This is a genomic window from Mucilaginibacter ginsenosidivorax, from assembly GCF_007971525.1.
Taxonomy (GTDB): Bacteria; Bacteroidota; Bacteroidia; order Sphingobacteriales; family Sphingobacteriaceae; genus Mucilaginibacter; species Mucilaginibacter ginsenosidivorax.
Genome location: NZ_CP042437.1, coordinates 397,519 through 455,189, shown reverse-complemented (window position 1 = coordinate 455,189; position 57,671 = coordinate 397,519). Strand labels below are relative to the sequence as shown.

Below are 57,671 nucleotides of genomic sequence, written 5' to 3'. Positions count from 1 at the left end.
TAACATATACACACATAACTATAGTTAAGTTTAACGGAACCAGCACTTTATTATTTGTCCATAACTTATACAACGGATTAGCTACTGCTGCCTGTACCATACAGCATATTGCTAATATCCCCCAAATAAAAACAAGCTTTTTTACCGTTTTTTTTATCCATGAATAATCGCCGGCAGCAAAAGAATGTGTGGTCATTGACCAAAACGGCACCATTATAATTGTAAATAAAATGTTTATGATACTAAAATACTTAAACGAGATATTATACACGGTAACATCCGCGGGCGCAAATAATTGAGCTATAATAAAGTTATCTGAGGCATACAGAACTAATGCAGCTATTTGAATTATAAAAAAGTTTAAGCCAATTTGTAAAAGATTCTTTGCGTAACTAACTCTTACAAATTTTATCGATGGTGTTAGAAACTTATATCTTTTTACAAATAGTATAAAACTAATTAATAAAAAAACAATGATAGGGGTGATGGAATAAACTATGGCAATAGCCGTTAAGGAATTGTTTTTTGTTGTTTTTAGAAAAAAAATTCCGCCCAATATTAGTAGCTGCACTAATGAGTTTATAAAATCGGCCATTGCGGAACGCTGAACAGACAGTAACACAGTATTTATAAGCCGTAAAACAAATTGAACAAATAAAAGGCAAATCGCAATTAAAACAGCGTTGTTTAAATCGCGCGACATTTTTGCCGGAGCATTAAATACCAACGTCCAATCAATAAACGGATTGATCAGTAAAAAGATGATTATCAATATGCCAAATATGACACTTAAAGCAGCGTATGTTGTAGATACATAAATCTTACTTTCGATATCATTATTTTTTGAAATGGATATTGTTAAATGATTACGCAATCCATTCCCAAAACCTAAATCAAATAACGAAAACCAACCCAACACAGCGGTTAAGGTAAGCCAGATACCGTATTGAGTGGTATTTAAAAAACTTAGCACCAATGGGATAGTAAGGAAGTTTATCAGTATGTTCGCTATTTTTATGAATAAGGAAAAAAATACGTTCTTAGCTACTGTTTTGCTCCTGGCATCTTGCGATTGAAAGATTTTTTTAAGTAAGGTCATATACAGAGTATCAGTGCTTCATTAATTAAAATTAAAGATGATAATCCGGTAAGTTCTTTTAACCAACACGATGATAATCGCTATAAATAAACCTAAAATAAACCCTATTACAACTGCTTTTATTTTGCCCAAATGGTCAACCGGTAAAGGCAAAACAGGTGGGTCCACTACTTGTATTAATGGTTTTTCCTGCCTGAAAGATATTTTAGAAATTTCAAGGTTTTTAACTATCTCACTATAGATCGCCGTACTCGCCTGCACATCAATTTGCTTTTTTTGCGACGGTACTCTTAATGATAATAAAGCAGGGTTGGCATTAGGAGCAGCATCTATTGCTGATGCGACGCCACTTATTGCATTATTTAATACAATCCTGACACTATCGGCTTGCCTTTGTAAAGTTTGTAAATTCTGGAAAGTTTTTTTTGTTTTGGTGGCTACATAAAATTGGTTAACATTTTCAACCAGTTTATTTGTAAACTCCTTTGAAAAAAGTTCGTCGATCGATTTTACGTCAACTTCGATAATGCTTAACTTTTTATCTGATTTTTTAACATCCAAATATTTCTTATTTATTATGTCAACTATATCAGTTACGATGCTATCTTGTTTTCTGTTAAATTTTTGAGGATCACCGGTAAAGGCTATGCTATCTATCTTGTCCTTGTTTTTCCACCTGGTCCTTAGTTTGTTAAACTTTATAAACCTGTCAATTAGCAGGCTTTTCTTCCCATTAAAATCAGCCTCTGTTAACAAGGTTTTTTCTATCATTAATCTTGACCGATATAGCGCAAAAATATTTTCTCCAGAAAAAATACCGTCACTACCGCCTGGCAAATCAATTCCTGCTAATGACGCCAATCCCGCATATTGGCTAATTAAACCGCCCTGGCTTTTGTCTTCGAGTACAAATGTACATGTGCCGGTATAAACATCTTTCTTAAAAATGGAGTAACATAGGCTTGCACCTCCCATAATACAGCCCCAAAGCAGAATAAAAGTCCATCTACTGGCCAAGAGTTTTATCAACCTTTTTAACTTCATTACAACTTCCTTAACAGCGATGCTATCAGTTTCAGTTTTATCTTTTTCCTGCATGTAATGCTATGTAACTTATAAAACAATTATGAATAATTTGTTATTTACTCAGTGTCAGTATCCCCAAAATAATTGCACCTATGGAAGCTAACCCCGTTGTTAAGCCTAAAATGGTTTGCAGCGAATTGCCTTTAGAAGCCGGTTTTTTGGGTACATAAATTTCACTCCCTGGTTTTACCGACGGGTGATTGTTAAAGAATAAAAATTTCGTGGTACCCTTTACAGTCCCATTAGGATATACAATGTAGGCCCCTCTTCGGAGCGCCTCCGGACTGTAGCCTCCGGCGTTAGATACAAAATCATTAAACGATTTTGAACTATCATAAACTACCGCACTTGGATAAAGCACCTGGCCGTTAACACGAACAACTTGTTGCTGTTTAGGTACCCGTAAAATGTCGCCATCTTCCAGCAATAAATCGCCTTTTGAGCCTGGCGTTTTTAAAATTGTGCCAAGATCAATCCCTACGTAGTTATTGCGTTGCTGCGCATCGGCATTTGTTGTGGAATCCTTATAAGTTCTTTTAAGCCTGTTTGCCATCGCTGCCCGTTCCAGCGTCAGGGCTGCAGTATCTGCCTTGTTTTTATCAATACCCAATATGGCAATATTTTCTCTTTTTAATGAGCCGCCTTCAACATCTGCCGATGCAGTTAGCCCACCAGCCCGCGCAATCAGGTCAGATACTTTTTCGTTTTTGCTCTTAATGGTGTACGATCCAGGGTATAATACTTCACCTTCAACTTTAACTGTTTTTTGTTTTTCGTAGCCCGGCAAACTATATATAGATACGATATCAAATGGATTCAAAACAAAATTAGCATCATTCGGCTTTAACGGGCCATCGATATTTACACTAAAAACTTGTGCCACAGCACTGCTTTTTGATGACGGATCGGCATCAGAAATTCTCCTGGCTACTTCAATTCGCCTGGTGCTGGCGCCCTCTGCAAAGCCACCCGCTTTCAAAATAAGATCTTCTACTTTCATGTTTTCAGAGAACGCAAACTTTCCAGGCCTCCGTACACTGCCGTTAATAATAACTATATATTTATCACGCAAATCAAAAATAGATGATATGTTAATAACGTCTTCACGCTGTAACGGGATAGTGACTGTTTTATTAATCACATCTTTTACGTTAAAACCTATCATCTCGGTGCTGTTATCAGGTTTTAGGCGTGTAATTGTACCCCTATCTGTAAAGGCATCTTCTTTTAAACCTGCTGCTTTCTCAATTAACTGATTTAAAGTTAAGCCGTTTTGCAGCTCGTATTCGCCAGGCTTAAAAACGGCTCCGTAAATAGCAACCCTGTTTTCAAAACGGTTGATAACCGATTCAATAGTGTATTTGTCCCCTCTCAGCGGTATATAGTTTTTATAATCAGCTTCTACAACATCCGTTATTTTCCTTTGCTGGTCACTTATCTGCGAAACCTTTATGCGTGCAGTATAGGCGCTATCGGTAAAGCCGCCTGCATAGTTTATGATGTCGTCCAAACTTTCGCCCGGCAAAACTTCGAATAATGCCGGGATTTTTACCTGCCCGGTCAATTCAACTCTTGTTCTATACGTAGGTACACGCACAATATCCTGATCCTGCAAAGCGATATTGTTTTTTTGATCTCCCTTCACCAGGAAATCATAAACATCAAGATGCCTTATAATGCGGTTGTTCCTGATTATTTCAATTTGCCTTAAAGTGCCATTATCAGTTGGGCCACCGGCCATGTAAAGCGCGTTGAAAACCGTTGCGAGCGATGATAGGGTATAGGTACCAGGCTTGGCCACCTGCCCAATAATAATTACTTTTATGCTCCTGATGTTTCCCAGGGTAACCTGAACGCTTGTGCCACGGCCAACTGCATAGTTATTTGCAGCAAGCCTGCTTTTTATGGCTAAGGTAGCTTGCTCAATAGTTTTGCCACCAACATTTAAAACACCTACACCTGGTATATTGATATTGCCTTCGGGAGACACTTCAAGTTTCCAGTTTACTAATGAGCTGCCATAAACATTGATGTTGAGCTGATCATTAGGCCCAACAATGTAATTTACCGGGGTAGCCAGCTTAAGGTTTGGCTCAAATGAATTGTTTTTGTTTTTAAAAATATCGGCCCCGAAAATTTTCGGTTTAAGCCCTTCAAATATATCCTTATGTACTGATGACGTGTCACTGTTATCGGGTTGGTAGTTAAGTTGTCGCGTTCCCTGGGCGGCGGTAGTATCCGCCGTGTTTGATTGCGATACACCCGATTTACTGCGAATATTCTTTATCCTCGATTGTAATTTTTGCGCCTGGCCTGCCGACATGCCCCTGTTTTGTGCCTGCTGTATTAAATCAGCATCGCTTAACCCGGCATTTTGGGCTTGTTGCAGCACCTGGGTCAACTGTTGATCTGAAACATCGTCGACGTTGATTGATGATATATTTTGCAGATTGGTTTGAGCAGAAACAAATTTAGCTGAACAACAAAAAATGGTGAAACCAATTAAAAACAGACGAAGGCGAAATTTATTCATAAGTAACCATTAAAGGCAATTAATATAATATTGGAGTAGGCGATACTATTTTGCAAAAGTAAACTAAATTGAGATTATTAAGAACGATGATGTTTTTTTAGTTAAAAGTTAATTCCATCTCAAAAAACGACAAATAACAACAACTATATCAATCAGTTGAAAAAGTAAGTGACGTTAATTCTTGCATGTAAATTGAAGCTATCACCATTTTTATATTCGTAATTCAAGGAGTAAACCGGCGAAATTGCTGCCGAGATAAGGTATCTTTTTAATTTAACATTGCTGTAAAAGGTGCTCGAAAGATCAACCCAATGCAAGTTGTAAGTACCAGTGCCCGCAAATGCACTGTAATACAAATCATCGTTATGTAATTGCCTTTCGAGTATAACACCATAAGAATTTATTTGTTTTAAATAGCTGACATCCAGCACAAAACTACTTCCTCCGGGCCCAATGCCGGCGCCAATATAACGTCCGTTGTTTGTATATCCGTCTCTGGGGCTTTGAAGATGTTCGTACCAGGTTGGTTCGTCTCTTACCAAAAAGCTGGGTGACCTTTGAAGGGAAGTTATTTCGGTTTTCAATTGCAAATAGGTATCATTTCCTAACTCAAATAGTTTCCTGCCGCCCAGCGTATAGGCCGACGAATGACCCGGGTCTTGAATAAAATCATTGGCATTGGCCGATCTGTCGTTTCGTGCCCATTCAAAATAAATTTCGGCCTGGTAAAGTGGTAAAAGTTGTCTGATGTTAAACGCATAAGCAAAGTCTTGTCCATCGCCCTTTGTTGCATTGTTAACGTCATTTGCTGCCAGGGACGAGCCTGTAATTACCGGGAATAATTTTTTAACTATGTTTTTTTTATTATACATAGAATCCTTATCCATATAAGTATAGCTGCTTACTCCTAAATACAGCCCTTTTAACCACTTAGGCTGCCAGTTAATGGTATAGGCAGAAGCGTAACGGGTAACCTTAGGTTTTGCGCTATATAGGTTGCTGCCATAAATTAACTTACTTACATCATCGGGCGCAAAGCCTGATTGTTTTAAGCTTCCGCCTATCAATTGCCATTCAAACGAGCCTATTATCGTTTTAAGGGGTTTTGCCGAATTAAATGTCCAGTGCAAAAAGCCGGGCGCCGAGTTACTCATCATAATGGAGTTTTTTATACCGGGGCCCCACCATAAATTTTCTGTTGATGCACCTGCTTCAACGCCCTTATAATTTAGTGTTATTTTAGATTGTCCCGGGTACAAATGTTTTATAGCATTATTTCCAAATCTTTCAGGAGCATCGATGCCGTTTATTGTGCTAAAATACGCAGCCATAAGCGCGGGAGAATTATTGGCCGACTGTGCATCAGCAAAAGTGTCAAACCTTTTGTTTTGGGCGTAAACTAATTCTGGTTTAACCTGTATGTTTAGGATGCCCGCCCTCAGTAAAAAACCTCCGCTGACCATAGTTTGATAGCCAGCGTTAGGATACAACGAGCCATTGTTATATCCATATGGCCTTTTAAGGTTATACTCATTTAGCCAATTAAAAGGCAGTGCTTGTATTCCTGATGGAATACCCATGAAAGTGAATTTTGCATATTGATTACTTCCCACCATTTTCTGAATTACGGAGTCTGCCCCATCACTGCTCCAATGACTGTTTACAGGGCGAATAGTGAAAGAAAATGGATTGTTGTTCTTTCCCAAAATTTGCTCCCTGCGTGCAACATCCTCAGTATAAGAACCAACGGAAACAGTTTGCGCATAACTTCGCAGTGCAGTAATGGAGGATAGGGAAATTATTAACAATGTTTTTTTTAAAGATAAGGTGTAGGTAGTAGGCAGCATAATATTTATAAATTATTATTTTTTTTTCGACGGATCGGAAACTACTTCAATTAGCATTATAACATTTTTTTTGATTTAATATTTCATTATCTATTAAAAAAAGATTCTATTGCTAACAGTTTAACATTTAATAGGGCTAAAGTAAACGATATTTTAAATATAACGAACGAATATTGATGTTTGACCTTGAATAAATATTAAATAATTATCAAGGCCCGATACCCCGTACGTTTATACGCAGCATTTTGAAACAACGTGGTTAAATAAATCCCGAAGATAACACGTAAGGGTTTAGGCAAATACCGTTTTGAAGTATTGTGATGAAGCCGCCGTAATGTTTAAGCATATTTTCAACAGCTTGCTTAAGCAATATCATTGCTTGTAGTGTTTATTTCAAGACGTGTACAAATAGTAACATTATCGGTAAAATGAAGGAGGGGATAGTAAGATTCCTCTTTTGAAGTTCTCTCGATATACTCGCGTTAACAGTTCATTTTACCTGATTATCGCTACCCATCCCGCCTTAACCGGCGATCCGTCGTTAAGATTAATGGTATAATAATAGGTGCCCACGGGCACCGGGCCTCCGCCTGACTTGCCGTCCCACTGTTCGCCATAGCCAATGGACGAAAATACCTTAGCGCCCAGCCGGTTGAATACGTTGACAATACAATTTGGGTAGGATTCAATGTGCTTTATTGCCCATGTATCGTTTGTTCCATCGCCGTTGGGTGTGAACGTGTTAACCACAACAACTGCTGTGGATGTTATGGTAAGTACTCCAGGAACATACGTGAAACTATAGTTAGGGGATTCTGCCTTGCCTGTAAAGGAAATGGCATATTCCCCAACAGCCGAAGCAAATGTAGCGATTGTTTGTACTTCAGGTTTTTTTATGAGGTTGAACTCATTTTCGTTATTTACAAAACCGCCGTAAGTAATCGTAAGAGGAGGGTTTTTTGATTGAAATGGGCGCGTTTTGTTATCTGCTGTGACGGTCATCGAGGCAGGTAAAACGGTGCTGTTTGGCATAATGAGGTTGTTTGTCAATCCATTGGACGTTAGTATGATATTACCGGCGTAATTGCCAACAATGGTAGTTTTTGCAAGCCTAATGTAAACAGTAGTAGTGATAAGCGTTCCTGGACCTCCTATGATGGCCGTGTTTTTAAAATTAATACCATCGTTACTCACTTCAAAACCTGTAGGCGGGGTGATAGTTATGGCTGATACAAGGTTATCTCCTGATACATCGAAAGTGCCTGAAGCGGATACCCTGCCATAAATGGTGCTGAGCGGCGATAAGTTACTTACAGCTGTAATAGCCGGCGCAGGCGTAGGGTTTACAGTAATTTTGAAAATAACAGGGGGACCTGTACATGGTCCGTTTGATGGCGTCACTATTACAATGGCGGTAATTGCAGTTGTTAAGTTATTGACAGCCGTAAAGGTAGGTATATCACCTGTGCCGCTGGCCTGCAAGCCTATGCCTGGTGTGTCATTTGTCCATGTATAAGTAGCAGCGGTACCCCTGAAGTTTATGGCCGTTGTAGCTGTACCATTGTTAAAAATTAGCGGTGATATCTGGTTGACCACGGGCAGTGCATTGATGGTGCCGGTTACGTTAGCAGTTTGGCTGGATGCACCCACAGAGGATATGGTAATAAGCCCTGAAATATTACCGACAGATGCTATAACCGAAGAACGTACATAAATAATGGTACTGCTAACTTTGCCGGAGGTTTGCACAAGCGTTAGCTTATTGGCATACCCAACATTGGGATTAACCGATATCTCGAAATCTACAGGCACTGTTATCTGAATATCGCCGGACAGGTATGTACCTGTAACGGTGAACTGCTCAACATTACGGCTGGCAGACGGCGATCCCTGGCATGCAGTTATACTACCGGTTAATGGGCTAATTGTCAACGATGGAATGGGAGGGTTGATGTTAATTTTGAAAGTGATAGCATTGCCAGTACACGATGCATCTGATGGTATAACTGTTATGATCGCAGTAAGTACAGTTTGGCCGTTATTGATGGCCGTAAACGCTGGGATATCGCCGCTTCCGGTGGCGGGCAAACCAATTGAGGGGCTATCGTTAGTCCATGCGTAGGTGGTAGCTGTTCCGGTAAAACTAATAGCATTGGTTGTCTCGCCATTGTTAAAACTTTGATCAGTTACTTGATTTACGACTGGCAAGGCATGGATCACCCCGTTTACGGCAACTTGCTTATCCTGCACTCCGGCAGAGGAGAGTATCACGTTGTCTGAAAAATTACCCGGCTGGCTTGATGCTATTGCACGAACATAAACCACTTTGTTAGTTACCGTGCCATTCGTTTGAACGATGACTATGGAATTTGCAAAGCCGCTGTTTGGACTTAGCGACACTTCGAATTTTGCAGGTGCCGTTATCTGAACATTGCCTGTCAGGAAGGTGCCTGCAACGGTGAATTGCTGGATATTAGGGCTAACAGACGGCGATCCCTGGCATGCGGTTATATTACCGGTTAAAGAGCCAGTTATTAAAGACGGAGTGGGAGGGTTGATGTTAATTTTGAAGGTGATAGAATTGCCACTACACGATGGATCTGATGGTATAACTGTTATGATGGCAGTAAGTACGGTTTTGCCGTTATTAATGGCCGTAAACGCTGGAATGTTGCCGCTGCCGTTAGCCGGCAAACCAATTGAGGGGCTGTCATTAGTCCAGGTGTAGGTAGAAGCTGTTCCGGTAAAACTAATGGCATTGGTTGTCTCGCCATTGTTAAAACTTTGATCAGTTATTTGATTGACGATTGGTAAGGCTTGAATTACTCCGTTTGCTGCCACTTGCATATCCGGCAACCCTACAGAATAGAGTATGACGTTATCAGAAATATTCCCCGCCAGGTCTGATGCCGCCGCGCGAACGTAAACCACCCTGTTAGTTACCTTGCCGCTGGTTTGAACAATGATTACCGAATTTGCAAACCCATTGTTCGGGTTTAGCGATACCTCGAATTTAGAGGGTGCTTTAACTGTTATATCGCCTGATAGGTTACTGCCGGAAACTGTAAACTGTTGTGTGTGCGTTGACGGCGAGCCGATACAAGCTGATATGCTACCTGTTGTAGCGCCAACAGTAATAGCCGGCGATCCGTTTACAGTTATGGTAAACCTGGTCGGGGTGCCCGTACATCCGGTACCGGGCACAAAAAAGGTACCTAAGCACGTACTTAGCTGCCCGTTTATACTAATGGTATTGCTTATGGAATTATCAGCTGTGTTGATGATATTCACACTATTGGAGTCTTGATTAGCTACATATACAAATTTCCCATCTGGAGTTATCGATACGCCAATGGGATGGTTGCCCGTGGGAATAGTTGCAATTACTTTATTAATTACAGCGTCTACCACCATCACATTGTTGCTACGGGTGTTGGCAACATATACCCGTTTACCATCCGGGCTAACACAAATACCGGTAGATACATCGCCGATAGGGACATTGGCTATAACCGATTTTGTTGCCGCATTTACTACTTTAAGTGAACCTTTGTATTGTGCGCTGGTGGCATATACGCGGCTATTATCCGGACTCACTGCAATACCGGTAGGTCCAAAATTGACCTTGATGGGGGTTGTTTGACGAGTCTTGGTGTCAATGGCAATTATTGCATTTTCGCCTATACAGCCAACGTATACCGTTGTACCGTCAGCGCTTGCAGCAATACCATAAGGATACCCGCCTACATGAATGGGTAATTCAACTGTGCCTGTAGATACATCGATAACAGAAACATTAAAGGCATTTTCGTTGGCTATGTAAACTTTTTTCCCGTCTGACGAGAAACATATCCCTATTGGCGATGGAATATTGTTAAAAGTTGATACCACCTTATGGGTAGTAGTATTTATTAGCGTAACCGTGTTGAACGTGATATCAGTAATAGCCACCAGGCTGCCATCCGGGCTAACAGCTATCCCTGTGGGTTGGCCGGATGTGTTTATATTTTCCGCTTGCTTATTATTATCGGCATTTACCATTATAACGCTGTTTTTACCGGTAAGGTATAGATATCCTGCCGACAAAGGTGTAACGGTGATAATAGCTTTTACGGGTGCAACGCCGGCATTTACAGCTGTGAATGATGGTATATCACCAACACCGCTTGCCTCAAGGCCAATAGACGGAGTATCGTTGGCCCAGGTGTAGGTGTTGCCTGTGCCGTTAACGGTAATTGCAGTAGTTACGTCGCCATTGTTATATATCTGGTTACCGGTAGTATTGATGGTGGGCAGGGCGTTAATTACACCACTTACGGCAACGTTTTTGTTTGCGGCGCCTGCTGTGCTTAATGTCACATAACCCGAGATGTTAGCTGGCGTGCTCAACGCTTTAGCTCGAACATAAACAACTTTATTAGTCACAGCGCCGCCCGATTGTATAATGGTTAATATGTCAGCAAAGCCGCTGGTTTCGTTGAATGATATCTCTAAGCCCGCCGGCGATGTAGCCGTAATATTGCCGGATAAATTATTGCCGGATACGGTGAATTGTTGCGTGCTGGTTGAAGGAGCGCCGATGCATGTTGTTATAAGACCACCAACGGGGCCTGGCGTAATGGCAGTAGGCGAGGGATTAACCGTAATCTTAAAATCAGTTGGATTACTGATGCAGGTATTCACGCCGGGCGTTATAAAATTACCTATCGCATGAGGCGAGGGGCCACAGGGTATAGTAGCCGTTACTGTATAATCTGAAGTTCTGATGATTGATAACGTGCCGGAATCAACATTGGCCACATATACATATTTTCCATCCGGAGTGATGGAAATCCCCGCGGGTGATTTACCGACGGGTAATGCAGCCATAATTGAATTGTTGGTGGCGTCAATCACCGTAACGGTTCCGGCAGATTGATTGGTAACGTAAATACGGCTGCCGTCCGGGCTTACTGCAATACCTTCGGCATCAGTAGGTAAGCTGATTGTTGCCTGGAGGGTATTTGTAGCAGCGTCTATTATGTAAACACTATTAGAGTAGCTTCCGGTTACATATATCTTCCCGCCATCCATACTTGTTGCAGCATAACGCGCTCCCGAAACCGGGATGTTAATAATTTCGGCGTTATCATCAGTATCATAAACCCTTACATCTCCGGTGGCAAAGGTGGCAACGTAAATCCATTTTCCATCGTTGCTTAAAGCCAGCCCGGCACCGCCCGAGGGGAAAGTAAGGGCTGTTAGTACGGCGTCATTTGCCACGTCTATCACCGTACACGAACCGCTTGCGCCGGTAACATACGCCCTGGCGCCATCTTTGCTGAATATCACCCCTGTAGGATTGTCAAAAATCGATATATCCTTTACCTGGTTAGTTTGCGTGTTGATAATAGAAAGGCTTATACCCGAAATGTTTGCAATGTATGCTTTCTTTCCATCCGGACTTATGGCAACAAAGCCAGGATCGGCGCCTACGGGTATCGTGTCAATAATTTTGTTGGTAATGGTGTTAACCGCCAAAACAGTGTTTGAACCAAAATTTGGTATATAGGCAACATTAGCCCTCTGAGAAGTAACGCTTAAGTGTGCAACAACAGGACTCGATCCGGTATTTGCGATAGCAAAAGGGGCTATGTTATCGCCACCACTCGCCGGCAAGCCGATTCCTGGCCGATCATTTGTCCAATAAAAGGTGTTGCCGGTGCCTGTAAAATTTATGGGCGTAGTAAGGTCGCCGTTGGCGAAAATCAGGTCTGATATATGGTCGACAGTCGGCAGGGCATAAATCGCACCTTCAACGGCTACTTTTTTTGTTGCACTCCCCGCTGCGGTTAATGTTACATAGCCTGATAGCTTGGCAACTGTAATGCCAGCGGCGGCCCGCACATATATTATCTTACTGTTAACCAACCCGCCTGTTGGTGCTATGGTTAATAAATTGGCAAATCCGCTGGCAACGTTAAGTGAAACTTCAAATCCGACTGGCGCCACAACCATAATATTGCCAGACAAATTACTCCCCGAAACAGTAAACTGCTGGGTGCTTGCAGATGGTGAGCCTACGCAGGCCGAAATGGTACCACCTGCGGGACTGGTAACGATATTGGGACTGGCAAACGCGGTTTTTACGTTTTTAGGATATTTTGCGGTTGCATTTTTAACAACATTGGTGAAGGTGTTATCATAGTTGATATCAATAAAAAAAGACGATAAAACAGCATTGTTTTTACCATGTTCACCTGAAGAGGCACCACTTGACTTGAAATTATTATGTTTAGTTAAAAAAGCTTCGGCAATATTGTTTTGGCCATTATGAAGCATTTGGCTATACGCTATCACCTTTTCTGCCGGGGCGAAAAAGATTGAGGCTAAAATCAGCAAAAGTAAAGGTTTACACATGTTTAAGTTAGGTGAAAAACATGGTTTAGTTGCCAGTAAATTGATTATGAAGTTATTACTTTAATTGTAAAATGTAAAAAAAAACTTATTAACTACAGTATCCCTGGGACAAAACCTCTTGATGTAACGCGCGAGTTTGAAATTGCCTGTGATTGCTTAGGCCGAAACATTGGTGCACCAATGCATTCTTTTTTATAATTTACGCTGGTTATAAATTTATAGTCTGTATATCCTGTTTGCTAATGAATAATAATGAACTGGCCACCAAGCCACACTATCCCATATTAGACGGCCTTCGTGGTGTTGCGGCTATTATTGTTGTAACCTTTCACCTGACGGAGCCACTGGGTACCGGTCATTTAGATATTCTTGTCAACCACGGTTATCTGGCTGTAGATTTTTTCTTTTTATTATCTGGCTTTGTAATCGGCTACGCTTATGACGACAGATGGAATAAAATCACGATCGGCAGTTTTTTCAAACGCCGTATCGAACGCCTTCAGCCAATGGTAGTTTTAGGAATGACCCTCGGCGCCATCGGGTTCTATTTTACCGATTCTACACTTTGGCCGCTTATTCACACCATTCCTGCCTGGAAGATGTTGCTGGTGATGTTCATCGGTTATACTATTCTGCCCGTTCCATTGTCGCTTGATATACGTGGCTGGGAAGAGATGCACCCACTTAATAGCGTGGGATGGTCGTTGTTCTTTGAATACATTGCCAATATTCTTTATGCAATCTGGATCAGGAAATTTTCCAAAACGGCATTAAGTATCCTGGTTGGCGTCGCCGCTATATTACTGGCTCATCTGGCAATCACAAACGGCGACGTGAGTGGTGGCTGGACACTGAACGTAGAACAAGTGCGTATTGGACTCACCCGCACCATGTATCCTTTCTTTGCCGGGCTGTTGCTTTCACGTGTAGTGAAGCCGGGGCAGATTAAAAATGCCTTTTTATGGTGCAGTCTTTTAATAGCTATCGTACTTTACATGCCACGCGTTGGCGGCGCCGCGCATCTTTGGATGAACGGGGTATATGAAGCTGTTTGCATTATCATCGTTTTTCCGTTTATTGTATATCTTGGTGCCAGCGGCGTGATACAAACAAAAGCCGAGAGCAAAATATGCAAATTCTTGGGTGATATATCCTATCCGCTTTACATGGTGCATTATCCGCTTGTATACTTCTACGTAGCCTGGATCAGTAATCATAAAGGTATTACAATTGCACAGGCGTGGCCTTATGCGCTGCTTATTTTAACAGGCGCAATAGTTTTGGCCTATGCCGCATTAAAATGGTACGATGAACCGGTTAGGAAATGGTTGCGGAAAAAGCTTGGATAAGGGCGGAATATTGTTCATATAATGGCCAAATGGAATTGTTGGTAAATTCAGAAGCCTTGAAAACTTTTAACCATCCTGACAGAAGCTAACCTTCGTGGAAACAAAAAAGCCCGCAAAGCTAATATTTGCGGGCCTTTTGATGTATTTGCTTTGCGGAGAGGGAGGGATTCAAACCCCCGGTACCTGTAACAGTACACCTGATTTCGAATCAGGCACATTCGATCACTCTGACACCTCTCCGTGGTTATAAAAGCAAAAATCCCGCTTGGGCGGGACTGCTTTTATTAAGCGGAGAGCTAGGGTTCAGAACCACAGCTCTTTACGCTTTACTGACGCTGTTTTTTCGGCTTTTTGAACTTGAACGCTACGAATAACGCTTTTTTTTAATTTGCCTTTTAGCGGAGAGTTAGGTTTGTGAACCTTAACTCTTATATATTGATAATCAGTAATTCACACTTTCAAAAGTTTTTTACTCTACGAGTAACACAATAGCAAAATGACTCTAATTGTTAATTCAAATATAAAAACATTTTTTAAAATTTGAAAACTTTATTTCTGTTAATCAGAGAGTCGCTGATTCGAGCCCAGCCTAAGGAGTCAGAATGCGCAAGCACGAGAAATCGGTCGCTTGTCCCTTTTTTGCCAGATAATTCACTGTTGATCAAGTAAATGCAAGTTTAATAAAGTACTGCACTATTATCGTGACCCTAAATCCCCTGAGTTTAGTAAGGATGTCAGTATCTTTTTTGAAAGCAGAAGTTTGGGGCCCACCTTAATATTTGCACAAAAAAGATCGTTAATCAGTTTGAGGACTTTAAATTTCCCTATCTCTTCATAAAGTTGAGAAGCTATTCGTTTTCTGTTGCTCTTATCTCCGCATCGATCAAGGGTTGATGCCAAAGCTTGTATCAACAGTTCTTAAATTGCATTAAAGACGGCAATCCCATATCAAAAAGCCGATATTCAGCTCTTCAATATAGGATAGCGGGTTTTTAAATAATTAAGTTATTAGTTTAATAATCAGAAGATCGGTTTTACACCAAAATGGTCGCCAAACATGGGTAAGCCGCTTTTTGACGATGCCTCTGTAGCCTCATCCTGAATAACGTCCCAATGTTCAGCCAGTTTGCCATTTTCCATGCGGATAATATCTACAACTATCCAGTTCGGGCCGGGTATCCCATAATAACGACCGTGTACCATTACCATATCTCCTTCGGCCATCATAATCGACGATTCGTAACGCGCTTCCGGCGGTAATGCCGCAACTAAACTTTGTAGGCCCTGGCGCCCCGGCGGGATATGCGCACTATGTTGTATATAATCTGCCGACCAATATTTTTCGAAAGCACCCGGTTCCCTCTTGTTAAAAACGGCTTCAAAAGCTTCCCTGACAATGCTTTTGTTATTTTCCGGGACAGTTAAATCTACGCTGCTCATATGAGTGATTCGGCTGCTTCAATAATAAAATCAGTAACTTCTTTGCCATTTGAAGCTAACGACGCGTGCCCTGAATCCAGGGTAATTGTTTTTTTAGCCTGCATCCGTTCCGCAAACCAGGCTTCGGTTTCGGGCGGGATCATTTTGTCGTTAGCAGATACCTGGTACCAGCTTGGTTTTTGTTTCCAGGCGGGTGCGCCCGATGGATCGCCAAAAGCCTGTCCGCTAATTGGTTTTTGTGATAAAGCCATCACTAAAGCATCCTCATCAGAAACACCCTGGCAAAATACTTCATGATAGTTCGCCGGGTCTACATAAAGAAAACCCTGCGCATCTGGCTTTACGCTGGCTATTCCAACGGGAGCTTCCCGTAAGCCTAAAAGGCCGCCTGCTGCTTCGCCTTCATCAGGTGCAAAAGCTGCTATGTAAACAAGCCCTACTACGTTTGGCTGGTTACCCGCGCCGGAAATTACCATCCCTCCATAAGAGTGACCTACCAAAAGCGTTGGCCCTTCAAGCGCAGCTACCATATCGCCTGCGCGCTTAACGTCGTCGGCCAAAGAGGTTAGGGGTAATTGTACCGCCCTCACATTATAGCCTTTTGCAACCAATGTTGGAATTACGTGCTTCCAATGGGAACCGTCACCAAACGCGCCGTGCACCAGCACGATATTAAATTTTGTTTCCATAATATGATTATAAAAATTGATTGATTTTATATAAATGGGCAATTGTAGCGCCATCTTTTAGGTATTTGACTATCAATTATTTACCGGATCGTTGCGAAAATAACGGTGTTTTATATCGTAAATTCATGTTAGCGATACCAATGAATTAAGGTGAGCCTTCCAAATAGTTCATCCAAAACTGAAGCGTGAATGCCATACTAAATCAGCTTTTTATTTATGTAAATCGTTATTGTCGGCAGGTTCGGTTTTTTTAACGGTTACCGTTATTTGGGTGCCATGGTTATTTTGAATGGTAAATTCGCCCTGCAACTGTTCAGATAAACCACGCATGAGATTTATACCTAATGAGTTGGTGCTATCGCTATCAAAATTATCCGGTAAACCGGTACCGTTATCCCTGATGGTAAGTAAGTAGTGTTCATTTGTCGTGTGCTCCAAAAAGATATAGATCATTCCTTTACGTCTATCGGGAAAGGCATATTTAATGGAATTGGTAATGGCTTCATTGATGATCAGGCCCAGGGGAAGGGCCTGGGCTATATCCAGCTCTAAGGGTGGTATGCGTAATTCAAAGCTGATATTGGCGGGGCCTATAAAGCTATCCCGTAGGTAAATGGTTAGCTCATCAATATAAATGGCCATATTGATAGAGGTAAGTTTTTCTGATTGATAAAGCTTTTGGTGAATGAGCGACATCGCGTGCATCCGCCGCTGGCTAATACGAATGGTTTCTAAAGCCACTTCGTTATCTACATAGGCCGATTGCATATTGAGCAGGCTCATGGATGTTTGCAGGTTGTTTTTTACCCGGTGGTGGATCTCTTTTAAAAGCAACTCTTTTTCTGTTAAAAGCGATTGTTGCTTTTGGTTCATGCTTTGAAGCGAACTGTTTTGATCGTCAATTTCTTCCTTTTGTTTCTTTAATTGGGCGTTACTTTTTTTGTTAAAGTAATACCTGCTGTAAATCATCACAATTACAAAAAGCAATAAACCAAAACCGGCATAGGTAATTTTTTTTGTAAGCGCGTCTTTTTGACGCTCCAGAATGTTTTGTGTTTTAAGCTCTTGTAATTTTTTTTCTTTTTGCAGGGTTTCATACTTAATGTTAATATCGATGATCTGCCTGCTTTCGTTTTTACTGCTAATGGTATCTAAAAGGTTGGCGTACTTATGCAGGTAATAAATAGATGATTTGTAGTTATGGGCAACAGAATCTAACTGGTGCATCTGGAAATAATAACGCAAAAAATCATCCTTGCCGGCCGGGATATCAGTAGCCGGACGATAGATGAGCATCTTTGCATATTTGCGGCTCATTGCGTAGTTTTTCATGAAGTAATAGGACGCGCAAAGTTTGAAGGTTAAATAGTGATTGATCATCCCGCCTTTTAAAACCTGGTTTTGTTGCTCCAACTTTTCGGCAAGCAGGTAATAGCTATGAGCCTCCTTATAATTTCGTGCTCGTTGATAACAACTCCCCAGGGCTATGTAGGCGGTTTGTTTTTCAACGGGGTTAGCCGGAGGATAGTTTTTCCATGTTTTTTTGATCAGGTTGAGCACTTTTTTCCCGTCTTCGGGCGTGGCATATTGATTTGAAAATGAGGTTAGCAAGTCCCAAAACTCAGAGTCGCCACCGTGTTTTTCGTAAGCTTCCATCGCTCTTTTTTCCCAGCGGTTATATTCAGTTTCGTTGTTCAGCCGGATGAAGCCGTTGGAGATCCTTTTGTAGAAATGGGCCATTTCAAGCGAGTCGTTCGTTTTTTCCGCGCTGTTTAATGCTGCAAAGGCCATTTCAAGTTCTTTGGGAGAGTCTGAAGCCAGTAACGCATAAAAGGCCAATAGGTCATAACTGTACTGAGTATATGGAAACTGAGTCGATTTCTGCAATGCAAGCGATTGGGTTGCCGCGTCTTTGGCCTCGTTCATTTTGCCGCCGGCAAAACTCAGGTAAGAGATATCCATCAAAGTGTTTGCCTGGTTGCCGCTATCATTTAACGCTTTATAAAGCTTTAAGGCTTTGTTTAGGCAATCAATTCTGAAAAGTGTTGTCTGCGCAACAAAAGGGCAGTACATACCCTCGTAATTCCAGCATTTTGCCTGAATTTGTTTATCGGTGATTAGTCTTGCATCATTGGTAACGGTACTAAACCAGCGCTTGCCTTCGGTGATATTATTTTCTTTGAAATAGCATTTCCCCAAAAGGCAAGCACACTGGGCCGACCATTTGGTAAGTTTAAGTGCATCAGTCTCTTTTTTTGCCTGGAGCAGGTAAGCAATTCCCCTGTCGCTATTATATTGATGAAAGTCGGGGTGAAACACGTAGTATGCGCCTATTAATAGCAAAAGCCGGGCATGATTGGCTCCTGTGATTTTAGCCAGCTGTCGTTTTGCGCTATCTATATTTCCGGTATCCATCCAACCACAATTTTTTAGGGTGTAGGCATCGTCAATGCCTTCTGCGATTGTAGATACGCGGCTCTGTTTATAACGTTTGCTAGTAATAAATAAGCTGCTATCTAAATCCACGCGCGCGTCCCTCAATACCGTATTAAATCCCGAACTCAGTTGTAGTAAAGTTCTGCCTGTGTATTTTTCAGCAGTTTGGGCCTGGGTGGAAAGCTCAAAGATGGTAAATAGCAGCAACAGGGATGATCGTTTTAACAAGGAAGGCATTGTGCCATTGCAAGATATACGGGTATGAACAGCCAGGAATAAGTATTTTATATTTTGAGTTGTATTGTGAAAGGCGGGTAAGTAGCTGCCGATAAGTTTATATTTTCCAGGTTTCATGTACAGCGAGGTAGCGATGGTACACATCCATCATTAAATCTGCCCATAATTACCCAAAAGTATACCGATATTTATTCATTTGATAATGAGTTGTTTAGTGTGTGCTGATTTTGTTTTTGGTGTTTTATCTCGTGTTTTTACGAAATCTATGTTGGATTTACCGGAGGGTATGCCTCATCATTTAAAGGGTTTTGTTTGTTAGTAACTCCATTTCCGGCACAATATTCCCGAAAACAAAGACCTGCATTTTCACTATCCATATTTATGCCGACATAGTTGTCATAAACTCATTTGAGGATTTTACGATATAAAATACCATAAAATTAATATTTTATACATAAGGTACTGATAGTTAGTGATTTATTTAATGGCATCAAAGTGGCATCCTCTGCGTCGAAAGCGCTGCTTTAAATTTTAATGCTATTAAATAATAAGGTTATCACTAAAAATGGAAACAAATCAGACTCTTGAAAACCCTGCAACCGGGATGAAGTTATTTTCGCCGGTAAAACTTGGTCGTTTAACATTAAAGCACCGGGTGGTGCATCCTCCTTTAACCCGGCTTCGGGCCAACCCGGATGATAGTGTAAGCAATATGATGATCGAATATTACACCCAACGTGCCACTGATGGCGGGTTTATCATCACTGAATCTACCCATCCCTCATATGATAGCCGCGGTTATATTGGTGCACCCGGCATTTACGAAGATCATCACATAGCAGGCTGGAAAAAAGTAGTTGATGCGGTACATGCAAAAGGGAGCTTTATCTTTATGCAGATCTCTCACGATGGCCGCCAATCACATGAATCATTAAGTAATGGGCAGCCACCAATCGCGCCATCTGTTGTGCCGTTTGAGGGGTTATCATTTACAGCAAATGGTTGGGTGCCTGTTACACCGCACCGGGCTATTGATATCTCAGAGATTCCCGCGTTGGTAGAAACATTCAGAAAAGCAGCAGAAAGGGCTTTGCTCGCTGGTTTCGACGGCGTCGAACTTCACAATGCCAACGGTTACCTGGCCGATACTTTTTTGCAGGATGGCACCAACAAAAGAACCGATGCCTACGGCGGATCGATAGAGCACCGTGTTAAGCTGCCGTTGCAACTGGTGGATGCACTGGTATCTGTATGGGGGGCAGATAGGGTCGGGGTTCGGGTATCTCCAAGTGGAAAATGGGGAGCCATTTCGGATTCGGACCCCAAAGCCACCTTTGGTTATTACGTTGAACAGTTGGATAAACTCGGACTGGCTTACCTGCACGTGATCGAACCCCGGGTAATGGGAACTGAAACGCTGGATGAAAAGCAAAGCCCGGTAGCTTCTGCTTTTCTGCGCAAGATCTTCAGAAACCCTATCATCTCTGCCGGTGGGTTTGATCGTGATGGCGCTGAGGCCATATTGCAAAGTGGCGATGCAGACCTGGTGGCATTTGGCCGCTGGTTTTCCTCAAACCCCGATCTGTCCGAGCGATTAAGGCACAACCTCCCGCTTACCCCTTATGAACGCGACGCTTTTTGGGGTGGTAACGAACATTTTTACATTGATTTCCCAACCTATGATCTTACAAGCCGGTAACCAAACAAGATTGAACATTCATTAAAAACCTTCTATAAAATCGCCATGGTCAACAGCAAAAAATCAATAATCAAATTTCAGCAGATTTTAATTTTTGCTGTAAACGAGGTCGCCGTTGCGTCATTAAAACCGGGCGTATCAAAAGAAGAAAGTGAACGCATTTTGCTGTCGCCGGTAACTACAGTGCAAGTTGCCGGGAATGCCCGGGAAAATTTTAAAAACAGGTTAGAGAATTATCTGCGGATAATTAGGGTTCAAAGTAATGTTTTGAAGGACGAGCCGGATTTGACAGTTATAAAAATTACCCGGCAAGATGCCGCGATTGACCTCTGCGCGTCGGTCGACGATTTATGGCGATCATCAATAACGTAAAGCAACAAATTATAAACCCAAATAGTAATCATATGAATACAGTAAAAGCATGGGCAGCTCTTGAACCGGGTGCCGAATTAATACCATTTACCTACGAAATGGGGCCATTAGATGCCGAAGAAGTAGAGGTTGAAGTACAATATTGCGGCTTATGCCATACCGATATTGCATTCATTAAAAATGAATGGGGTACCATACCCTTTCCATTGGTGCCTGGGCATGAAATTACCGGGAAGATTGTCGCGCTTGGGGATGTAGCTAAAACCAAAGGACTCCGTATTGGCCAAACCGTAGGTATTGGCTGGACTAATGGCAGCTGTGGGCATTGCGGCCCTTGCCTGGATGGCGACCAAAACCTTTGCGAAAACGTAAAGGCTACCATTTGGGGGCACCACGGCGGTTTTGCAAGCAGGGTAAAAGCACATTGGATTTGGGCTGTACCTATTCCAGATGGATTGGACCCCGCCGACGCAGGCCCGATGTTTTGCGCGGGCATCACTGTTTTTTCACCGCTGATGGAGTATGGCGTTAAGCCAACCGATAGGATAGGAGTATTCGGTATCGGCGGCCTTGGTCACCTTGCTATTCAGTTTTGCCATGCCTGGGGGGCCGAAGTAACGGCCTTTTCATCTAACGCGGGCAAGCACGATGAAACAAAAAAACTGGGTGCCGAACATATCGTTTCCAGCCGGGATACCAGTGAATGGGATGTCCTGAAAGGAAAGTTTGATATCATCATTGTAACCGTAGCGGTACCGCTTGATTGGGATAAAATTATTGCCATGCTGGGGCCAAAGGGACGCCTGCACTTTGTAGGTATTGTTTATGAGCCTATCCCGGTATCGGTGATTGCTTTGTTAGGCGTTCAAAAATCGATATCTGCATCGCCCGGAGGTTCAAGGGGCGTGTTAGATAAAATGCTGCGCTTTGCGGCCCATCACAAAATAAAACCTGTTACAGAACATTTCCCCATGAGCAGGATAAACGAAGCTATTGCCCATCTGGAGGCGGGAAAAGCTAATTACAGGATCATCCTCGATGCCGATTTTTAAGTAAAAGGATCGGTCAAATCAATACGAAACAACATACATATGAAAACACAGGATAACAGTAACACCAAATTGTTTTCGCCAATTAAACTTGGCGCTTATGAGTTAACGCACCGCGTAGTTTTACCACCGTTAACGCGCATGCGTACCGAAACCGGGTTTATACCTAACGACCTGATGGTTGAATATTATAGCCAGCGCACTACGCCCGGCGGGTTTATGGTTACGGAAGGTACTGTAATATCCGAAACCGGCCATGGGTATTACGGCGCGCCGGGCATTTATACCAATGAGCAGGTGGAAGGCTGGAAAAAAGTAACTGCGGCAGTGCATGCCAAAGGCGGCATTATATTTTTGCAGCTTTTTCATGTAGGCCGCGAATCGCACCGGGATCTTCAACCGAATAACGCACTACCTGGTGGGCCTTCTGTTGTGCCGCACGAAGATTTGGTGTTTACCCAAAAAGGCTGGGTGCCTGCAGATTTGAACCGGGCCTACGAAACAGAAGAAGTAGAAGCCCTGGTTGAAGACTACCGTAAAGCTGCCCAAAGGGCAAAGGATGCCGGGTTTGACGGGGTAGAGCTTCATGGCGCCAACGGTTATCTGGTTGATCAGTTTTTACAAGATGGCTCTAATAAACGCACAGATAAATATGGTGGCCCAATGGAAAACAGGGTAAGGTTTATGATGGAAGTTGTGGAGGGCATGTTAGCGGTATGGGGGCCTGATCGTGTTGGCGTTAGGCTTGGGCCAAGCGGCACATTCAATTCCATGTCTGATAGCAATCCAATCGCGCTTTTTGGTTACGCAGCCGATCAGCTTAATCAATTTGGCATCGCATATTTACACCTGATTGAACCAAGGATTAAAGGCAGTTATGAGGAGGTTGATGGGATGGAGCCTGTTGCCTCGATACATCTCCGTAAAATATTCAAAGGTCTCATTATTGCTGCCGGCGGGTTTGATTTTGACAAGGGGAACGAGGTACTCGAAAAAGGCTATGCCGATCTGGTTGCTTTTGGCCGGTATTTCATAGCCAATCCGGATTTGCCTTATCGTTTCAAAAATGGCTTGCCGTTAAACCCATATAACCGGGATACTTTTTATGGCGGAAACGCAAAAGGGTATATCGATTATCCTTTTTACAGCGAGGAATTAGTTGCTGAATAATTACCTATACCATTCATAATGCCCATTCCCTCTAAAAGGGGGGATGGGATATTTTTATAATAGTATTTGGGTCGCTGATGCGTCAAGCCCATGCACCGGGATAACAGATGCTGTTTTTTGCAGGATCGATTTGACCAGTTTTCCCAAAGTTTTTAGCGATTCTTCTATTTTGGTACTCCATAACGGACAGCAATTAATGCGCATAAAGTTTTGGTAATGTTTAGATGCCGAAAAGATTTGGCCGGGACAAAAGCCTATCCCAAATTTGAGCGCTTCACGCTGTAACTCTAATGCATTCACATTTTCGGGTAACTCTACCCAAAGGCTGTAACCGCCGGCCGGTACCGATATCTTCACATCATCCGGAAAATATTCAAGGATGGCATTCCTATACCTGGTTGTTTGTGCCTGCGCAAATTGTCTCAGTTTTTTGATGTGGGCATTGTATTCGCCGGTTTCTAAAAAGCGACCAATGGTATCCTGCAACAGACCGTTAGTTGATATATTCTCCGCGAATTTCAACCGCTCAATTTGCGCCTGGTATTTACCGGCCGTAACCCAGCCTATCCTGAACCCGGGCATCAACGATTTGGAAAATGATGAACAAAATAACACGTTATCATAAGTATCGTAAGCCTTGGCCGGTAATGGTCTTGTTTTGTCGTAGGATAGCTCGCCTAAGGCATCATCTTCAATTAACGGGATATTCAATTCGCCTAATAATTTTACCATTCTTATCTTATTTTCCTCGGGCATAGCGCAGCCGTAAGGGTTTTGACACACCGGCATAAATAAGCAGGCTGCAACTTTATTGGCTGCCAAGGCGGTTTCCAGTTCGTCGAGGTTGAGACCAGTAAACGGGTCGACACTAATACCTAATGCTTTTAAGCCTTTGCTTTCCAGGCATTGCAAAACACCGGCATAGGCCGGGCTTTCGATAGCCACAATATCGCCTGGTTTGGTTATGGCCTCCAGGCAAAGACTTATAGCTTCCATACAGCCGTTGGTAATCAGGATCTCGTCCTGCTTAATACTGTGTTTCCAGTCGAACGTGTGCAGGGCTATTTGTTTAATCAACCTTGGATGCCCCTCTAAGAAAGAATATTGAAAAATGTTACGCTCTTCTTTTATAGAAGCCTGCATTACTTTATTGATCCTGCTGATGGGCAGGTATTCATTTGCAGGGGCAAGTGATGAAAAATTGATCACGCTATACTTAGCCGTATTTTTTACCATAGCCGCGGCCATGGTATTTACTTCAATAAACTCAGGCAGGGGAATATAACTCTCTACTGCCGTTCTTTTAATGATGCTTTTAGTAAAGGTATTGATATAAAAGCCCGAGCCGGGCCGGGATACAATAGCCCCTTTGGCCTCCAATATTCCGTAAGCTTGTTTAACGGTTGTAAGGCTCACTTTAAGCTCTTCGCTTACTTTACGTACAGAAGGTACTTTATCGCCGGGCTGCAATTGAAGGCCGCTGATCGTTTCTTCTATCTTGCTGATAACCTGTTCGTACCGGAAGGTTTTGTGTGGCATTTATATCGTATCTGGATAACAAATATAAACCTTAATATGCTGTTAAACCTGTTTTACCAACTAATATTGCACTGCCATAACAGAGTGGAATTATATAAAATATACCAACTGGTATTAGATTTTTAACACCTACTGTATCTTTTTCTGCATGCCTTTTAAGCGGACCTTTGACATATCAAATCGGTGGTAATTATTAAAGATCACCGGTGCTAACAAGTCAAATAATAAAAAAATGAAATCAGAAATTAATGCAGTTAATACTGCTGATAACTCAAAACTATTTACCCCTGTTCAATTAGGCCCCTATCAATTAGACCACCGTATAGTGATGGCTCCATTAACCCGTATGCGTACCGAGGTTGATTTTATCCCTAACGATCTGATGGTTGAACATTATTCACAACGTGCAACCAAAGGTGGCTACATGGTGGCAGAAGGTACCGTAATTTCAGCAACCGGCCATGGCTATTATGGCGCGCCCGGAATTTATACCGATGAACATGTAGAAGGCTGGAAAAGGGTTACTGCAGCCGTACACGCCAAAGGAGGGATCATATTTGATCAGTTGTTTCACGTTGGTCGCCAGTCACATAACAGTCTACAGCCCAACAATGCTTCACCAATTGGCGCTTCGGTAGTTCCATTTGAAGATTTTGTATATACTCCAACAGGCTGGTTACCTGCCGATATTAACCGTGCCGCAACCACCGAAGACGTTAAACAACTGGTAGAAGATTACCGCCAGGCAGCCATCCGCGCTAAGGCAGCCGGTTTTGATGGTGTTGAATTACATGGTGCAAACGGCTACCTGGTTGACCAATTTTTACAGGACGGATCAAACCAAAGAACTGATATTTATGGTGGCTCGATAGCAAACAGGGTGCGTTTTATGCTGGAGATTGTAGAGGCATTAGTATCCGTTTGGGGGGCGCATAAAGTAGGCGTAAGGGTAGGCCCAAGCGGTACTTTCGCATCTATGTTCGATAGTGACCCTATCGCTTTGTTCAGCTATGCGGCCGAGCAATTAAATAAATTCAACCTGGCTTATTTGCACATTATTGAGCCACGCATTAAAGGTGCTGTTGAAGAAGTTGAAGGCCTTGAGCCGGTGGCCGCCATGCACCTGAGGAAGATCTTTAAAGGAACTATCATAGCCGCCGGTGGCTTTGATTTTGAAAAAGGCAATGCTATTATTGAAAAGGGCAATGCCGACCTGGTTGCCTATGGCCGTCACTTTATAGCCAATCCCGACCTCGTTTACCGTTTTGCAAATGGCTTTGAGTTAAACGCATATGACCGCGATACTTTTTACGCCGGTGATGCCCGTGGTTATAATGACTATCCGGCTTACCAGGAACAGGTAACCGCATAAATTTACTGAAGGCCGCTACGTTATAGCGGCCTTCGTTGTTAATGGTCTTATTTAATAATGAAAGCTAATAAAAGAGAAATGCCAAACTATCTTCAATCCATTGATGGGCTTATGGCCAATCAATCACAAATGGCCAGTACCGTTACATTTTCAGAAACCGGCGGTCCCGAAGTACTTACCATAAATCATATCAATATACCGGCACCTGCCGCCAACGAAGTACGCATCCTGGTTAAAGCGATAGGCCTTAACCGTGCTGAAGCCATGTGGAGATCTGGCGCGTATATAGAAGAACCTATTTTACCGGCTAAGCTTGGGTACGATGCCTCCGGGATCATTGAATCAGTAGGAAGCAATGTAAAGAATTTTGCGGTAGGCGATCAAGTGGGTACCATTCCCGCTTTTTCTCAAAACGAATACGGGGTATATGGCGAATTGATATTGATGCCTGCACACGCGGTTATCAAAAGTCCCCCTTCGCTAAGCTTTGAGCAGGTAGCAGCTATATGGAACCCATTTATTACCTCTTACGGTGCATTAATTGATGGCGCTCATTTATATGCAGGCCAATCGGTTTTAATTACGGCTGCTTCAAGCAGTGTAGGCCTTGCCGCTATCCAGGTTGCCAATATGGTTGGTGCTGTTCCCATAGCGTTGACACGTAAAAGCGACAAAAAACAACAGCTTTTAGATGCAGGTGCAGCTTATGTGATAGCTACCGAAGAAGAGGATGTTGTTGCCGTGGTAAAAGAAATCACGAAAGGCCGCGGTGCCGATGTTGTTTTTGACCCGGTTGGTGGTCCGTTATTTGCCCAATTGTTGTTGGCGTTAACCCGCGGCGGGCAAATGTTTTTATATGGCGCACTTAGCGATGAAGTAACCCCGCTGCAACTGATCGATGTTTTAAACCAGGTGCCTGTTATAAAGGGTTATACTGTATGGGATATTACCAAAGACCCTGAACGGGTAGAAAAAGCAAGGAAATTTGTTTTTAGCGGGATCGCATCCGGCGCGTTAAAGCCCATGATAGCCAAAAAGTTTGCTTTTGAGCAAATTGTTGATGCTCACCGGTTCCTGGAATCTAACCAGCAAATAGGTAAAATAGTGGTAACCGTTTAATAACGGTAATAATAATTGTTGATTTGTTTTGATACCGTTTTGAACTGATAAAGCCAGGAGTTGAGATATTAATTATCCCTTCCCCTGGTTTCAAAACGGTTTTCATTCAATAGGTTGCTTACACTGCTGCGGCCGCGTTTTTTGCTATTAATTGCATTAACGCTTCCGGTTCAAAATAAGCCACCCATAAAGAAAGTGCCTTGTTATCTTTGATGGTCCAATGTTCAGAGATATTGATCCTGTCGGCCGTACCCACCAGCGCAATATTAATAAGTATGATTATGTGCTCATTTTCGCCTACAAGGGAAATGATCTCGCATCGTTTAAAATCAAGCACGGCGGTAACCTGGTGCAATACATCATCAAGGTAAGCTTGCAGGTTGCTGGTGCCGCCCCATGGTAAATAATTGGGTGCTGTAACTTCGAATTCCGGCAAAAATATCTCACCATATGCCTTTGCTTCACTATCGGTACCGCCTTCGTAAAAGCTTCGTACCAAAGCTTTATTACGGTCTGTTAAATGTTGGTCAATCATGGTATCTTAAATTAAAAGAAGTGGTTAACTAATGACCACGTTTTCAGTAGCGTAAATCCAAAGGATCTTTTCGCGATCAATAAACAGGGCTTCATCTGGCGCTATGGTTTTAAAGTAATTGTCAGATGCAAACACCTTGTTGATATCTTCCATCTGCTCAAACCAAATTTCAGCTATGCCATCAAAAGGCGCTACCGGGAACTGATCAAGGCTTTCGCCGGTGCTATGCACTTGGGTGTATTTTTTAACATATTGTTTTACTTCGGCCTGGCTGGAAAATAATGGTCCGTGAATGTCTTTCCAATGGGCTTTAAATTCGTCCAGAGTAAGGTCGGCCCGTTTAGGGACGAGGATACATAATTTGATCATGATATTATTTTAAAGGAGATAAAGGGATAAACAATCCCGGCTGCAAAAGCCGGGATTGTTTGGATTGAATTATTTTGCAACACCATTGGCAGCCGCTTCAATTACTGCGGCTACTTCTTTAGGGTGCGATATAAAGGCTACGTGGCTGGCTTTAATTTCGGTTACTTTCGATCCTGCTCTTTTCGCCATAAAACGTTCTGCATCCGGTGGTATCATCCTGTCTTCGGTCGATACGATGAACCAGCTTGGTCTTGTTTTCCAGGCGGGAACGCTGATAGGCGTAACAGCGGCGGCAATACCAAGCGGTGTTTGTGAATGTGCCATAAAATCGGCCTGGGCTGGCGACAGATCAGGGCAAAAATCCTTGTAATACTTGGCCATATCATACCACAGCAATCCTCTTACCGGCGGCATAATGCCCGATTCCGGGTTTGGCGGACCGGCCTTTTGCAGACTCAATAACGATTCGCCTGCATCTGGCGCAAAGGCCGATACATAAACCAATGCGGCCACACTTGAGGTATCGCCGGCTTCGGTGATCACAGCGCCCCCATAGGAGTGACCCACAAGGATCACCGGGCCTTTTTGGCGTGCCAATACAGCCTTAACCGATGCGACATCATCGGCCAGGCTCAGGTCTGAGTTGCTTACCACATCTACATGGTAACCTTTGGCATTTAATATTTTGTAAACGCCTTCCCAGCCAGATACATCGCCCCAGGCACCATGCACCAATACAATGTTTTTAACCTGGGCAATTGCAGGGTTAGTAATAAAAAAAGAAGTAAGGAAAATGGCGAGCATACCTAAAAATACCCCTTTCCCTTGTGTTGTACCGTAATGTTTAGTTTGGGTTTTACTTTTCATGATTGAATGTTTAAATATTTTGATGATTTAATATTCAATCAAGGGGCAAGATGCATACCAGTAGTTAATTTATTGGTATGTAGCGATTTGTGAATTTATCCTGACGGTAAACTGGCGTTATATCGTATTTTCATCAAGCCGCTGTCAATATTTGGTGTAACCGGGAGATTATCCGTAGCGAATTCTTTATTACAAATTTTGTGTTACCTTGGCATAAGATGCCAGTTCGGCTTTTAAGCTGTTGATAGTCATCAGCATCGGTTTAGTGCTGTTTAATACCCGGCAAATAGCATTTGCCCCTTCAATAGACACTAACATACGGGTTGCAAATTCATTGGGGATGATAGTATCAGATAGTTCGCCGCTATCGATTCCATCCTGTATAATGTTTGTAAACAGGCTAATGGTAGTATCAACCATTGTTTTTACCTTTTTTTTAATCACCGGGTTGGTATCATCAGCCTCGGTCGAAAAATTTACAATAGGGCAGCCCCCATCAATATAACTGGCCAGCGGGTTCTTGTTATTATCCATAAAGGCGCCAAGTTTAGCAATAGCGGTGGTATGCTTGTTAAAGGTGATGGTTCTTCGGTCGGTTAATTTTTTAAATAAAAGATCAACCGCATCCTGAGCTATCTCTTCCTTACTTTCAAAATGACCGTAAAAACAGCCCTTGCTGGTGTTAGCGGCTGCTATGATCTCGTCAACAGAAGTACCGGCAATCCCTTTTTCGTTAAATAAAATGGCAGCCCGCTCTATAATGTGCTGTTTCTTTTCTTCTGCTTTACTCATTTCTATATATTTACAATGTAAATATAGACTAAACGGTTTAAATTAGGTGATTTGATAACGCGTTTTGAAATTATTTTACATTAATGTTAAAAACGCTATCGACCTCGGTTTGAACTTATATGCCAATGAATAAAGATTAAATTTGCTTGTTTTAGGCATTAAATCAAGCAAAAAACCTTGTTGTATTTAGAGTGGCTCTTCCTGATCTATAGAAAAAGTGAATTGACATCAAATTGTAATTAAGATAAAAATAGACTAAATAGTTTTATATAATAAACTAATTGGTCTATGTTTGTGCCGTCATCTGATAAGCGAAAGCGTAAGTCTTGTTTGTTAAAATTAGACTAATTGGTCTACCGGATGCCCTTATAAAAAAACAAAAATGAACAATCAAAAAGTAGCCCTGGTAACAGGATCAAATCGTGGTATTGGTTTTGAAACCGCAAAACAACTTGGTGAAAAAGGTATCACCGTAATTTTAACTGCACGTGATTTAAACGTTGCACAGGATGCTGCCGCCAGCTTAAATAAATCAGGAATTGACGCTTACGGAATTAAATTAGACGTAACTAATGCAGATGACAGAAAAGCTGCCGCCGCTTACATAGAGTCAAATTTCGGCAAACTGGATATCTTGATTAACAATGCTGGTGTAGCGCCAAAAGAGTCCTTATTTGTAAGTAAAACAGCCGAAACAACCGAAGAAGAGTTTCAATACATTTACAACACCAACTTGTTTAGCGTGGTTTACTTAACCAACGAGCTGTTGCCTTTATTAAAGAAAAGCGATGCCGGCCGTATTGTTAACCTTTCAAGTATTCTTGGTTCATTAACTATTCATGCACAGCCAGAAAGCCCTATAGCGGGCTTCCGTGTATTGTCATACAATTCTGCCAAAGCGGCGCTTAACGTATTTACCATTCACCTGGCTGCCGAATTAGAAGGTACCGGTATTAAAGTGAACGCCGCTCACCCGGGTTGGGTACAAACCGAACTTGGCGGTAACGAACAGGCGCCAATGAGTATTACCGATGGTGCAAAAACCAGCGTTGAACTGGCTCTTTTAAGTGAGGATGGTCCAAACGGAAAGTTTATCCACATGGGCGAAGAATTGCCCTGGTAAATCTTGCTTATAGTTACTAACCCAAAGCGTTTGCGATACCTATATGGTAGCTTCAAAAGCTTTGGGCTTTTGCCGTAAATTATTTTTATTATGAAAATTATTAAAGAGCATCATAGAGGTATCAGTACGATATTGGCTTTTGCCCTTATCCCGCTATCGGGTTTTGCTACCGATATTTATATTCCATCGCTGCCGTCAATGGCTACTCACCTGGGGGTTACCAACGCTGCAGTGCAGCTTTCGTTAATTGTTTTTATGGTAAGCTCAGGTATTAGCCAATTGTTTGTCGGGAGTTTGCTTGATAGTTTTGGCCGTTATCGCTTAGGCACCATATCATTATTGGTATTTGCCCTGGCCAGCATTAGCATAGCGCTTAGCCATAGCATTCAGCTTATTTATGCCATGCGGGTTTTGCAGGGGATAACCGTAGCCTTGATTGTGGTAGGCAAAAGGGCATACTTTATGGATACTTACACCGGCGAAAAGCTGAAGCACTATACCAGCTTGTTTTCTATCATTTGGGCTACCGCACCCATAGTTGCGCCATTTATAGGCGGGTACCTGGAAACTGCTTTTGGCTGGCAGGCTAATTTTTATTTTTTGGGTATTGCCACCCTTGCCTTGTTTGTACTGGAGTTGGTGTACAGCGGCGAATCACTCAAGAATTATCAGCCCTTTAAAGCAAAAAGTATCCTGCAGGTTTACTGGTCTACACTGAGCACATTGGATTTTTCTTTGGGGTTAGTCATGATCTCTTTAAGCTACGCCATGCTTATAGTGTATGGTATGAGCAGCCCTTTTATTATCGAACATGTGTTTCATTTATCACCTGTGGTCACGGGGTACTGTTCGCTGCTATCGGGTGTATCATTAATGACCGGGGGCGTCATTTCAAAAACGCTTATCAAAAAGCCCTTGTTGAAAAAAGTATGGATAGCCATAGCTTTACAAACAGCTTTCGCAGCGCTGATGATTGTTGCATCGGCTTTTAAAACCAACCTGGTTACGTTAATGATGTTTACAGCTGCTGTACATCTTTTATCGGGTTTTGTATTCAATAATATATTTGCCTATTGTTTGGGCCGGTTTTCAAAAAACGCGGGGATCGCCAGTGGCGTTACCGGAGGTTCATTGTACATCATTACTTCGGTTTTTAGCTATGGTATTGTAAATGTTATTGCCATAAAAAACCAGGAGTTTTTGGGGATAGCCTATCTTACTTTCGCGGTGCTGGCTTGTATCACTTTTGCCTTATTTGTTAAAGTAAGCAAAAGGCACCAGGCAAAACAAGAAACAGCAATGGTTTTAAGCAATGCTGTTTCCTGATGATATCGATAGTGAAGATTTAAAGTAGCTCGGTTTTCTCGCCGGCCGGTAACATTCTTAATCTGTCAATCAATCCAAATGCACCAAAAGATTGGGCAAGTGTTTCGGCCGTTTCAGAATAATGCGACCAGCCTTCAAAATGTACCGGGATGATGGTTGAATCGGGAAATGTAAAAGCCGTATCAATGGCGTCATTGGCGTCCATCGTGAGACTAAATGGCGTCATGGGTTTAGCCGCACCGGCAAAAATGAACACGAACTTCGGTTTAAATCGCGCTGCAACTTCTTTTACTCCATCGTAAAACACGGTATCGCCCGTAAGGTATATTTGCGGCAACGTGTTACCGGCTACAGTAAGCACAAAGCCAATTACATCACCGGCTAGTTTTTCTACCCCGGTTGGCCCATGCCTGGCAGGGGTTGCTGTGATAGTTAGCTCATCGCCGTTGGGGGTATTGATAACCACGCTTTCCCAGGGGACCATGCCAATGGACGTGCCTTGTAATCGTTCGGCGGCTATTTTGGTTGTAAGGGTTTGAGAAACAATTTTTAATAGTTCCCTGCCGGCATGATCAAGGTTATCGCCATGCTGATCATGAGTTAAAAGTACAAGGTCGATCTTGCCGAAATCGGTTGATGCAGGATCAGAAAGTTTTTCGATGGATGCTGCCGCGCTGATAGGGAATAGCGTTCCTGACGGATCAAGGGTAGGGTCAGTCATTATCCTTAAACCGCTTATTTCTAAAATAACAGTCGGTCCGCCAAGGTAGGTTACGTTGATTGAATTGCTCATTTTGATTTCAAGTGTTTTACGCGATGATTTTCATGTTTGTAAAAAAATAACTCCCAAAAATGTACCAATTGTTAAGTGTCTGTTAATGAGTTGTTTGTTTTGTATCTGCCGCGAGGTTTAAACTTTATTTCGTTTTTTCATCAAAAAAGGCGGCAGTTGGTGCGGAAGCTGATATTTATCCATAATTTCATTAATCGTACATAACATTAATTTCAACAACAAATGGCAAACCATTGTGAATTCCCCCTAAAAAATAATTTGCAATGTTTAAAAAAATGGAGCCGTCTTTTATTCCTCTGTATTTTATCATCTTTGTTAGGGCAACAGGCCTTTGCGCAGGCGGAAGTATCGCCCGTTCCGCAAAGCTTGTTGGATCAATTAAAGAAAAGCAAGCCGGATACCAGCCGCATTCGGATACTTATAGAGATTGGCGACGATCACCTTCAGTTTAGCCAGGTACCCAAACCTCATCTTGACAGTGCTATGAAGTTTGCCGATAGGGCTATTGCCCTAAGTACCTTATTGCATCAAACCGAATCGGTTTATGAAGCATATATTCTAAAAGGTTATACCTACATCAGGATGAATGATTTTGTAAACGGGCAGGCGTACTTTATGAAAGCCATCAACCACTATCATCAAACGGGTGCTATAGCCAAGGAAGCCGAAACCCGGGCATCGTTAGGTGATTTAATAACGCCCGACAGTAAAACAAATGATGATATGAAGATTGGCTACTACCGGCAAGCCCAAAGTTTGTACAAAAAAGCCGGCAAGCAGTTGGAAGCCATTGAGGTATTGAAAAAGATAGCCGATGTTTATTTAAACCAAAGGAATTTGCCCGAAGCAGAAAAGTTATTGTTGCAAGTTGTATCCGAATACAAAGCCGCCAACTTTAAGAACCTGCATTACACTTACGATTTACTTGCCGGGGTTGCCCGCTTAAAGGCAAATCTTCGGGATCAGCTTTATTACCGTTTGTTGGTAATTAAAAGTATGGAGACAGCAAAAGATTCTGTTCATGCAATGGATTTTTATGGCTCGCTTGCCGGCACTTATGCCAGTTTAGGGATGTTAAAAAAGGCGGAGTTTTATTATCGAAAGGCTCTGCAATCAAACGGGTCTCAATTTTATTATTTTTATTATTTCAGGTTTACAACTGCCCTTACCGATAATTTGATTGCCCAAAAAAGGGTTGGAGATGCATTGGATGTTTTACAAAAAGCAATTAAAAAGCAGCCACCACTTAACCTTCAGGACAAAATATTTATTGATGAAGCTTTTGGACATTGTTATCAAAAACTTGGGCAAACAAAACTGGCCGAATATTATTATCGGCATTCGGTTACGCTCTCAGATTCCGCATATCTGCTAAAGTCTATAAACGGCGGATTGCATTTTTCAAATATCATGAACCTGGTAGATTTATTTATAGCTGAGGGGGATTTTAAGAATGCATCTCTTTATTTAAAAAAGACTGTCCCGTTGCCCAAAGAGCGTTTATCGCCTATTTCACTGGCCAATTATGAGCTATCATTATACCAAACAGATTCTGCTTCAAGGAATTTTGAAACTGCAATAGGTCACTTAAAAAAATATGGCAGGCTAAAAGATTCTGTTTACAATATTGAACAAACCAAAAAGGTAGATGAGCTAATCTATAAATCAGAAACCGAGCAAAAAGACAGGGAGCTTGTGCTTCAAAAAGGCCTGGTAAAGCAAACCGTATTGGTCAGAAACCTGGTAATTGGTGGCTTGTTTATGGTGTTACTATTGTTAGCGATACTCTATAACCGATACAGACTTAAGCAACGTAGTAACCAGTTACTGCAACAACAACGAAATGAGATTGATGACCAAAACCACTCCCTGCAAGAGCTGAACAACAAACAAAATAGCCTGCTTACCGAAAAAGAATGGCTGTTGCGCGAAATCCATCACCGGGTAAAAAACAACCTGCAAACCAGTATCAGTTTGCTTAACATGCAATCGGCCCATATCAATAATAACGAAGCGTTAAGCGCCATTAAAGATAGCCAGCGGAGGATGTTTTCGATGTCGTTAATTCATCAGCGGCTTTACCAATCAGAGCGTATGACGCTTATTGATATGCAGATCTATATCAATGAATTAGTTGTTTACCTGAAGGAAAGTTTCACAGGTCGCGAAAATATCGGGATGGATGTTTCAATAGATCCGATAGATCTTGACGTAGCACAGGCGCTTCCGCTGGGATTGATTATAAACGAGGCCGTAACGAACTCTTTTAAATACGCTTTTCCAGGTAATCGCAAGGGCTTACTTAAGATAATTCTTATCGAAAAATTCGATAAAATGATCTCATTAGTTATTCAGGATAATGGAATCGGGTTTCCTTTGGATGAATATAACGAGCACACCTCGCTGGGTATAAAATTAATGAGAGGCTTAGCCGATCAGGTTCATGGGGATTTTAATTTACAAAGTTTGCCGGGAACAATTATCAGCGTAAAATTTTCGCGAAATCTATTGGTTGGTTAACTAACACATCTCCTCTTTCACGGTTTCTGGTTGTGTTTAAAATAACACGTATATTATTGGTAAAAGCCGGGGAAAAATACGAAATAAAACAGGTTAATTTCTGTAATGATACTATAACTGTTTGATATGTAGTTTTTTGTATGATGGCATAAAAGTGGCAAAGCAATAGTTGTTATATGCAGATGAGACGTGACTAAACTTTAGTATGGCCCGATCTCAGCTGGTATACAATTTAAACTATAGCGTTCCACAACAAAAGCATATAAATAAATGAAAACTACATTTGAGATCAAAAAAAGAGAAGAGGTATCAGTGGCCGATCAAGCTGTTTATAATTCGGCAACTAACCAACTTGGTTTTGTACCCAACATGTATGGCGTTATCGCAAATTCAGAATTTGCATTAAGCCGTTATGTTAAGGCCGAGTTTGGTAAAAGCTCCTTAACCACCAAAGAGCAGGAAGTGATTAACATTGTTGTTAGCGGAGTTAATGCATGCAGATATTGCACCGCTTTTCACTACAACTACCTCCAAAAATTAGGGTTAGGGTCCGATCAACTTGCCGAGATCAGGAAAGGGAGCGCGTTATTTAACCCCAAACTGGATGCGCTGGTAAAATTCACCAAAAACATCGTCGAAAAACGTGGTCATATTGATGGCGAATTGGTGGATAATCTTATAGACGCAGGTTACTCAAAAGGAGCAGTTATCGATACCATTTTGCTCATCAACTTAAGAGGGGTAACTAACTATATGCATGCGGCCCTGGGCGAGTTTGAGATTGATTTTCCGCTGGCCCCCGATTTGATATGAGTGCGCTGGAAAATCTGGTTATTGGTGCCTGGACCCTGGTTTCTTTCGAACAGGAAAGCCAGGCGGGAGAAATCATATATCCATTAGGCGATGACGCAAAAGGTTCAATTTATTATTTGCCCAACGGTTATGTATCTGTCCATATTATGGATGTAAACCGTTCAGAAAATGTAGCTGAACTACTTTACAAGGATAAGCAGCTAAAATATAACGACTTGGGTTACCTGGCCTATTCAGGGCGATATCATATTGATGAAGAAAACCGGATAATGACCCATCATATCGAAATAAGCTTATACCCCGAATGGATAAGAGGGCAGCAGGTTAGGCTAATTAAACTGGACGGAGAACATCTTCAGCTTAGTTCAAACGGCCCGGTAGGGCCACAAAAAATTCAATTCAGGTTGCTTTGGAAGCGCGCGTTAAACGACTAATATAATATAACACAAATAAAATGAGCGAACTACTCAATTTGGCGGTTAAAGCCCATGGAGGCCTTGAGCGTTGGAACCAGCTAAAATCAATAAATGTTCAGGCTTCTATAACCGGCGGCATCTGGTATGTTAAAAGCAGGCCTGATGTTTTGAAAGATGTGGTTATTGATGCTGAAATCCACCATGAAAAAGTGGTTATGGTGTTTTCGGGCCAGGATAAAACGTCCACCTTTCAGCCGGAACTTATATCTGTGGCCAAAAATGGGGGCCTCGATGTTGAAAAATGGGAAAATCCAGAACTCACGTTTGAAGGACATTCCCTGCATACGTCCTGGGAAGATGTACATGTAGTGTACTTTAGCGGTGAAGCGCTGTGGACTTATCTCACCACTCCATTCCTGTACACGTATCCCGGCTTTATCACCGAAGAGATTGCCCCCTGGCAGGAAAATGGCGAAACCTGGCGCAGGCTAAAAATAATATTCCCTGATAATATAGCCAGCCATACGCGCGAACAGGTATCGTACTTTGGCCCTGATGGCCTCATTCGCCGGCACGATTATACAGTTGATATTCTTGGGGGCGCTACCGGGGCAAATTACGCCACCAATTACCGTGATGTAAATGGTATTATCATACCCACAACCAGGCGGATCTATGCCTACGAAGGAGAGGGTCATAAAGTTATTAGCGACCCTTTATTGGTAGCTATAGACATGGGCGAGATAACGCTTAGCTAACATATTGCCCCTAAATGTAAAGTTCGTGTAAGTATTTCAGAAGACCGGAATATTTGCATGGGCCTGATCATTGCTAGTGATATAGTTATTTTCGATAAATCAAGCTCCTTTTTTATATAACTTGCGGATTATCAACTCATTTTCTATAGCGCCTGTGCTGATGACGTAATACCGGCTCATTATCGGTAGTGTTTAGGCCGTGTTATATCTTTTGCTGTTTTTAACAGCGTATTTTACTTGCTGATAATTAGGCAACGAAAATGAAAACCCCATGGAATAAAAACAGTGTACAAAAATAATATCGCAATGTGACTACCCATGTTTAATACATGTTACAAATAGTTTTTGACGATCCCTAATTTCTTGATCTTAGCGACCAGCGTATTAGGAGGAATGTCTAACAATTCGGCTGCACCACCCGGGCCAGATACTTTGCCATTACATTTCTTAAGGACCTCCATGATGTAGTCTCTTTCCATTTCTTTTATCGTTTTAACGGAGCTATTTACCTGCACCGGCGACGTTCCGGTAGTTGAAATAATGGGCAGATCAATATACTTAATGGTATCTCCTTCATTGAGTACGATGCTCCTTTCTATCAGGTTTTCTAATTCACGAATGTTACCTGGCCACGGGTAGCCAATCAGATCGTCCATAGCCTGGGTTGATACTTTTTGAAGTTTTTTACCCATTTTGTCTGATAGATACAATAAAAAATAGGCAACCAATTGCGGTATATCTTCTTTTCGTTCCCGCAGCGGGGGAAGCCATATGGGGAAGCCGTTAAGGCGATAGTATAAATCAAGCCTGAATTTGCCTTCGGCAATAGCTTTCTCTAAATTTAAATTCGTGGCAGCAATGACCCTTACATCAGTTTTGATCACCTTATTACTGCCTAGCCTCACAATTTCGCGCTCCTGCAGTACACATAGTAATTTCACCTGCATATCAAGCGGTAATTCGCCTATTTCATCTAAAAAAATAGTGCCGCCTATGGCTTGCTCAAACTTACCTATTCTCAAATCAACAGCACCGGTAAATGCCCCTTTTTCATGCCCGAATAATTCAGATTCAATTAAAGTAGCCGGTATGGCCGCGCAGTTAACTTTTATCATAGGCTTGTTTGCCCTTGGGGATAGCTTATGAATTGCGCGGGCTATCTTTTCTTTTCCGGTGCCGCTTTCACCAAGTAAAAGTACCGATATATCAAAAGAGGCTACTGTGCTTAGCTTGTCCTTTATCGCTTTAAAATTAGGGCTATTGCCTATAAGGCCAAGTGTTTCATCAGTCCCTAATTTGGTCAAGCTTTTTTCTATGCTTTTAAGATCCCCGGTAGTAGTAACTTTTGCGATTGATTTTAGTTCGATAAAATCGGCAAGGTTAGGGATACAATCACAAATTTTGATCAGCAATAGATTTAGCCTGTTTAATAAAGCGCTCTGATCCGGGGTAAACGCATCTGTAGCCCTGCCATAAAACGAAAAAGTTAATATTTTCGAATCGCTAATGGGTATCGACTTAGCCAATATGGATTGCAGATTAAAAGCTAAAGCAATTTGCTTATCCATTTTATATGTTCTGCACATTTTACTAAAATCATGTGATTTTAGTAAAACGCTTTTAGAGTCCGGCGTTACATATTTATTCCAGGAGTTACTTTCTTCAGTTGATTTTCCGCTCCGTTCAACAAATTCGTTTTTGTCTATAAGTTCAAAATCCTGTTCGTTTTTCTTATAAAATCCTAAACCGTCAACTACCTGTTCTTCCTCACCTTTCCAGCATATCAAAAAGAAATCAAAAGGAATGTATTGTTGCAATGATGAAATGATTTTTAACAATTTTTCATTTTTGCTACCTACACCTGCAAGTACACGCATTACATCGTCTTGCAGCATTGTTTCACGAAGAAGTTTTGCTTCCAGGTCATGCTCATGCCGGTATTTTGCAACATCAAGCGTAACCAACACATCTTTTTCACGAAACGGTTTCACCAGGAAACCGTATGGCTTGGTGGCCTTTGCCAGTTCCAGAACACTTTGATTGGAGTTTGCCGAAACGTAAATGAAGGGAATCCGCATTTCAACAAGCTGGTTGGCCAGATCTATGCCGGTTAATTTACCAATTAAATAAATATCTAAAAATACCCAGGCCGGTTTTTTGAGACTGATGATCTCCAGCGCCTTAGACACAGAAGAGGCAATGCCGGCTATTTCATATCCGGCCCGCTCCAGGATCATTCGCAGATCGCTGGCTATGATAAATTCGTCTTCAACAATAAGTATTTTACCTTCCATATAATATAAATTAAATTTCAGCAATTTTATCCAAAGGGCTGTTTCTTTTATTTGATATTTTTGAACGTTATCGTTATCTGCATCCCATGCAAACCTTGAATTTCTAAACTGCCCTGTATTTGGTCTGTCAATCCTTTAATCAGGTTTAAACCTAAAGATCGCGTTGTTTCATGGTTTATAGATTTTGGTAAACCGATGCCGTTATCTGACACGGATAAAATGAAGTCATCATTAACACCAATTGTGAATTTTATAGTAATTGTACCACTTTTACTATCAGGGAAAGCATACATAATGCAATTTGTAACTGCTTCATTGATGATTAGCCCAATAGGTATTGCCATTGCAAGATCAAGTTGAATAGCCTCTGTAAGTAAATCGAATTTAATTTCACCAGATCGTTCGAAGCTTTCTCCCAGGTAATTTACAAGCTCCCGGATATACACCTTCATATTAATGGATGCCAGGTTTGCAGAGTGATATAACTCCTGATGAACAAGTACCATAGCGTGCATCCGGCGTTGACTACTGTTTATGGCATCTATGGCATCAATATTAGAAAGATAGGCTGTTTGCATGTTAAGCAAACTTATGGTGGTTTGCAGGTTGTTTTTTACACGATGGTGTATTTCACGAATAAGCCATTCCTTTTCATTAAGCAGTAACTGTTGTTTATTGTTAAGCTCATGCAATGAAATGTTTTGCAGGTTTATCTCAGTTTGCTGACGTTGAAGCTTAAGACTGTTTTTTTTGTTGCGGCGAAAGCCGTTGTACACCAAGCCGGTAATAACCAGCAATACCAAAACGCTGCACAGTACCAGGTTTCTCTCAAGATTTAATTTTTGCAAAGCAACGTGTTGTTTTTGGCCCTGGCTTTGCAAGATCATTATCGATTTTTCTTTTTGAGCAGTTTCATATCTTATTTGCAATTCAGAGATCTGGTTGCTTTTGGTATCGTTAAAAAGTGAATCGTTCAATAGATTATGCCGTTGGAGATTATTGATGGCGGAGAAGTAGTTGCCCGAGGCTGAATCAATTTTAAATTTTACAAGGTAGGCATGACTGAGGGCAATAGGGTTTACCATACTTTGGTTTAATCGAAAGAATTTGCCCATGAAAGCTTCTGCTTTTTTGTATTGCTTGAATTTTATTAAAAAATCGCAGATGTCGTTGTAGTCGGCCACGTAGTTCTGCACATCAAGATACATTTCTGCCTTAAAGATCTGATCATCGATGCTGAGTGTTTGGAGGTGACATTTTTCGGCCTGGTTAAACTGCCCCAGCGCGGTATAACACAAAGCTAAGGACTTGATTATCATTCGATTTTCTGGCAGTAAAGTAGGGGGTAAGCTTTTGGCTTTTAATTTCAAAAACTCTAATGCTTCGCCGCTTCTGTTTAAAGCAATTAGTGTGCGTGTATAGGCCATGTATAAGCGATAATCAACATTTACCGCGCTTTTTTTGTAGGCGAGCGCTTTTTGGTAAAAAGCACGGCTCTTATCAAATTGATTGAGTTCAAAATAAATTTGCCCAAGTTTGTAGTATGCCAGTTTTTGCCGGTAAATATCTGTAGGATCTTCTAAGGTTTTAACGGCCTCTATCCTGTAGTATAAAACCGTTCTTAAATCTCCGCGTAGCTTATTTAAATCTCCCAGCGAGCTGTATATATAAAAAAGATGCTTGTAGTGTAAGATCTTTGACTGGGATACAATTTGCAGATATTCAGTTTCTGCGAGGCTAAGTCTGTGTAGGTTAAGGTCTGCATCGGCAATAGCTCTTAATGTTTCCAGTTGGTTAAAAATATCGTTTAGTTTTTTTAACTGGGTGTATGCCGTTTGCAGGGCCTCGCGTCTAACCTTATAACTGGCGGTATCATTGCTTTGCAAAGCCAGCCCTAACCGCATCCACGTACGCGCCTCATCCTTTGGCCTGCCGGCCTGTATTTCCCTATTGATCACCATCATGAAATCTGCCCGACCACGTACCAAATCTCGTTGTTTGAGGTAAGCCTGCCCGCGTACCCTGAGGCTTTCATTATTCCATTTCTCTGAATGTAGTAACTCACTTAGTTTCATTGCCTTATTAAACTGTGTAAACGCGCTATCCATATTAGTTTTATAAGTCCCTGGCTTTACCAGGTAATGAAATCCTAATTCAATAAACAATTTAACCCGATTGGTATCTGGGTTGGTATTACTTATAAGAGCAAATAAGTCTTTCGGAGATCGGTCTGTTCGTGGTTGGGCAACAGCTCCTAAAGGACATATTGAAAGAAAGAAAACGATAAATCGAGCTTTAAAGAAATTTGTCATCTGATGTTTATCACTTCAATCGGTGCTCTTTTTTTATGTTCAATCTTCTTATTTTAGAATTGAGCGTTGTCGAGGGTATTTTTAAAACTTCTGCAGCTCCGCCTATTCCTGCCACCTTACCGTTACAATATTTTAAAACCGCAATAATATGCTCCCGCTCAACTTCGTCAATCGTTTTTATATGGCTCCCCACGTTGCCGCGGGCTGTGCCATCTTCAGATATACCAGGTAAGTTAATTTGATTAATAACAGCACCAGGGGTTAACACAATCGACCTTTCAATCAGGTGCTCCAATTCCCTAACGTTTCCGGGCCAGCTGTAGGCTGTTAATTGTTTTAAAACCTTACTCGAAAATGCAGGCAGTTTTTTTAAGCTTCGGGGAGCATATTTATGCAAAAAATAGTTTGCAAGGTTGGCTATGTCTTCTTTTCTTGTCCGCAATGGAGGCATAACTATCGGGAAAATATTAAGCCGGAAATAAAGATCGCTTCTAAAATTTCCCTTTTGCACTTCCAGCATCAAGTCGCGGTTGGTGGCTGCTATTATCCTTACATCGATCTTAATGACAGCTTGCCCACCAACCCTTTCAATTTCCTTTTCCTGCAACGCCCGTAAAAGTTTTGCCTGCAATTCAAGCGGCAATTCGCCAACTTCATCCAAAAAGAGTGTGCTTTTATTAGCGAGTTCAAATTTACCTATCCTGCGTTCTGTTGCTCCGGTAAAGCTTCCGCGCTCGTGCCCAAATAACTCGCTTTCTATCAGGTTTGGGGGCAGCGCGGCACAATTGATTTTAATCATGGTCTTTTCTTTTCTGATAGAAGCTTTATGCACCGCCCGTGCAATCAACTCTTTTCCAGTGCCGGTTTCACCCATGATGAGTACAGTGCTCTGTGTTTTTGCCACTTTTGAAACCAGTTGATATACTGCTCGCATCGATTCGGAAGAACCCACTATCTCCCCATAATTAGTCATACTTTGCATCTGCGCAGGCGGATGTAAGTTTTCATTTTCCAGGTTTTGTTTTAAGTTGAAAATTTCCTGTGTTTGGGTTTGTATTTTTTGTTTGGCAAGTATATTTGAAATAGCAGCCGCAACGGGTATGCAAAGAGCCTCCGCTAACTTAATGTTCATCAAGTGCGGCTCTATCCATATAATGCCCATTGGTTCGCCTCCATAGATTAAGTTTGAGGCAATAACTTTTTTTAACCCTGTCTGCTTCCATAATTGCACATAAGATGGGGCCTGCCCAGATCTGACCAATCGATCGGTATCAAATTGAAGTGGGCCGGCAGACCGCATTATACGATCAATAATGCCATCTTTTAAAGATTTTACCGATAAAAGCGTTTCAAGCTGTGGAAGATTGACGAAACCAGGTCCAAAATCGAAAAGATAAGTATTTAAAGAAGTCCTTTCCGGGTCAAAAATACTTACGTAGTACTTTTTTATTTGAGTTGTATGTATGAATATGCCCCGTATTGCAATGGATAACTTGGCCTTGTCTGCCACCATCGCCATTTTTCTGTTGATCGAAAGTAACTGCTCTGTATTTTTTTCATGAATTGGCAATTCGTCGGCGCCAGGTTGCAGAATCCCCGGATTCTTATTGGAACTAATAACAGCGGATTCCGAATTCATCATGGCATATTTAGCTTAAGTTTATTTGATAAGCTGAAATTGACATTCAATAGAATAGTAGTATTGGTAAATAAATAGTCAATCTCAAAAATACTCAGATGCTAAAATCAAGCCAGTATTTATGCAGTTCATTATCAGTAGTTTGTTCCTGTTTTTGTTAGTTGAGATTTACCATATTTGGTGAATTTACCATTGTTAATATCAAATATGGTAAACCCGATTTGATTACGATGTAATGTAAAATCGTAACCTTGCGCTTTTAGTATGTAAATGAATGATTAAATTCAACCGTTACCGGATAAATAAAGCCAAAAAGCCTAATGCAGCACGATACAGCCCTAATGGCGTTAACTGCAGGGATTTCAATTTAAAAGGAGCGGATGTTACAGAACTACTTTTTAGATGGACATCACTTTTTTTATTATTTGATGCCGCGACATACAGAATAGCTGTCATACAAGTGATCATGATGCTGTGGGTAAATACAAATACAGTTTCCATGGCTTTTTGAGTTTAACGATTTTCATTATTTCTTCGTAAAAACCAATGCGAAATAGATGCCATTTTTTAAGTTGTTGATTGTTAGGTATTAACAAAAAAAATACTATTTGTTTTATTACCGTATTTCGCTATTTAGCGATTTGATATTTGAAAAAGTGTTGTTATAAAAACTTAACCTTGAAAGCCATGCGTGAAAGGTATGGAAGTCTTGAAGAGGTAATAAAGAGAGCGACATCTGTGGCGACTGATTATCTCATGGTTGTTAAATAGCTATAAATCAAAGGTATAGCGGGTTAGATTCTATTCTCTTTCTCCCCGCTGGGGCGCGACTTTATAAATTTCCGGAGGGTTGCCCAATATCGAGTAACCCTCTTTCTTAAAAACAGTCTGTTAAATTCAAGTTCTGGATTGATACACGGTGTTCTAAACATACCCTCTTTATAGGTTATAGCTTGTTTGAACACCTGCCGTATGATAGTGTACTGTTGGTTTAATAAAGAATCTTAGGTTTGTAACTTACCAGAACGCATTAACTCCCGATCAATTAAAGCGGGCTAAATACTTTGCTTAATTCGTCGTGGGTATTTTTGATCCTGTTGCCCGATAAATCACTTATTGCCTGTTTTTTATTAGGTTTCGGCGTATGGCCGGACGGGTTAACGGTACCTTTACTTGCTGAATCAGCTGCTGGCATCACCTGAATTCCATTAGGACGGCCGAAAACCTAATTAAGTTATACAGCAGTGTTTGATTTTTAAGACAATCAAAAAATCTATTTAATACTATTCCCCCTGGGTTATAGAGTGCTGTTAATACCATTTTATTTTCATTCGGTTAAAGATTATACTGATTACAGGAAAATTTTAACCATCAGCTAATCAATGAGATTTTGCAGGATTGAACATCTAAGGAAAAGCCAATTTTAAATCAACTGGCAAAGATTTTGTAATAGTCACGCAAAATTAGAAAGGACATGAATTGGACAGCTTAAATAATGGGGAGTTTTCATTTTCCAACAACACCATAAAACAGGATCTTTCCCTGCTGATCCAGGCGTTAGATTCATCAATATCCGGGATAATTTTGACGGATAATCAACAGCCCGACAATCCGATAATTTATTGCAACAGGGCATTTGAGCACATTACCGGTTACAATCGCCAGGAAATCATAGGTCATAACTGCCGTTTTTTGCAAAAGGAGGACCGTAACCAAAAAGAACGGCAGATTCTGCGCAAGGCTGTGGAAGAAGGCAATGAATGTGTAGTAGAAATCCGCAATTATCAAAAGAACGGCACACTTTTCTGGAACGAGCTTTACATGTCACCTATAAAAGATGAGGACGGGAATGTTTGTTATTTTATCGGTGTGCAAAATGATATTACCCGCCGTAAAAAAGCAGAACAGGAACTACTCCATCAGCAGGAAATCATGGAATCCCAGATCAGGGAACGTACCAAAAGCCTCAGGGAAAGTGAAGACTACCTATCAAGCATTGTGCAAACCGTTAGAGAAAGCTTGGTCGTTCTGAATCCTGATTTTAAAGTTCTGAGTGTAAATGATCATTTTTTAAAGACCTTCAAAGTAACGAAAGAAGAAACCGAAGGCAAATTGTTGTATGAGTTAGGCAATGGCCAATGGAATATTCCAAAGTTAAAGGAGTTGCTTGAAAATATTTTACCCACTAACAATCCCGTGGAAGAATTCGAGGTGGAACATGATTTTCCGCATATAGGGAAAAAGCTCATGTTGCTCAATGCGCACCGCGTGGAGTTGGAGGGGCAGTACAAGGACAGGATACTGATCGCTATCGAAGATATTACCGACCGGCGCGAGATTGAGCGACGCAAAGATGATTTTTTATCTATTGCAAGTCACGAACTCAAAACACCGCTGACAACAATTAAAGGTTATGTACAGATGATGCAGCGGCTGCTCCCGGAGAATGTAAGCGAAAAATTCAAAGATATCCTGAAAAAAACCGGTTTATATGTGGAACGATTAAATACCCTCATCGCCGAATTGCTGGACGTATCCAGGATTCAGACCGGGAATATTGAATTACATACTGAACCATTTGATTTCGATAAAGCCGTATACGAAGCTGTAGAAAATATTCAGTCCGCAACCAAAACACATCAGATCATTATTAGGGGCAAAGGGTCAAACAATTATTCAGGTGATGAGTCCCATATCGTACAGGTGGTTAATAACCTGTTGTCTAACGCGATCAAGTATTCACCGGAGTCCGGCGAAGTGGATGTCTATCTTTCCAGGGTCAGTAATTTTATAAAAGTATCTGTAAAAGATTCAGGCATGGGTATTAAGGTCGAAGACCATAAAAAAATATTTGATCGTTTTTACCGGGTAGGTGAAATTCAACAACGTTTTCCGGGCATGGGTATCGGACTTTATGTTTGTGATCAGATCATCAAAAATCATGGCGGAACACTTTGGGTAGAAAGTGAGCCCGGACAAGGCTCAACCTTCAGTTTTACTTTACCTTTAGAAAGGAACCCTAATGACAAATAAAACTATATTGATCTGCGATGATGATGAAGGGATTTTAGATATGCTTGAACTGGTTTTAGAAGAAACCGGATACCGCATTATCCCGGTAAATAATAGCCTTCATATTTATGAAGAGATCGAAAAGCAACATCCCGACTTGATTTTACTTGACCTTTGGATGCCTGTATTGTCAGGTGACCAGGTATTACGTACTTTGAGAAAAAATCCGGATACCAAAGGCCTGCCTGTCATCGTGATATCTGCCAGCCGCGAAGGTGAAAAAATTGCCAATGAGGCGGGTGCGAACGGCTTTTTGGCAAAGCCATTTGATGTGGATATATTAGTTAACAGGGTTCAGGAAATGATAGCTGCATAATTTAATGAAGGGCTGCCGTTTGTAAAACACATTGTTAAATTCAGGTGAAACATGCGCCGCGGGTATTCTCCCGGAGATTGTGATCTATATTTTCACGCGGCATTGAACTCCGTGTGTATAAAAGTACCGCATTGAATTAGCAATTTTTATATAAGAACCTCTTACAATATAATATACTATGAACAAAATGATGCGCCGTAAAATTACCGCTGATGAACGCAAATTGAATTACGATATTATAGTATCCCAAGTTCCTGGCTGAAACCCTTGTATCCGCCTCTGTGACGCCCTCATGTATGACTAAAAGAACAATATTTGTTTGCTTCCTGTGGCCTGCCAACCGCTGGCAAATCCGGGCCGCATAATAGGCTGCCTTATAGTTGCGCCCATAATGTGCTTGCCTGTAGCGCGACAGGTAGCTCAGCGCCTCATCGGGGCGGTAGCCCGTTTGCGCAGCATATGCGCCGAGATCAAAGCAGCTCACTGCCGTCATTTTCTATCCATTTATTCCCGGGGTCTGCCAAAATTTTTGCACGGATTAAATTTCCACAGGCTTTTTCCTGGTCTTCAGGATGAATGTCTAAGCCATATGGCGATAGCAGACCAGCAGGTTATGCGGCGCGTTTGCAACGTTTATTTCCTGTTTGGTGATCAGGTAAATGGCTTTAGTAATGTACCTGGCGGCCGGTGCCCGGTCATACAACCGCAGGCAGACCTCACCGAATTGCATCAGATTCCAGCCGGAAATTTCCACTTCCAGCGGCCGCTCAAATTTCCCTTGCAGGATGATGAGATTTTCATTGGCCAGTTCATGCCGCACCGCTATGTGCTGATGGTAAATATACGCCCTGATCTGCCGGTGGATATTGAATAAGGTGATCGTTTTTAGAAAACTGAAACAATGGCTGTGAAAATCTGCCTCCGCCCGCAAAAAATAATAATAAACGACATGGGGGCGCAACAGTGGATGCCGGTGATCGTAAATCTTTAACTGATCGTGTAGCATTGAAACCAAATTACGAAATTATCCGGATTTGATGGTTAATCTGGATAAACCGCACCTGATTGACCCCAGCTACCAATTTAGATTTGATCACTGTGAAGTCTGAAATACAGTCGGTTATTGTCACAAAGTAAATTGGCGAAGAGGGGCAAACGTGATTGGTTTTTCCTCTTCCATGAATAAATTAAAATTAATTACGCCTACTCCTACGGGTTTTGGCTGCCCCTTTACAAGTTCTTATCTAATAATTGAAATCCGGATTTGATTTCTTTCGTTTTTACCAAGTATTTGGTTTCAGATTTGTGCCGGTAGCTGATGACCAATTTTATTTTATTTGGCTCAATGAAGGTGGCGGTAAATGGGTATTTATCATCAATAGTGATGGAGCCGTCTACATAATCAATTTTATCATTATGAATTTTAAAGTAACCGATATAATTATTTAATTTCCGGATTACATTTACCTTTCCCCCCGGAAAGAAAATCATTCTAAATGCCCTGGCGGAATCGGGCCCACTTTTCTTTTCGCTCCATTCCCCATATATCGAGTTAACCTTATTCATTATACCATCATTGTAGTTATGATTGGTTATATGTAAAGACATGCTTGAAATTCCCAATAAGCAAATCATCAATATCGTTTTCATAATAAATTTAATTAGTAATTAGTTATACTCTATTGTTTCGCATAAGCCTCGATTGGCGGTAAGCCAACAGCGGCACGCCGCTCATTCACATGCTCCTTGTCCTTTATCGGTACGAATGAAAATTTATTGGTCTTTTCATCCTTATCCAACTGTGTACCGTAGGTTTGATAGTGGTATTTGGCAGATTCGATCTTGTCCTGCAACAAGGCGAGGTTAACTTTTGATGCGGCGTTCTTATCAGCAGCATCTTTAAGCAAAGGGAAATATTTCTCCATAGTAGGAAGATCAGCATGGACGATCACCGCAAAAAGCGCCAGGTTGGCCCTGTTCCCCACTTTATCAGGTCCCAGCCAACCATATTTGTCCAGGATTGCTGTTATTTTCTGCAGGTTGATCTTGTCCTGTGTTTTCATACTGTCTAACAACGACTGCATTTGAGTTGATTTGAAACCAAATCTGTTTTGAATGCTGTCTGCTTTGCGGCGGTAAAATTGGTCGGATACGAAAATAGCTTCTAATTCTTTTTTGACCGGTTGGTTGTATTGTGCTTCTAATGCAGTTTTATTATTGCGAACTGTAGTCATTAGATCAGCCCATCGCGAATCCTTATGAATGGATACCAGATCAGAATCGATAGCAAGGTGCTGGTCATCGGCATATTTAGCAGCATTGGCGACTTTAAATAAATGAAAGAACGCGCTGTCCGGCTTACCTAATCTCGCCCAGGCGCAGGCCGCATTATAACGCTCATTCAGTATAGTTCGTCCATTAAACGTACTGAAAGCTGCGCTGTAGGTTAATACTGATTGCTGATAGTCCTTTTTTTGGAATAAGGTATCGGCTTTTTTCACCAATTGGAAATATGCTGGCGGAGGGCCGGTCTGAGCGAAGATATCGCTGGAAAATAATAAAGCCAGGCCGATGAGATATAAACTATATTTCATACGCAAACCTTAAAATTTTTAACTACATCAAAAATACTTTTATTAACTAATATTTAATAAGTCAAAAATATTCAATGAAAAATTGACGTCAAGGGTTTTAACGTTTTTTAACAATTTGCTTAAACACAAAAGGTTCTGGATGTTCTCCGGCGTTTTACATACTATTCCCTGCGTTTAGAGTATTGAATAGTATTACGTCTTCATGTTCTTGTTTATTAAATCCACAACACTCATTCCACGGTTCAATTGTTAAAAAATGTTAAAGCTATTTGAAATTTTGGGGCTGCTTTTTTTCTTTGGGCCGTCAATTTTTAAACATTAAACCAATTATCGAAAAAGCATTTTTTGAAAGCTATCATTAACCATTTTAGTTGTTAGATCATGTTACCCCAAATCACTATCACTCGTTTCAGCGCAGCGCGCAGCTTGACATTTCTTTTATTATTTCTAACATCCGCTTTCGCATCACAAGCGCAACAGCAGCCAGTCACCTGGCCGGCTGGCAAATCAGGCTTTACCGCCAAACTGATGAACATCGAGGCCGCAACCAATGAAACCTTCCGTTACAGCACGACGCTCCATAACGGCTCGGCCAGCGCCAAGATCTACGAATTTAAAACCGATATTCCCTTTGGCTGGACGATTGCCTACAAGGTGGACGGCAGCCAGGTCACATCCATAAACATGGACGCAGGCAAAACACAGGACATCACCATCGAGATTAGTGCCACGGCTACCGCCTCCCCAAAAAAATACAAGGTTCCGATCAAAGCCATATCCGGTTCCGATACCCTATCGCTGAACCTGGAAGCCGTAGTGAAAGGCTCCTACAGCCTGGCACTAAGCACACCTACCGGAAGATTAAGCGACGAAGTAACTTCGGGCAGCCAAAAAGAGCTGCAGCTGACCGTCAAAAACACCGGCTCCCTGCCGTTGAATGACCTGCAGGTTACCGCACAATTGCCTACCGGCTGGGAATCAACTTTTGAACCCGCGAGTATCAAACAACTGGAAGCCGGGAAAACCATCGATGTTAAAGCGACCGTAAAAGTGCCGGACAAAACCATTGCCGGGGACTATGCTGCCAACTTTACAGCGACTAACAGCAATACCAACTCACAGATCGCCTTCCGCCTGGCGGTCAAAACGTCTTTACTTTCCGGCTGGATCGGTATTTTGGTCATCCTGTTGGCCATTGGCATCGTTTATTATCTCATTCGTAAATATGGCAGAAGATAAAATAGCCAATCCATTTTTTACCAATGAAAGATCCTATTATACAATTAAAGGGCTTAACCAAACAGTATGGCGCTGTTAAAGCGGTAGATGGTTTAAATCTTGATATCGACAAAGGTGAGATCTTCGGATTGCTGGGACCTAACGGAGCTGGCAAAACCACCACCATATTAATGATGCTCGGGCTTACCGATCCCACGAGTGGTTCCGCTTTTGTTTGCGGGCACAATGCAACTAGCAACCCTATCTCAGTTAAGAAAAAAGTGGGCTATATGCCCGACAATGTCGGTTTTTATGATAATATGACCGCGCTGGAAAACCTGGTATATATCGGCAGATTGAACGGCGTACCCGTGGAGGAATTAAAAAAACGATCGGCCGAAGTGCTGGAGGTTGTGGGCCTTGCCGCAGACCAGCACAAAAAAACTTCGGCTTTTTCCCGAGGTATGAAACAACGTCTGGGCCTGGCCGATGTGCTGATCAAAAACCCCGATGTCATCATTCTGGATGAGCCAACGCTTGGTATAGACCCAACAGGCGTAAAAGACTTTTTGGCGCTCATCAAACAGTTGAGCCGGCAGCAGGGACTTACCGTTTTACTCTCATCGCACCATTTACACCACGTCCAGCAGGTGTGCGACCGGGTTGGGATTTTTGTGAAGGGCCAATTGCTGGCACAGGGAGATATCGGCGCGCTGTCCGGCCAACTATTCGGCAGCGACAGCCTTGTCACTTCTATCAGGGTAGCACAACCCGTTTCACAACCCTGGCAGCAGGAGCCGGAACTCCAGGCATGGGAAGCCATTACCCAGATTCGCATCCACGAAAATGAACTGGAATTTACGAGCAGCCGCGATGTAACTGCCGCTCTTGTTCGCTTTCTGGTTGGAAAAGGCTACGATGTGATCGGTGTCAATCAAAAAAATTATGGACTCGACGATATTTACCAGCAATATTTTGAATCAAATAGTACTAAAAATACAAGCTATGAAAAGTCAATCTCTTGATCCGGGGCCTTTTGGTGTTATGATTCATAAGGAAATAGCGGATCATATACGCAGCTGGCGCTTCAGCATATTGATTGCGCTTATTGTGCTTACTTTTATCGCCGCGATGTACGTATCGCTGGCGAATATCAAATCAGCAATAGGCAATACAAAAGATCCTGATCACCTGTTTTTATATCTGAAGTTGTTAACCACAACCGATAATTCCATCCCGCCATTTCATGTGTTCCTGAGTTTTCTGGCACCATTGCTGGGTATCAGTTTAGGGTTTGACGCGGTCAATTCCGAGCAGAACAGCGGTACTTTAACCCGCCTGATGGCGCAGCCGATCTACCGGGATAATTTGCTGCTGGCCAAATTTTTTAGCGCCCTGGTTATCGTTAGCGGTTTGTTTTTTGCCTTGGCTTTGCTGATGATCGGCGGCGGATTGGTACTGACTGGTGTGCGTATGGAGCCGCAGGAACTGCTTCGCATATTGGGGTTTATCCTGATCACTATTGCTTATGTGGCTTTTTGGTTGAGTTTATCTATCATGCTTTCCATCCTGTTTAAGCAAGCGGCAACTTCTGCGCTTACGGCCATCGGGATCTGGTTATTCTTTACGATATTTTACCAGATCGTTATTAACCTTATTGTCAAGTCCTTTTTACCTGATCCGGCTTATCTTACCCAAGCCGAAATTATAAAGTATAATGATCTTATTTTGAATATGCAACGCATCGCCCCGAATCAGCTTTACTCAGATGCCGTTACCACGTTGCTGATGCCGTCGGTTCGCAGCCTCGGGCCGGTAACCATGGAGCAAATGGCAGGAGCTATACCGGCTCCGCTGCCATTTAAGGAAAGTGTCATGATCGTATGGCCGGAGGTAAGCGGTTTAATGGCATCAACGGTAGGGTGTTTTGCATTTGCTTATTACTTTTTTATGCGGCGTGAGATACGTGGATAAACCGCACCTGATTGACCCCTGCTGCCAATTTAGATTTGACCACTTTGAAGTCTGAAATACAGTCGATTATTGTCACAAGGTAAGTTGGCGAAGAGGGGTCAACTTGATTGGTTTTTCCTGCGAATATTGCGCCCAGCTTAAAAAGAATGAGGGTACGCGACATATCTCGGTGATCATGCTGTCGGCGCACAAACGGGTCATTGAATCTCTGGGATGCGTTTATTGCCAAGCCTTTTGACCTGGACGAGCTGACCTCACCAATCATTGAATTGACCCAATCCGTGGACTTAGAGAGTCGCGGGGATGGCATCAAAAGGCGCCATAGATGAATGCAGATTGAGATTAAAAGAGCGGCCCAAAAACCAGCAGCTCCGCGAAAAAAGACGACATCCAATAGCTGCATTTTTGAACAGACTGGATCCCGGGTAAAGTAATTGCCTAATCGCAACTATGTACGTCGGCAAATTGCTTCAAAAATCGCAGCTCATGCCCTTTTTCTTAGAGCGTACATCACCGTTCCGTCAACTAAACCACAGAAGGTGTACCAGACCACGGTCAACACTTTTGTCAGATGGGTACGGGTGATAGGTGTGTCGCTTAAACCCGTCGGTTTGGTAAGTTTCAGCGCGCCGATCCCGGCGGTCAGGCCGCTGGCAGCACCGGCCACTAACAGATGCTTCTTTTTCCCAAATCCGATAAGGTTGTAATACACCGAGTTGCTGATGAGGTCAGCGGCCATGGTGGCCGTAAATGGAACGTTGCCCGTTGGAGGGTTGATACCAACCTTGTCCAGACCTTTGAAAACCGCTTCTTCACCGACCAGGTCTACGCGCGGCGCATCAGGTACAAATTGTTTAGCAGTCTGGTGCAGTAAATTGAGGGCGGCAGCTCCTGCCAGGCCGCCTATCAGGCTGGAAATGATTTTCATATGTGTGATGATGCTATTATCGTACTAGCTCAGTTGGTATCAAAGTTTTTGTTCGATTTGCTCAATCTCTTCCAAGTGGTGTTTCAGTTTAGGCAACAGCTGCCGCGCTAAATCGCGGACTGCCGCATTTTTGCCGGTGGTTGCGTAGTTCTGGAAGACCTCAACAGTATTCCGATGGCCGCTGACCATGGCGTGCACGTACATTTTGTCAAAGGCCGCCCCGGCGTTTTTGAGCATTAGGTCAGGCTGGATGCCACCGGTTGCGGCGGGCAGCAAACTAATACCGCTTTCTTTAGCGGTTTGCAGCAATAACTGCTCAGCAGCCTGGTGGTCGGTAACCATCATTTGTCCAAAGGTTTTGACCTCCGGTCGTTTGGCCATTTTTAAAGCCAGTTCCCCTGCGCTGATTTCCTGCAAATTTTTGATACTGGCCACAATCAGGAAATGTTTGGCAGTGGTATCGGGATCTGGCTGCGGGATCTGTGCTTTGGCGCTAACGGCGCCAAAGCACAAAATGCTAAGGATGAATAAATTTTTCATAATTCTATTTTCAAATTTTTGATTAAGGCATTCCTACACCGCCCGATGAACCGTAGATTTGTCCGGTGGCAAAGCTAGCATCGGCCGCGGCTAACTGTACGTAGATGGAAGCCAATTCCGCGGGCTGGCCGGGACGCCCCAGCATGGTCCAGCTGCCAAACATTTGTTGTTTCTCAGGCTGCGCGCCGCCGCTGATTTGCAGGGCTGTCCAAACTGGTCCAGGTGCCACGCCGTTTACGCGGATACCTTTAGGGCCTAATTGCTTGGCCAGCGACTTAACGTAATTCATCGTTGCTGCTTTGGTTTGGGCATATGCATAAAGATCGGGCGAGGGATCGTAGGCCTGTTCTGACGTTGTCCCTATAATGGCGGAACCAGCCGGCAAATGCGGTAAAGCAGCTTTAATAATCCAAAAAGGTGCGTAAATATTAGTCTTCATGGTTGCGTCGAACTCTTCGGTTGTCAGGTCGGCTATAGAGACGACCGATTGCTGGCGACCAGCGTTATTGACAATTATATCCAAACCACCCAAAGCGCTAACCGCTTTCTGCACTAACGTTTTACAAAAGTCCTCACTTCTTAAATCACCAGGGATAGCAACGCCTTTTCGGCCTTCTTTTTTTATAAGCGCAATTACTTCCTGAGCATCCTGCTCTTCCGTTGGATAATAGTTGATCACTACATCAGCACCCTCACGAGCATAAGCGATAGCTGCCGCCCGGCCCATTCCGGAATCTCCCCCGGTAATTAATGCCTTGCGGCCCATCAGGCGGCCCGAGCCTTTGTAACTGGTTTCACCGCAATCAGGCACCGGATCCATTTTACTTTGCAAGCCAGGCCAGGGTTGCGGCTGACTTTTAAAGGGCGGTTTGGGATATAATTTGGTCGGATCACTGATTTTAGCAGGGCCATCGGACAAACTTAAGTTCAGGCTATTATTAGCAAAGGCAGGTGAAACAGCCACAGCCGCCAGGGTGGTACCTAACCCGGCCACCACCTGGCGCCGGGTCATATTCTTATTTTCGTTCATATCAATCTTTCTTTTTAGGGACTTTGGCGCCTGCCTTCCGTGCTTCGGATAATCCGATGGCAACCGCTTGTTTTTTATTGGTTACTTTTTTACCGCTGCCGCTTTTAAGCGTACCTTCTTTTTTTTCATGTAAAGCCTTATGGACCTTGTCCTGTGCTTTTTCAGAATATTTAGCCATAATATAAATTGTTTGATGTTTTAATTTTAACCGTTGACGACCTCCCCGCCGTTAACATGTATCACCTGTCCGGTTATGAATGATGCGTCTTCTGAAGCCAGGAATACATATGCCGGCGCCAACTCGGAAGGTTGTCCCGCCCGCTTCATCGCAGTTTCTGAACCGAAATTTTTGATCTTTTCTTCATCAAATGTGGAGACGATCAGCGGCGTCCAAACAGGGCCCGGAGCTACCGCGTTAACCCGGATCTTCTTTTCTGTTAGGTTTGTCGCTAACGACCGCGTAAAACTCGTAATTGCGCCCTTGGTTGATGAATAATCAATCAGGTTAGGCGAAGAACGGTAAGCTGTAACCGACGTCGTATTGATGATACAATCTCCCTCATCCAGATGCTTCAATGCTTCGTTGGCAAAGTGGAAATAAGCAAAGATGTTGGTACGGAAAGTATCTTCCATTTGCTTTTCGTCAATAGCCTTAGGATCTTTTTGTGGAAACTGCATGCCGGCGTTATTTACGAGGATGTTCAGTTTTCCTAATTTACTGACGGTTTGTGCAACCGCTTTTTTGCAAAAAGCTGCTTTTTTTACATCACCTTTAAGCAACAGGCATTTCCGTCCCTCCGCCTCCACAAGTCGTTTGGTTTCTTTGGCATCGATATCTTCATCCAAATAAACAATGGCCACATCGGCACCTTCTCGTGCGAAATGAATGCTGACAGCCCGGCCGATCCCGGAATCGCCGCCGGTGATTAAAGCTACTTTATCCTGCAGCTTGCCGGAGCCGGCATAGCCGCTCTTGATATACTCCGGCGCCGGGTCCATTTTAGCTTCGATACCCGGTTGCCGGTTTTGTTTTGCAGGTGTCTTTTCCATTAGTTGCCGGATTGATTTTGTTGTTCCTGTTCCACTGGTTTCTGCTGTTCGTACATTGAGTGCGCCACACTGCTATCCGGCATCAGGTTTGCAGCATGCACCTCCAGGCTGTTCTTCCAGCCGGCGATTACCCGGTCCTTACCCGCCATTAAAGCTTCATACCCTTCTATAGCCACATCAGCAGCATCCGCCAGCGCTTCTTTATCCTGCGCTATCTTGCTGTCCAGCATGCCTGCTTTATTAAAGAAATCGGTATCGGTAGCACCCGGCATCAACGCCGTAAAAGTGATACCTGAATCTTTCAGTTCTTCGCGGATCGCAGCGGTAAAAGACAGCACAAAGGCCTTGGTAGCATGGTAAACCGCCTGCCAGGGCCCAGGCAACTTGCCGGCAACAGAGCCCAGGTTCAAAATCTTGCCTCCGCCGCGTTCGGCCATCTGCTGAACAAAATGTTTGGTCAGGATGACCGTGGCACATATATTCAGGTGAATAATGCCCAACTCGCGTTCCAGATCATTCTCTTTGAATAGGCCGTAAACACCCATGCCCGCATCGTTAACCAGCACGTCTACAGGTGTAGTGATCTCCTTACACAGCACTTTAGCCTGTTCCATGTCTGACAGGTCTTTGGCAATTGTTTGCACGGAGATGCCCGAGCTGCGCAGTTCGGCAGCGGTGGTATCCAGTTCAGCCTGGTCACGGGCAACAATAATTAAGTTATACTCATCTTTGGCAAATAGTTTCGCAAGTTCTTTGCCGATACCGCTCGTCCCGCCGGTGATCAAAGCTGTTTTTTGATTTTCCATTAGTTTTCGATTTTTATAGGTTCTTGATTTTCGGTTTCCCTGCGCTGTTCCCAAGGTTTGAGTACCACTTTCACGCAGTCTTCTTCTTTTTTATTGAAAATATCATAGCCATGGGTTACTTCGCTTAGGGGTAATGTGTGGGTAATGATAT

At 42.4% G+C, this 57,671-nt stretch carries 47 protein-coding genes and 1 tRNA gene (2 of these 48 only partly in view); 18 read left to right on the top strand and 30 right to left on the bottom strand.

Features of this window, described 5'->3' with window-relative positions; translation table 11 throughout:
• The 5 genes from FSB76_RS02075 to FSB76_RS02055 form a co-directional block, all read right to left on the bottom strand.
• Nucleotides 1-1,099, bottom strand: the 5' portion of a protein-coding gene (locus FSB76_RS02075; protein ID WP_147051947.1) for an oligosaccharide flippase family protein. The gene continues 254 nt to the left of window position 1, outside the view; only the first 1,099 of its 1,353 coding nucleotides appear in the window; its start codon is at nt 1,097-1,099; its stop codon lies off the left edge, out of view.
• 21 nt (nt 1,100-1,120) lie between these two features.
• Nucleotides 1,121-2,197 (bottom strand): GumC domain-containing protein, encoded by a 1,077-nt coding sequence (locus FSB76_RS02070; RefSeq protein WP_147051946.1) that lies wholly within the window; start codon nt 2,195-2,197, stop codon nt 1,121-1,123.
• A 40-nt stretch (nt 2,198-2,237) separates the two neighbouring features.
• Nucleotides 2,238-4,718 (bottom strand): SLBB domain-containing protein, encoded by a 2,481-nt coding sequence (locus FSB76_RS02065; RefSeq protein WP_147051945.1) that lies wholly within the window; start codon nt 4,716-4,718, stop codon nt 2,238-2,240.
• Between the two features lie 152 nt (nt 4,719-4,870).
• Nucleotides 4,871-6,565, bottom strand: a complete 1,695-nt coding sequence (locus tag FSB76_RS02060; protein ID WP_147051944.1) for a capsule assembly Wzi family protein — start codon at nt 6,563-6,565, stop codon at nt 4,871-4,873.
• Between the two features lie 495 nt (nt 6,566-7,060).
• Nucleotides 7,061-12,964, bottom strand: coding sequence for a T9SS type B sorting domain-containing protein (locus FSB76_RS02055; RefSeq protein ID WP_147051943.1), 5,904 nt, complete (start codon nt 12,962-12,964; stop codon nt 7,061-7,063).
• A 242-nt stretch (nt 12,965-13,206) separates the two neighbouring features.
• On the opposite strand from FSB76_RS02055, the gene FSB76_RS02050 reads away from it, so the two are divergent.
• Complete coding sequence (locus tag FSB76_RS02050; RefSeq protein ID WP_147051942.1) at nt 13,207-14,313, top strand: acyltransferase family protein; 1,107 nt, start codon at nt 13,207-13,209, stop codon at nt 14,311-14,313.
• Between the two features lie 153 nt (nt 14,314-14,466).
• On the opposite strand, the gene FSB76_RS02045 is transcribed toward FSB76_RS02050, so the two are convergent.
• The 4 genes from FSB76_RS02045 to FSB76_RS02030 all read right to left on the bottom strand — a co-directional run bounded on the left by FSB76_RS02045 (nt 14,467) and on the right by FSB76_RS02030 (nt 19,232).
• Nucleotides 14,467-14,553: transfer RNA gene (locus FSB76_RS02045), tRNA-Ser, on the bottom strand.
• A 780-nt stretch (nt 14,554-15,333) separates the two neighbouring features.
• Nucleotides 15,334-15,753: a nuclear transport factor 2 family protein gene (locus FSB76_RS02040; protein ID WP_147051941.1), complete on the bottom strand. Its 420-nt coding sequence runs from the start codon at nt 15,751-15,753 to the stop codon at nt 15,334-15,336.
• On the bottom strand, nt 15,750-16,442 hold the full coding sequence (locus tag FSB76_RS02035) for an alpha/beta hydrolase (RefSeq protein ID WP_147051940.1): 693 nt from the start codon (nt 16,440-16,442) through the stop codon (nt 15,750-15,752). The genes FSB76_RS02040 and FSB76_RS02035 overlap by 4 nt, the downstream gene beginning before the upstream one ends.
• A 210-nt stretch (nt 16,443-16,652) precedes the next feature.
• Nucleotides 16,653-19,232: a sensor histidine kinase gene (locus FSB76_RS02030; protein ID WP_158642818.1), complete on the bottom strand. Its 2,580-nt coding sequence runs from the start codon at nt 19,230-19,232 to the stop codon at nt 16,653-16,655.
• Nucleotides 19,233-19,680: 448 nt separating this feature from the next.
• On the opposite strand from FSB76_RS02030, the gene FSB76_RS02025 reads away from it, so the two are divergent.
• Genes FSB76_RS02025 through FSB76_RS02010 form a run of 4 tightly spaced genes read left to right on the top strand, consistent with a single transcriptional unit; the run spans nt 19,681 to nt 23,405 of the window.
• On the top strand, nt 19,681-20,814 hold the full coding sequence (locus tag FSB76_RS02025; protein ID WP_225976389.1) for an alkene reductase: 1,134 nt from the start codon (nt 19,681-19,683) through the stop codon (nt 20,812-20,814).
• Between the two features lie 45 nt (nt 20,815-20,859).
• Complete coding sequence (locus FSB76_RS02020; protein WP_147051938.1) at nt 20,860-21,186, top strand: hypothetical protein; 327 nt, start codon at nt 20,860-20,862, stop codon at nt 21,184-21,186.
• Between the two features lie 32 nt (nt 21,187-21,218).
• Complete coding sequence (gene ahr, locus FSB76_RS02015) at nt 21,219-22,238, top strand: NADPH-dependent aldehyde reductase Ahr (protein ID WP_147051937.1); 1,020 nt, start codon at nt 21,219-21,221, stop codon at nt 22,236-22,238.
• Between the two features lie 39 nt (nt 22,239-22,277).
• Nucleotides 22,278-23,405, top strand: a complete 1,128-nt coding sequence (locus FSB76_RS02010; RefSeq protein WP_147051936.1) for an alkene reductase — start codon at nt 22,278-22,280, stop codon at nt 23,403-23,405.
• Nucleotides 23,406-23,459: 54 nt separating this feature from the next.
• On the opposite strand, the gene FSB76_RS02005 is transcribed toward FSB76_RS02010, so the two are convergent.
• Complete coding sequence (locus tag FSB76_RS02005) at nt 23,460-24,944, bottom strand: aminotransferase-like domain-containing protein (RefSeq protein WP_147051935.1); 1,485 nt, start codon at nt 24,942-24,944, stop codon at nt 23,460-23,462.
• Nucleotides 24,945-25,176: 232 nt separating this feature from the next.
• On the opposite strand from FSB76_RS02005, the gene FSB76_RS02000 reads away from it, so the two are divergent.
• Both FSB76_RS02000 and FSB76_RS01995 read left to right on the top strand, forming a co-directional pair.
• Nucleotides 25,177-26,316 carry an alkene reductase gene (locus FSB76_RS02000; RefSeq protein WP_147051934.1) on the top strand — a complete coding sequence of 380 codons (1,140 nt, stop codon included), beginning with the start codon at nt 25,177-25,179 and terminating at the stop codon, nt 26,314-26,316.
• A gap of 57 nt (nt 26,317-26,373) precedes the next feature.
• Nucleotides 26,374-27,435 (top strand): zinc-dependent alcohol dehydrogenase family protein, encoded by a 1,062-nt coding sequence (locus tag FSB76_RS01995; protein WP_225976388.1) that lies wholly within the window; start codon nt 26,374-26,376, stop codon nt 27,433-27,435.
• Nucleotides 27,436-27,553: 118 nt separating this feature from the next.
• On the opposite strand, the gene FSB76_RS01990 is transcribed toward FSB76_RS01995, so the two are convergent.
• The 4 genes from FSB76_RS01990 to FSB76_RS01975 form a co-directional block, all read right to left on the bottom strand.
• Complete coding sequence (locus FSB76_RS01990; protein WP_147051933.1) at nt 27,554-27,970, bottom strand: nuclear transport factor 2-like protein; 417 nt, start codon at nt 27,968-27,970, stop codon at nt 27,554-27,556.
• Between the two features lie 24 nt (nt 27,971-27,994).
• On the bottom strand, nt 27,995-28,339 hold the full coding sequence (locus tag FSB76_RS01985; protein WP_147051932.1) for an EthD domain-containing protein: 345 nt from the start codon (nt 28,337-28,339) through the stop codon (nt 27,995-27,997).
• Nucleotides 28,340-28,408: 69 nt separating this feature from the next.
• Nucleotides 28,409-29,206 carry an alpha/beta hydrolase gene (locus FSB76_RS01980; protein ID WP_225976387.1) on the bottom strand — a complete coding sequence of 266 codons (798 nt, stop codon included), beginning with the start codon at nt 29,204-29,206 and terminating at the stop codon, nt 28,409-28,411.
• Nucleotides 29,207-29,395: 189 nt separating this feature from the next.
• Nucleotides 29,396-29,998 (bottom strand): TetR/AcrR family transcriptional regulator, encoded by a 603-nt coding sequence (locus FSB76_RS01975; RefSeq protein WP_147051931.1) that lies wholly within the window; start codon nt 29,996-29,998, stop codon nt 29,396-29,398.
• Between the two features lie 382 nt (nt 29,999-30,380).
• Between FSB76_RS01975 and FSB76_RS01970 the strand changes: the two genes are divergently transcribed.
• Together FSB76_RS01970 and FSB76_RS01965 are read left to right on the top strand one after the other, a co-directional pair.
• Nucleotides 30,381-31,121: an SDR family oxidoreductase gene (locus FSB76_RS01970; protein WP_147051930.1), complete on the top strand. Its 741-nt coding sequence runs from the start codon at nt 30,381-30,383 to the stop codon at nt 31,119-31,121.
• Between the two features lie 90 nt (nt 31,122-31,211).
• The gene (locus tag FSB76_RS01965) at nt 31,212-32,447 is read left to right on the top strand and encodes an MFS transporter (RefSeq protein WP_147051929.1); all 1,236 of its coding nucleotides are present in this window, start codon (nt 31,212-31,214) and stop codon (nt 32,445-32,447) included.
• 19 nt (nt 32,448-32,466) lie between these two features.
• On the opposite strand, the gene FSB76_RS01960 is transcribed toward FSB76_RS01965, so the two are convergent.
• Complete coding sequence (locus FSB76_RS01960) at nt 32,467-33,240, bottom strand: MBL fold metallo-hydrolase (RefSeq protein ID WP_147051928.1); 774 nt, start codon at nt 33,238-33,240, stop codon at nt 32,467-32,469.
• 312 nt (nt 33,241-33,552) lie between these two features.
• Between FSB76_RS01960 and FSB76_RS01955 the strand changes: the two genes are divergently transcribed.
• The 4 genes from FSB76_RS01955 (at nt 33,553) to FSB76_RS01940 (ending at nt 37,747) form a co-directional block, all read left to right on the top strand.
• A complete protein-coding gene (locus FSB76_RS01955) occupies nt 33,553-35,760 on the top strand; it encodes a tetratricopeptide repeat-containing sensor histidine kinase (protein ID WP_158642817.1) in 2,208 nt (735 codons plus the stop codon).
• A gap of 270 nt (nt 35,761-36,030) precedes the next feature.
• Nucleotides 36,031-36,573 carry a carboxymuconolactone decarboxylase family protein gene (locus FSB76_RS01950; RefSeq protein ID WP_147051926.1) on the top strand — a complete coding sequence of 181 codons (543 nt, stop codon included), beginning with the start codon at nt 36,031-36,033 and terminating at the stop codon, nt 36,571-36,573.
• Nucleotides 36,570-37,007: a lipocalin-like domain-containing protein gene (locus FSB76_RS01945; RefSeq protein ID WP_147051925.1), complete on the top strand. Its 438-nt coding sequence runs from the start codon at nt 36,570-36,572 to the stop codon at nt 37,005-37,007. The genes FSB76_RS01950 and FSB76_RS01945 overlap by 4 nt, the downstream gene beginning before the upstream one ends.
• Before the next feature lie 20 nt (nt 37,008-37,027).
• On the top strand, nt 37,028-37,747 hold the full coding sequence (locus FSB76_RS01940; RefSeq protein ID WP_147051924.1) for a hypothetical protein: 720 nt from the start codon (nt 37,028-37,030) through the stop codon (nt 37,745-37,747).
• Nucleotides 37,748-38,079: 332 nt separating this feature from the next.
• On the opposite strand, the gene FSB76_RS33035 is transcribed toward FSB76_RS01940, so the two are convergent.
• The 5 genes from FSB76_RS33035 to FSB76_RS32015 form a co-directional block, all read right to left on the bottom strand.
• Nucleotides 38,080-40,041, bottom strand: a complete 1,962-nt coding sequence (locus FSB76_RS33035) for a sigma 54-interacting response regulator (RefSeq protein ID WP_147051923.1) — start codon at nt 40,039-40,041, stop codon at nt 38,080-38,082.
• 47 nt (nt 40,042-40,088) lie between these two features.
• A complete protein-coding gene (locus FSB76_RS01930) occupies nt 40,089-42,149 on the bottom strand; it encodes a tetratricopeptide repeat-containing sensor histidine kinase (protein ID WP_158642816.1) in 2,061 nt (686 codons plus the stop codon).
• 214 nt (nt 42,150-42,363) lie between these two features.
• Entirely contained in the window at nt 42,364-43,995 is a 1,632-nt protein-coding gene (locus FSB76_RS01925) for a sigma-54 interaction domain-containing protein (protein ID WP_225976386.1), read from the bottom strand.
• Nucleotides 43,996-44,283: 288 nt separating this feature from the next.
• Nucleotides 44,284-44,493 (bottom strand): hypothetical protein, encoded by a 210-nt coding sequence (locus FSB76_RS01920; RefSeq protein ID WP_147051921.1) that lies wholly within the window; start codon nt 44,491-44,493, stop codon nt 44,284-44,286.
• Between the two features lie 544 nt (nt 44,494-45,037).
• Nucleotides 45,038-45,187, bottom strand: coding sequence for a hypothetical protein (locus tag FSB76_RS32015; RefSeq protein WP_158642815.1), 150 nt, complete (start codon nt 45,185-45,187; stop codon nt 45,038-45,040).
• A 284-nt stretch (nt 45,188-45,471) separates the two neighbouring features.
• On the opposite strand from FSB76_RS32015, the gene FSB76_RS01915 reads away from it, so the two are divergent.
• On the top strand, nt 45,472-47,025 hold the full coding sequence (locus FSB76_RS01915; RefSeq protein ID WP_225976385.1) for a PAS domain-containing sensor histidine kinase: 1,554 nt from the start codon (nt 45,472-45,474) through the stop codon (nt 47,023-47,025).
• Nucleotides 47,015-47,380: a response regulator gene (locus FSB76_RS01910; RefSeq protein ID WP_147051920.1), complete on the top strand. Its 366-nt coding sequence runs from the start codon at nt 47,015-47,017 to the stop codon at nt 47,378-47,380. The genes FSB76_RS01915 and FSB76_RS01910 overlap by 11 nt, the downstream gene beginning before the upstream one ends.
• Nucleotides 47,381-47,960: 580 nt before the next feature.
• On the opposite strand, the gene FSB76_RS01905 is transcribed toward FSB76_RS01910, so the two are convergent.
• The 3 genes from FSB76_RS01905 to FSB76_RS01895 form a co-directional block, all read right to left on the bottom strand.
• Entirely contained in the window at nt 47,961-48,386 is a 426-nt protein-coding gene (locus FSB76_RS01905) for a hypothetical protein (protein ID WP_147051919.1), read from the bottom strand.
• Nucleotides 48,387-48,610: 224 nt separating this feature from the next.
• Entirely contained in the window at nt 48,611-49,030 is a 420-nt protein-coding gene (locus FSB76_RS01900; protein WP_147051918.1) for a hypothetical protein, read from the bottom strand.
• Between the two features lie 29 nt (nt 49,031-49,059).
• A complete protein-coding gene (locus FSB76_RS01895) occupies nt 49,060-49,974 on the bottom strand; it encodes a DUF6624 domain-containing protein (RefSeq protein WP_147051917.1) in 915 nt (304 codons plus the stop codon).
• Nucleotides 49,975-50,502: 528 nt separating this feature from the next.
• Between FSB76_RS01895 and FSB76_RS01890 the strand changes: the two genes are divergently transcribed.
• The 3 genes from FSB76_RS01890 to FSB76_RS01880 are packed head-to-tail and all read left to right on the top strand — an operon-like array spanning nt 50,503 to nt 53,166.
• Nucleotides 50,503-51,213, top strand: a complete 711-nt coding sequence (locus FSB76_RS01890) for a COG1470 family protein (protein ID WP_225976384.1) — start codon at nt 50,503-50,505, stop codon at nt 51,211-51,213.
• Between the two features lie 23 nt (nt 51,214-51,236).
• Nucleotides 51,237-52,217: an ABC transporter ATP-binding protein gene (locus tag FSB76_RS01885; protein ID WP_147051915.1), complete on the top strand. Its 981-nt coding sequence runs from the start codon at nt 51,237-51,239 to the stop codon at nt 52,215-52,217.
• A complete protein-coding gene (locus FSB76_RS01880; RefSeq protein WP_147051914.1) occupies nt 52,198-53,166 on the top strand; it encodes an ABC transporter permease in 969 nt (322 codons plus the stop codon). Before FSB76_RS01885 ends, FSB76_RS01880 begins: the two co-directional genes overlap by 20 nt.
• A gap of 484 nt (nt 53,167-53,650) precedes the next feature.
• Here FSB76_RS01880 and FSB76_RS01875 read toward each other — a convergent pair whose 3' ends face one another.
• The 7 genes in view from FSB76_RS01875 to FSB76_RS01850 are tightly spaced (at most 39 nt apart) and all read right to left on the bottom strand, a layout consistent with a single transcriptional unit that may run on beyond the window.
• Entirely contained in the window at nt 53,651-54,094 is a 444-nt protein-coding gene (locus FSB76_RS01875; protein WP_147051913.1) for a hypothetical protein, read from the bottom strand.
• 39 nt (nt 54,095-54,133) lie between these two features.
• Nucleotides 54,134-54,634 (bottom strand): DUF4142 domain-containing protein, encoded by a 501-nt coding sequence (locus tag FSB76_RS01870; protein WP_147051912.1) that lies wholly within the window; start codon nt 54,632-54,634, stop codon nt 54,134-54,136.
• 22 nt (nt 54,635-54,656) lie between these two features.
• Entirely contained in the window at nt 54,657-55,664 is a 1,008-nt protein-coding gene (locus FSB76_RS01865) for an SDR family oxidoreductase (RefSeq protein WP_192910118.1), read from the bottom strand.
• Between the two features lies 1 nt (nt 55,665).
• On the bottom strand, nt 55,666-55,842 hold the full coding sequence (locus FSB76_RS32320; RefSeq protein WP_192910117.1) for a DUF6496 domain-containing protein: 177 nt from the start codon (nt 55,840-55,842) through the stop codon (nt 55,666-55,668).
• A gap of 26 nt (nt 55,843-55,868) precedes the next feature.
• On the bottom strand, nt 55,869-56,714 hold the full coding sequence (locus FSB76_RS01860) for an SDR family oxidoreductase (RefSeq protein WP_147051911.1): 846 nt from the start codon (nt 56,712-56,714) through the stop codon (nt 55,869-55,871).
• Nucleotides 56,714-57,520 carry an SDR family NAD(P)-dependent oxidoreductase gene (locus FSB76_RS01855; protein WP_147051910.1) on the bottom strand — a complete coding sequence of 269 codons (807 nt, stop codon included), beginning with the start codon at nt 57,518-57,520 and terminating at the stop codon, nt 56,714-56,716. Before FSB76_RS01855 ends, FSB76_RS01860 begins: the two co-directional genes overlap by 1 nt.
• Nucleotides 57,520-57,671, bottom strand: partial view of a zinc-dependent alcohol dehydrogenase gene (locus tag FSB76_RS01850; RefSeq protein ID WP_147051909.1) — the end only. Its footprint extends 1,057 nt past the window's final position; only the last 152 of its 1,209 coding nucleotides appear in the window; its start codon lies off the right edge, out of view — the gene reads right to left on this strand; the stop codon is at nt 57,520-57,522. The genes FSB76_RS01855 and FSB76_RS01850 overlap by 1 nt, the downstream gene beginning before the upstream one ends.

Bases quoted from the DNA above. Each gene is read 5' to 3' on its own strand.
- FSB76_RS02070 (WP_147051946.1), bottom strand. From the start codon at position 2,197: ATGCAGGAAAAAGATAAAACTGAAACTGATAGCATCGCTGTTAAGGAA.
- FSB76_RS02065 (WP_147051945.1), bottom strand. From the start codon at position 4,718: ATGAATAAATTTCGCCTTCGTCTGTTTTTAATTGGTTTCACCATTTTT.
- FSB76_RS02060 (WP_147051944.1), bottom strand. From the start codon at position 6,565: ATGCTGCCTACTACCTACACCTTATCTTTAAAAAAAACATTGTTAATA.
- FSB76_RS02055 (WP_147051943.1), bottom strand. From the start codon at position 12,964: ATGTGTAAACCTTTACTTTTGCTGATTTTAGCCTCAATCTTTTTCGCC.
- FSB76_RS02050 (WP_147051942.1), top strand. From the start codon at position 13,207: ATGAATAATAATGAACTGGCCACCAAGCCACACTATCCCATATTAGAC.
- FSB76_RS02040 (WP_147051941.1), bottom strand. From the start codon at position 15,753: ATGAGCAGCGTAGATTTAACTGTCCCGGAAAATAACAAAAGCATTGTC.
- FSB76_RS02035 (WP_147051940.1), bottom strand. From the start codon at position 16,442: ATGGAAACAAAATTTAATATCGTGCTGGTGCACGGCGCGTTTGGTGAC.
- FSB76_RS02030 (WP_158642818.1), bottom strand. From the start codon at position 19,232: ATGAAACCTGGAAAATATAAACTTATCGGCAGCTACTTACCCGCCTTT.
- FSB76_RS02025 (WP_225976389.1), top strand. From the start codon at position 19,681: ATGGAAACAAATCAGACTCTTGAAAACCCTGCAACCGGGATGAAGTTA.
- FSB76_RS02020 (WP_147051938.1), top strand. From the start codon at position 20,860: ATGGTCAACAGCAAAAAATCAATAATCAAATTTCAGCAGATTTTAATT.
- ahr (WP_147051937.1), top strand. From the start codon at position 21,219: ATGAATACAGTAAAAGCATGGGCAGCTCTTGAACCGGGTGCCGAATTA.
- FSB76_RS02010 (WP_147051936.1), top strand. From the start codon at position 22,278: ATGAAAACACAGGATAACAGTAACACCAAATTGTTTTCGCCAATTAAA.
- FSB76_RS02005 (WP_147051935.1), bottom strand. From the start codon at position 24,944: ATGCCACACAAAACCTTCCGGTACGAACAGGTTATCAGCAAGATAGAA.
- FSB76_RS02000 (WP_147051934.1), top strand. From the start codon at position 25,177: ATGAAATCAGAAATTAATGCAGTTAATACTGCTGATAACTCAAAACTA.
- FSB76_RS01995 (WP_225976388.1), top strand. From the start codon at position 26,374: ATGAAAGCTAATAAAAGAGAAATGCCAAACTATCTTCAATCCATTGAT.
- FSB76_RS01990 (WP_147051933.1), bottom strand. From the start codon at position 27,970: ATGATTGACCAACATTTAACAGACCGTAATAAAGCTTTGGTACGAAGC.
- FSB76_RS01985 (WP_147051932.1), bottom strand. From the start codon at position 28,339: ATGATCAAATTATGTATCCTCGTCCCTAAACGGGCCGACCTTACTCTG.
- FSB76_RS01980 (WP_225976387.1), bottom strand. From the start codon at position 29,206: ATGAAAAGTAAAACCCAAACTAAACATTACGGTACAACACAAGGGAAA.
- FSB76_RS01975 (WP_147051931.1), bottom strand. From the start codon at position 29,998: ATGAGTAAAGCAGAAGAAAAGAAACAGCACATTATAGAGCGGGCTGCC.
- FSB76_RS01970 (WP_147051930.1), top strand. From the start codon at position 30,381: ATGAACAATCAAAAAGTAGCCCTGGTAACAGGATCAAATCGTGGTATT.
- FSB76_RS01965 (WP_147051929.1), top strand. From the start codon at position 31,212: ATGAAAATTATTAAAGAGCATCATAGAGGTATCAGTACGATATTGGCT.
- FSB76_RS01960 (WP_147051928.1), bottom strand. From the start codon at position 33,240: ATGAGCAATTCAATCAACGTAACCTACCTTGGCGGACCGACTGTTATT.
- FSB76_RS01950 (WP_147051926.1), top strand. From the start codon at position 36,031: ATGAAAACTACATTTGAGATCAAAAAAAGAGAAGAGGTATCAGTGGCC.
- FSB76_RS01945 (WP_147051925.1), top strand. From the start codon at position 36,570: ATGAGTGCGCTGGAAAATCTGGTTATTGGTGCCTGGACCCTGGTTTCT.
- FSB76_RS01940 (WP_147051924.1), top strand. From the start codon at position 37,028: ATGAGCGAACTACTCAATTTGGCGGTTAAAGCCCATGGAGGCCTTGAG.
- FSB76_RS33035 (WP_147051923.1), bottom strand. From the start codon at position 40,041: ATGGAAGGTAAAATACTTATTGTTGAAGACGAATTTATCATAGCCAGC.
- FSB76_RS01930 (WP_158642816.1), bottom strand. From the start codon at position 42,149: ATGGATAGCGCGTTTACACAGTTTAATAAGGCAATGAAACTAAGTGAG.
- FSB76_RS01925 (WP_225976386.1), bottom strand. From the start codon at position 43,995: ATGATGAATTCGGAATCCGCTGTTATTAGTTCCAATAAGAATCCGGGG.
- FSB76_RS01920 (WP_147051921.1), bottom strand. From the start codon at position 44,493: ATGGAAACTGTATTTGTATTTACCCACAGCATCATGATCACTTGTATG.
- FSB76_RS32015 (WP_158642815.1), bottom strand. From the start codon at position 45,187: ATGCCAGCAGCTGATTCAGCAAGTAAAGGTACCGTTAACCCGTCCGGC.
- FSB76_RS01910 (WP_147051920.1), top strand. From the start codon at position 47,015: ATGACAAATAAAACTATATTGATCTGCGATGATGATGAAGGGATTTTA.
- FSB76_RS01905 (WP_147051919.1), bottom strand. From the start codon at position 48,386: ATGCTACACGATCAGTTAAAGATTTACGATCACCGGCATCCACTGTTG.
- FSB76_RS01900 (WP_147051918.1), bottom strand. From the start codon at position 49,030: ATGAAAACGATATTGATGATTTGCTTATTGGGAATTTCAAGCATGTCT.
- FSB76_RS01895 (WP_147051917.1), bottom strand. From the start codon at position 49,974: ATGAAATATAGTTTATATCTCATCGGCCTGGCTTTATTATTTTCCAGC.
- FSB76_RS01890 (WP_225976384.1), top strand. From the start codon at position 50,503: ATGAACATCGAGGCCGCAACCAATGAAACCTTCCGTTACAGCACGACG.
- FSB76_RS01885 (WP_147051915.1), top strand. From the start codon at position 51,237: ATGAAAGATCCTATTATACAATTAAAGGGCTTAACCAAACAGTATGGC.
- FSB76_RS01880 (WP_147051914.1), top strand. From the start codon at position 52,198: ATGAAAAGTCAATCTCTTGATCCGGGGCCTTTTGGTGTTATGATTCAT.
- FSB76_RS01875 (WP_147051913.1), bottom strand. From the start codon at position 54,094: ATGAAAATCATTTCCAGCCTGATAGGCGGCCTGGCAGGAGCTGCCGCC.
- FSB76_RS01870 (WP_147051912.1), bottom strand. From the start codon at position 54,634: ATGAAAAATTTATTCATCCTTAGCATTTTGTGCTTTGGCGCCGTTAGC.
- FSB76_RS01865 (WP_192910118.1), bottom strand. From the start codon at position 55,664: ATGAACGAAAATAAGAATATGACCCGGCGCCAGGTGGTGGCCGGGTTA.
- FSB76_RS32320 (WP_192910117.1), bottom strand. From the start codon at position 55,842: ATGGCTAAATATTCTGAAAAAGCACAGGACAAGGTCCATAAGGCTTTA.
- FSB76_RS01860 (WP_147051911.1), bottom strand. From the start codon at position 56,714: ATGGAAAAGACACCTGCAAAACAAAACCGGCAACCGGGTATCGAAGCT.
- FSB76_RS01855 (WP_147051910.1), bottom strand. From the start codon at position 57,520: ATGGAAAATCAAAAAACAGCTTTGATCACCGGCGGGACGAGCGGTATC.